At 38.0% G+C, this 57,671-nt stretch carries 46 protein-coding genes, 2 tRNA genes and 1 pseudogene (1 of these 49 running past the window's edge); 24 read left to right on the forward strand and 25 right to left on the reverse strand.

Annotated features, from left to right (window positions below; all coding sequences use genetic code 11):
• Nucleotides 1–85: 85 nt before the first annotated feature.
• Nucleotides 86–170, reverse strand: a tRNA-Leu gene (locus ABW51_RS05225).
• Nucleotides 171–175: 5 nt separating this feature from the next.
• Nucleotides 176–252, reverse strand: a tRNA-Met gene (locus ABW51_RS05230).
• A 303-nt stretch (nt 253–555) separates the two neighbouring features.
• Here ABW51_RS05230 and lysC point away from each other — a divergent pair.
• Both lysC and purA read left to right on the forward strand, forming a co-directional pair.
• Nucleotides 556–1,908, forward strand: a complete 1,353-nt coding sequence (gene lysC / locus ABW51_RS05235; RefSeq protein WP_053465846.1) for a lysine-sensitive aspartokinase 3 — start codon at nt 556–558, stop codon at nt 1,906–1,908.
• Nucleotides 1,909–2,037: 129 nt separating this feature from the next.
• Nucleotides 2,038–3,336, forward strand: a complete 1,299-nt coding sequence (purA, locus tag ABW51_RS05240) for an adenylosuccinate synthase (protein ID WP_053465847.1) — start codon at nt 2,038–2,040, stop codon at nt 3,334–3,336.
• A 59-nt stretch (nt 3,337–3,395) separates the two neighbouring features.
• Here the strand turns inward: purA and dapD are convergent, their stop codons facing one another.
• Entirely contained in the window at nt 3,396–4,223 is an 828-nt protein-coding gene (dapD, locus tag ABW51_RS05245; protein WP_053465848.1) for a 2,3,4,5-tetrahydropyridine-2,6-dicarboxylate N-succinyltransferase, read from the reverse strand.
• A gap of 354 nt (nt 4,224–4,577) precedes the next feature.
• On the opposite strand from dapD, the gene purR reads away from it, so the two are divergent.
• Nucleotides 4,578–5,588, forward strand: coding sequence for an HTH-type transcriptional repressor PurR (gene purR, locus ABW51_RS05250; RefSeq protein WP_053465849.1), 1,011 nt, complete (start codon nt 4,578–4,580; stop codon nt 5,586–5,588).
• Between the two features lie 183 nt (nt 5,589–5,771).
• Entirely contained in the window at nt 5,772–8,411 is a 2,640-nt protein-coding gene (gene ppc, locus ABW51_RS05255; RefSeq protein ID WP_053465850.1) for a phosphoenolpyruvate carboxylase, read from the forward strand.
• A 37-nt stretch (nt 8,412–8,448) separates the two neighbouring features.
• Here ppc and ABW51_RS05260 read toward each other — a convergent pair whose 3' ends face one another.
• Nucleotides 8,449–9,861, reverse strand: a complete 1,413-nt coding sequence (locus ABW51_RS05260; protein ID WP_053465851.1) for a YcjX family protein — start codon at nt 9,859–9,861, stop codon at nt 8,449–8,451.
• 69 nt (nt 9,862–9,930) lie between these two features.
• On the opposite strand from ABW51_RS05260, the gene ABW51_RS05265 reads away from it, so the two are divergent.
• Genes ABW51_RS05265 through ABW51_RS05290 form a run of 6 tightly spaced genes read left to right on the forward strand, consistent with a single transcriptional unit; the run spans nt 9,931 to nt 16,357 of the window.
• The gene (locus ABW51_RS05265; protein ID WP_053465852.1) at nt 9,931–11,625 is read left to right on the forward strand and encodes an ABC transporter substrate-binding protein; all 1,695 of its coding nucleotides are present in this window, start codon (nt 9,931–9,933) and stop codon (nt 11,623–11,625) included.
• Nucleotides 11,625–12,590, forward strand: coding sequence for an ABC transporter permease (locus ABW51_RS05270; RefSeq protein ID WP_053465853.1), 966 nt, complete (start codon nt 11,625–11,627; stop codon nt 12,588–12,590). The genes ABW51_RS05265 and ABW51_RS05270 overlap by 1 nt, the downstream gene beginning before the upstream one ends.
• Complete coding sequence (locus tag ABW51_RS05275) at nt 12,580–13,467, forward strand: ABC transporter permease subunit (protein WP_053465854.1); 888 nt, start codon at nt 12,580–12,582, stop codon at nt 13,465–13,467. Before ABW51_RS05270 ends, ABW51_RS05275 begins: the two co-directional genes overlap by 11 nt.
• Before the next feature lie 3 nt (nt 13,468–13,470).
• Nucleotides 13,471–14,520, forward strand: coding sequence for a peptide ABC transporter ATP-binding protein (locus tag ABW51_RS05280; protein ID WP_053465855.1), 1,050 nt, complete (start codon nt 13,471–13,473; stop codon nt 14,518–14,520).
• On the forward strand, nt 14,520–15,329 hold the full coding sequence (locus ABW51_RS05285) for a peptide ABC transporter ATP-binding protein (RefSeq protein WP_053465856.1): 810 nt from the start codon (nt 14,520–14,522) through the stop codon (nt 15,327–15,329). The genes ABW51_RS05280 and ABW51_RS05285 overlap by 1 nt, the downstream gene beginning before the upstream one ends.
• 11 nt (nt 15,330–15,340) lie before the next feature.
• Nucleotides 15,341–16,357, forward strand: coding sequence for a YeiH family protein (locus ABW51_RS05290; RefSeq protein WP_053465857.1), 1,017 nt, complete (start codon nt 15,341–15,343; stop codon nt 16,355–16,357).
• A 92-nt stretch (nt 16,358–16,449) separates the two neighbouring features.
• Here ABW51_RS05290 and truA read toward each other — a convergent pair whose 3' ends face one another.
• Nucleotides 16,450–17,259 (reverse strand): tRNA pseudouridine(38-40) synthase TruA, encoded by an 810-nt coding sequence (gene truA, locus ABW51_RS05295; RefSeq protein WP_053465858.1) that lies wholly within the window; start codon nt 17,257–17,259, stop codon nt 16,450–16,452.
• Nucleotides 17,260–17,493: 234 nt separating this feature from the next.
• On the opposite strand from truA, the gene fbp reads away from it, so the two are divergent.
• Complete coding sequence (gene fbp / locus ABW51_RS05300; protein ID WP_005635818.1) at nt 17,494–18,495, forward strand: class 1 fructose-bisphosphatase; 1,002 nt, start codon at nt 17,494–17,496, stop codon at nt 18,493–18,495.
• 85 nt (nt 18,496–18,580) lie between these two features.
• Here the strand turns inward: fbp and ABW51_RS05305 are convergent, their stop codons facing one another.
• From ABW51_RS05305 to rsmI, 3 genes are all read right to left on the reverse strand, one after another.
• The gene (locus ABW51_RS05305; protein ID WP_053465859.1) at nt 18,581–19,132 is read right to left on the reverse strand and encodes an NlpC/P60 family protein; all 552 of its coding nucleotides are present in this window, start codon (nt 19,130–19,132) and stop codon (nt 18,581–18,583) included.
• Nucleotides 19,133–19,254: 122 nt separating this feature from the next.
• Complete coding sequence (gene tldD, locus ABW51_RS05310) at nt 19,255–20,703, reverse strand: metalloprotease TldD (RefSeq protein ID WP_053465860.1); 1,449 nt, start codon at nt 20,701–20,703, stop codon at nt 19,255–19,257.
• A gap of 101 nt (nt 20,704–20,804) precedes the next feature.
• A complete protein-coding gene (gene rsmI, locus ABW51_RS05315) occupies nt 20,805–21,656 on the reverse strand; it encodes a 16S rRNA (cytidine(1402)-2'-O)-methyltransferase (RefSeq protein WP_053465861.1) in 852 nt (283 codons plus the stop codon).
• A gap of 74 nt (nt 21,657–21,730) precedes the next feature.
• Here rsmI and ABW51_RS05320 point away from each other — a divergent pair, with 74 nt between their 5' ends.
• The 5 genes from ABW51_RS05320 to ABW51_RS05340 all read left to right on the forward strand — a co-directional run bounded on the left by ABW51_RS05320 (nt 21,731) and on the right by ABW51_RS05340 (nt 25,629).
• Nucleotides 21,731–23,458 (forward strand): penicillin-binding protein activator, encoded by a 1,728-nt coding sequence (locus ABW51_RS05320; protein ID WP_053465862.1) that lies wholly within the window; start codon nt 21,731–21,733, stop codon nt 23,456–23,458.
• On the forward strand, nt 23,458–23,817 hold the full coding sequence (locus tag ABW51_RS05325; RefSeq protein ID WP_053465863.1) for a YraN family protein: 360 nt from the start codon (nt 23,458–23,460) through the stop codon (nt 23,815–23,817). Before ABW51_RS05320 ends, ABW51_RS05325 begins: the two co-directional genes overlap by 1 nt.
• 12 nt (nt 23,818–23,829) lie before the next feature.
• Complete coding sequence (locus ABW51_RS05330; RefSeq protein ID WP_053465864.1) at nt 23,830–24,414, forward strand: D-sedoheptulose-7-phosphate isomerase; 585 nt, start codon at nt 23,830–23,832, stop codon at nt 24,412–24,414.
• A gap of 56 nt (nt 24,415–24,470) precedes the next feature.
• A complete protein-coding gene (dolP, locus tag ABW51_RS05335; protein WP_053465865.1) occupies nt 24,471–25,052 on the forward strand; it encodes a division/outer membrane stress-associated lipid-binding lipoprotein in 582 nt (193 codons plus the stop codon).
• 112 nt (nt 25,053–25,164) lie between these two features.
• The gene (locus ABW51_RS05340) at nt 25,165–25,629 is read left to right on the forward strand and encodes a hypothetical protein (RefSeq protein WP_053465866.1); all 465 of its coding nucleotides are present in this window, start codon (nt 25,165–25,167) and stop codon (nt 25,627–25,629) included.
• Between the two features lie 21 nt (nt 25,630–25,650).
• Here ABW51_RS05340 and ABW51_RS05345 read toward each other — a convergent pair whose 3' ends face one another.
• Together ABW51_RS05345 and ABW51_RS05350 are read right to left on the reverse strand one after the other, a co-directional pair.
• A complete protein-coding gene (locus ABW51_RS05345) occupies nt 25,651–26,073 on the reverse strand; it encodes a hypothetical protein (RefSeq protein ID WP_053465867.1) in 423 nt (140 codons plus the stop codon).
• Nucleotides 26,074–26,076: 3 nt separating this feature from the next.
• Entirely contained in the window at nt 26,077–27,114 is a 1,038-nt protein-coding gene (locus tag ABW51_RS05350; RefSeq protein WP_053465868.1) for an IS1595 family transposase, read from the reverse strand.
• 106 nt (nt 27,115–27,220) lie between these two features.
• Here ABW51_RS05350 and ABW51_RS05355 point away from each other — a divergent pair, with 106 nt between their 5' ends.
• Both ABW51_RS05355 and ABW51_RS05360 read left to right on the forward strand, forming a co-directional pair.
• The gene (locus tag ABW51_RS05355; RefSeq protein WP_053465869.1) at nt 27,221–27,568 is read left to right on the forward strand and encodes a helix-turn-helix domain-containing protein; all 348 of its coding nucleotides are present in this window, start codon (nt 27,221–27,223) and stop codon (nt 27,566–27,568) included.
• An 8-nt stretch (nt 27,569–27,576) separates the two neighbouring features.
• A complete protein-coding gene (locus ABW51_RS05360) occupies nt 27,577–28,611 on the forward strand; it encodes a DNA methyltransferase (RefSeq protein WP_053465870.1) in 1,035 nt (344 codons plus the stop codon).
• On the opposite strand, the gene ABW51_RS05365 is transcribed toward ABW51_RS05360, so the two are convergent.
• Nucleotides 28,601–29,506, reverse strand: coding sequence for a hypothetical protein (locus ABW51_RS05365; RefSeq protein WP_053465871.1), 906 nt, complete (start codon nt 29,504–29,506; stop codon nt 28,601–28,603). The two genes, ABW51_RS05360 and ABW51_RS05365, sit on opposite strands and share 11 nt — an antisense overlap.
• A complete protein-coding gene (locus ABW51_RS05370) occupies nt 29,499–29,735 on the reverse strand; it encodes a helix-turn-helix domain-containing protein (RefSeq protein WP_053465872.1) in 237 nt (78 codons plus the stop codon). The genes ABW51_RS05365 and ABW51_RS05370 overlap by 8 nt, the downstream gene beginning before the upstream one ends.
• A gap of 353 nt (nt 29,736–30,088) precedes the next feature.
• Between ABW51_RS05370 and ABW51_RS10150 the strand changes: the two are divergent.
• The 3 genes and pseudogenes from ABW51_RS10150 (at nt 30,089) to nrdB (ending at nt 35,119) form a co-directional block, all read left to right on the forward strand.
• A pseudogene (locus tag ABW51_RS10150) lies at nt 30,089–31,152 on the forward strand (IS1595 family transposase).
• Nucleotides 31,153–31,616: 464 nt separating this feature from the next.
• Entirely contained in the window at nt 31,617–33,887 is a 2,271-nt protein-coding gene (gene nrdA / locus ABW51_RS05380) for a class 1a ribonucleoside-diphosphate reductase subunit alpha (protein ID WP_053465873.1), read from the forward strand.
• A 101-nt stretch (nt 33,888–33,988) separates the two neighbouring features.
• Entirely contained in the window at nt 33,989–35,119 is a 1,131-nt protein-coding gene (gene nrdB / locus ABW51_RS05385; protein WP_005637108.1) for a class Ia ribonucleoside-diphosphate reductase subunit beta, read from the forward strand.
• Nucleotides 35,120–35,234: 115 nt separating this feature from the next.
• Here nrdB and odhB read toward each other — a convergent pair whose 3' ends face one another.
• From odhB to proQ, 8 genes are all read right to left on the reverse strand, one after another.
• Nucleotides 35,235–36,464, reverse strand: a complete 1,230-nt coding sequence (odhB, locus tag ABW51_RS05390) for a 2-oxoglutarate dehydrogenase complex dihydrolipoyllysine-residue succinyltransferase (protein WP_053465874.1) — start codon at nt 36,462–36,464, stop codon at nt 35,235–35,237.
• 118 nt (nt 36,465–36,582) lie between these two features.
• Nucleotides 36,583–39,390: a 2-oxoglutarate dehydrogenase E1 component gene (gene sucA / locus ABW51_RS05395; protein WP_053465875.1), complete on the reverse strand. Its 2,808-nt coding sequence runs from the start codon at nt 39,388–39,390 to the stop codon at nt 36,583–36,585.
• Nucleotides 39,391–39,594: 204 nt separating this feature from the next.
• A complete protein-coding gene (locus ABW51_RS05400) occupies nt 39,595–40,227 on the reverse strand; it encodes an MBL fold metallo-hydrolase (protein ID WP_053465876.1) in 633 nt (210 codons plus the stop codon).
• Between the two features lie 15 nt (nt 40,228–40,242).
• Nucleotides 40,243–40,992 carry a TatD family hydrolase gene (locus ABW51_RS05405; protein ID WP_053465877.1) on the reverse strand — a complete coding sequence of 250 codons (750 nt, stop codon included), beginning with the start codon at nt 40,990–40,992 and terminating at the stop codon, nt 40,243–40,245.
• Between the two features lie 51 nt (nt 40,993–41,043).
• A complete protein-coding gene (locus ABW51_RS05410) occupies nt 41,044–41,604 on the reverse strand; it encodes a YcbK family protein (protein ID WP_053465878.1) in 561 nt (186 codons plus the stop codon).
• Between the two features lie 27 nt (nt 41,605–41,631).
• A complete protein-coding gene (locus ABW51_RS05415; protein WP_053465879.1) occupies nt 41,632–43,098 on the reverse strand; it encodes a L,D-transpeptidase family protein in 1,467 nt (488 codons plus the stop codon).
• Between the two features lie 67 nt (nt 43,099–43,165).
• Nucleotides 43,166–45,241: a carboxy terminal-processing peptidase gene (gene prc / locus ABW51_RS05420; protein ID WP_053465880.1), complete on the reverse strand. Its 2,076-nt coding sequence runs from the start codon at nt 45,239–45,241 to the stop codon at nt 43,166–43,168.
• Between the two features lie 27 nt (nt 45,242–45,268).
• A complete protein-coding gene (gene proQ, locus ABW51_RS05425) occupies nt 45,269–45,907 on the reverse strand; it encodes an RNA chaperone ProQ (protein ID WP_053465881.1) in 639 nt (212 codons plus the stop codon).
• A gap of 179 nt (nt 45,908–46,086) precedes the next feature.
• Between proQ and ABW51_RS05430 the strand changes: the two genes are divergently transcribed.
• Nucleotides 46,087–47,340, forward strand: coding sequence for a PqiA/YebS family transporter subunit (locus ABW51_RS05430; protein ID WP_053465882.1), 1,254 nt, complete (start codon nt 46,087–46,089; stop codon nt 47,338–47,340).
• A complete protein-coding gene (locus ABW51_RS05435; protein WP_053465883.1) occupies nt 47,324–49,963 on the forward strand; it encodes a PqiB family protein in 2,640 nt (879 codons plus the stop codon). The genes ABW51_RS05430 and ABW51_RS05435 overlap by 17 nt, the downstream gene beginning before the upstream one ends.
• A 43-nt stretch (nt 49,964–50,006) precedes the next feature.
• Here the strand turns inward: ABW51_RS05435 and ABW51_RS05440 are convergent, their stop codons facing one another.
• The 3 genes from ABW51_RS05440 to lptF all read right to left on the reverse strand — a co-directional run bounded on the left by ABW51_RS05440 (nt 50,007) and on the right by lptF (nt 53,112).
• Nucleotides 50,007–50,849 (reverse strand): patatin-like phospholipase family protein, encoded by an 843-nt coding sequence (locus tag ABW51_RS05440; RefSeq protein ID WP_053465897.1) that lies wholly within the window; start codon nt 50,847–50,849, stop codon nt 50,007–50,009.
• A gap of 86 nt (nt 50,850–50,935) precedes the next feature.
• Complete coding sequence (gene lptG, locus ABW51_RS05445) at nt 50,936–52,012, reverse strand: LPS export ABC transporter permease LptG (protein ID WP_053465884.1); 1,077 nt, start codon at nt 52,010–52,012, stop codon at nt 50,936–50,938.
• A 5-nt stretch (nt 52,013–52,017) separates the two neighbouring features.
• Entirely contained in the window at nt 52,018–53,112 is a 1,095-nt protein-coding gene (lptF, locus tag ABW51_RS05450; RefSeq protein WP_053465885.1) for an LPS export ABC transporter permease LptF, read from the reverse strand.
• Nucleotides 53,113–53,219: 107 nt separating this feature from the next.
• Between lptF and ABW51_RS05455 the strand changes: the two genes are divergently transcribed.
• Entirely contained in the window at nt 53,220–54,695 is a 1,476-nt protein-coding gene (locus tag ABW51_RS05455; protein ID WP_053465886.1) for a leucyl aminopeptidase, read from the forward strand.
• A gap of 36 nt (nt 54,696–54,731) precedes the next feature.
• Here the strand turns inward: ABW51_RS05455 and ABW51_RS05460 are convergent, their stop codons facing one another.
• Complete coding sequence (locus ABW51_RS05460) at nt 54,732–56,759, reverse strand: BCCT family transporter (protein ID WP_053465887.1); 2,028 nt, start codon at nt 56,757–56,759, stop codon at nt 54,732–54,734.
• 383 nt (nt 56,760–57,142) lie between these two features.
• On the reverse strand, nt 57,143–57,671 hold the 3' end of the coding sequence (locus ABW51_RS05465) for a fimbrial protein (protein WP_053465888.1). It continues 725 nt past the right edge of the window; the window shows 529 of its 1,254 coding nt (coding positions 726–1,254); its start codon lies off the right edge, out of view — the gene reads right to left on this strand; the stop codon is at nt 57,143–57,145.

Here is a 57,671-nt window from a genome sequence, read left to right on the forward strand (position 1 = left end):
TCGAACCTAGGGATGCCGAGATCAAAACCCGGTGCCTTACCGCTTGGCGATACCCCAACTACTATTTGACTTACAAAGCGATAAATGGTGCGGGACGAGGGACTTGAACCCACACACCTCTCGGCGCCAGAACCTAAATCTGGTGCGTCTACCAATTTCGCCAGTCCCGCAAATTTGGTGGCTACAGCGAGATTCGAACTTGCGACCCCAACATTATGAGTGTTGTGCTCTAACCAACTGAGCTATGTAGCCATTACCTTAATTTGCCTAACCATATCGGCTTTGCGGGGCGTATTATGCTGATTTTGACTATACTCGTCAAATACTTTTTTTAAAATATTTGGATTTTCCTTTTCATTTGATTATTAATAAAACACATCAACTATTTTTTATACATTTCTACAATATGATATTGGCTTTTTTAGCACTTTAATCGCTATTTCTCTTTTACTCACTTATCTATTCATTTTTAATTAAAATTTATTTGACAAAAAATGTCTAAATCGTTATTTCTAATGTTCATTATTCTAAAAACACAACATCAAGGAGTATCTTATGTCCCATCTCTCAGTCGCCAAATTTGGCGGAACATCTGTAGCCAATCATGCAGCGATGACGGCTTGTGCAAAAATTGTCATCGCTGATCCAAATACACGCGTAGTCGTGCTTTCTGCATCAGCTGGGGTGACGAATTTATTAGTCACGTTAGCAAATGGTGTAGCAGCGACAGAACGTGAAAAATTAATCGGTGAAATCCGTCAAATTCAAGAGAATATTTTGAATGAGTTAAAAGACGACAGCCGTGTTCGTCCGATTATTGAAAAATATCTTGAAAATATTACCGCACTTTCTGAAGCAGCTAGTCTTGCAACCTCTCCCGCATTAACCGACGAACTCATCAGCCACGGTGAAATGATGTCAACTCAAATCTTTATTGAGATTTTACGTGAACAAAACGCATCGGGCACTTGGGTTGATGTACGTACAATTGTTGCAACCAATAACCATTTTGGTAAAGCCGCACCGAATGATGAACAAACCCAATTAAACAGCGATAGCATTTTAAAACCATTAATAGACCGAGGCGAATTAGTCATTACACAAGGTTTTATCGGACGTGAGCCAAGCGGTAAAACAACCACATTAGGCCGTGGCGGTAGCGACTACTCTGCTGCTTTGTTAGCCGAAGTATTAAATGCAAAAGACGTTTTAATTTGGACTGATGTTGCGGGTATTTACACAACTGATCCACGCATTGTTCCTGCTGCACAACGTATTGACACAATGAGCTTTGCTGAAGCAGCTGAAATGGCAACCTTTGGCGCAAAAGTGCTACATCCAGCCACATTACTCCCCGCAGTTCGCAGTAATATCCCCGTTTATGTAGGTTCAAGTAAAGCACCAGAAGCGGGCGGAACTTGGGTTACTCGCGATCCTCAACCTCGTCCAACTTTCCGTGCAATTGCATTACGCCGAGATCAAACTTTACTCACTCTTTCAAGTTTAAGTATGCTGCATGCGCAAGGTTTCTTAGCGAATGTATTTAACATTTTGGCTAAACACAAAATTTCAGTGGATACTATCACTACATCAGAAGTGAGCGTTGCATTAACATTAGATAAAACAGGCTCCGCATCTTCAGGAGCAGAATTGCTTTCAACCGAATTGTTAGATGAACTTCGCCAATATTGTTCAGTGAAAGTCGATACTGGATTATCATTAGTCGCATTAATCGGCAACGACTTACATATCGCTTCCGGTGTAGCAAAACGTATTTTTGATACGCTTCAATCTTACAACGTGCGCATGATTAGTTATGGCGCGAGTACCAACAATATTTGTATGCTCGTGCAAAGTGAACATGCTGACGAAGTCGTTCGTTCATTACACAAATCTTTATTTGAATAAAGTAGAAAGCCTAAAGTGCGGTGAAAAATCAACGCACTTTTTCTTTTATATCATTGAGATTAAAACCGAAAAAGAGTAAAGTAGACGGCTGTTCATTTGACTAATTTAACCGAATAAAAGGCGGAAATTATGGGAAAAAGTGTTGTTATCTTAGGCGCTCAATGGGGCGATGAAGGTAAAGGGAAAATCGTCGATCTTCTAACGGATCGCGTAAAATACGTAGTTCGTTACCAAGGCGGTCACAACGCAGGTCACACACTTATCATCAATGGAGAGAAAACAGTATTACGTTTAATTCCATCTGGTATGTTACATCCAAACGTAACTTGCTTAATTGGTAATGGCGTTGTGGTTTCACCTGAAGCATTAATGAAAGAAATGGGCGAACTTGAAAGCCGTGGTATTAAAGTTCGTGAACGTTTGTTAATTTCAGAAGCTTGTCCTTTAATCTTGCCTTATCATGTGGCGATGGATCACGCCCGTGAAGCAGCACTCGGCAAAAAAGCTATCGGTACGACTGGTCGTGGTATTGGGCCAGCTTATGAAGATAAAGTAGCTCGTCGTGGCTTACGCGTAGGCGATTTATTTGATAAAGAAGCCTTTGCCGAAAAACTCAAAAATATCCTTGAATACTATAATTTCCAATTGGTGAACTACTACAAAGTTGAACCTGTCGATTATCAAAAAACCTTAGATAATGTGATGGCAATTGCCGATGTAATCACAGGTATGGTGGCAGACATCACTACAATTCTTGATACTGCACGCAAAAATGGTGAGCACATTTTATTTGAAGGTGCACAAGGTACCATGTTGGACATCGACCACGGTACTTATCCGTATGTAACCAGTTCAAACACAACAGCTGGCGGTGTTGCAACAGGTTCTGGTTTTGGCCCTCGTAACTTAGACTATGTACTTGGTATCATCAAAGCTTACTGTACTCGTGTAGGCGGTGGCCCATTCACAACGGAATTATTTGATGATGTGGGTGCTGAAATTGCGCGTAAAGGTAACGAATTTGGTGCAGTAACAGGCCGTCCACGTCGTTGTGGTTGGTTCGATGCCGTAGCCATTCGTCGTGCAATCCAACTCAATTCCATTTCAGGTTTCTGTATGACCAAACTAGACGTGTTAGATGGTTTTGATGAAGTAAAAATCTGTGTTGCATACAAAATGCCAAATGGTGAAATCGTTGAATATGCACCATTAGCAGCGAAAGATTGGGAAGGAATAGAACCAATTTATGAAACATTACCTGGCTGGAAAGAAAATACTTTCCGCGTCACGGATGTAAATAAATTACCACAAAACTGCATTAACTATATTAAACGTATTGAAGAAGTGACTGGCGTACCAATTGATATTCTTTCAACTGGTCCTGATCGTGTAGAAACTATGATTTTACGAGATCCGTTCGCAGCTTAATTTCTTTTGATTTTCAGACCGCACTTTCAAAAGTGCGGTCTTTTTTTACAGCATTTTAATTATTCTTCGATAGAACGTAATAATTCGTTAATACCCACTTTACCTAAAGTTTTTGCATCCACTTTTTTCACGATTACGGCGCAGTATAGGCTATATTTTCCACATTTTGATGGAAGGCTACCAGATACCACTACAGAACCTGCTGGTACACGGCCGTAGTGAATTTCACCAGTTTCACGATCATAAATTTTGGTTGATTGACCGATGAATACGCCCATTGAGATAACACAGCCATCTTCTACGATAACGCCTTCCACCACTTCTGAACGTGCGCCAATAAAGCAGTTATCACCGATAATGGTTGGATTAGCTTGTAATGGCTCTAATACACCACCGATGCCTACACCTCCCGATAAATGCACATTTTTACCAATTTGCGCACATGAACCAACCGTTGCCCAAGTATCTACCATGGTGCCTTCGCCAACGTATGCACCAATATTTACATAAGATGGCATTAATACGCAGTTTTTAGAAATATACGCCCCTTTGCGCACCGTTGCTGAAGGCACGACACGGAAACCTTCTTGAGCAAAACGCTCTTCGGTGTAATCCGCAAATTTTAATGCCACTTTGTCGTAATATTTGGTTTCTGCACCATCAATGATTTGGTTGTCATTAATACGGAATGAAAGTAAAACCGCTTTTTTTAACCATTGATGTGTTACCCATTCGCCATCAATTTTTTCTGCAACACGGTATTTACCAGAATCTAATCCTTCGATTACTTCTTCAATTGCTGCGCGCGTTGCTGCATCAACGGTTTTTGGTGTAATTTCTGCACGTTTTTCAAATGCAGCTTCAATAATTGCTTGTAAATTTGACATAGAACTTCCTATATATGTTGTGAATAAAACGGCGTTAGTTTTACCATATTTTAAACAGGCAAGCAAAACACCGAAAAAAAATCACCGCACTTTGTCTTAAAACAAACTGCGGTGATCCTAAAACATCATAGATTAAAAAATAGAAAGCGCCAAACCACAAACGACTGACATACTCAATACAACTGCAATCATTGCATAACCAAAATCACTCATGTTTTTCTCCTCACTAAAAATGATGGCGCATTGTAGCAAGATTTTAAAAAAAAAATCATCCCTTTTACAAAAAAATCTCAATAAAAGTAACGAAATTTTCTACAAACCTTTATAATGAGCAAAATTTTTTGGGAGCGGAATATGGCAACAATTAAAGATGTGGCAAAAATGGCTGGCGTGTCCACCACAACAGTATCTCATGTTATTAATAAAACCCGTTTCGTAGCAAAAGATACGGAAGAAGCCGTTCTATTGGCAATTAAGCAACTTAATTATTCACCCAGTGCCGTGGCGCGCAGTTTGAAAGTTAATACCACAAAATCCATTGGGATGATTGTGACGACCAGTGAAGCACCGTATTTTGCGGAGATTATTCATTCTGTTGAAGAACATTGCTATCGACAAGGTTATTCGTTGTTCTTGTGTAATACACAAAATGATCCTGAAAAAGTCAAAAATCATTTAGAAATGTTGGCAAAAAAACGGGTTGATGGCTTACTTGTGATGTGTTCTGAATACACACAGGATTCATTAGATTTACTTTCGTCATTTTCCAGTATTCCAATGGTTGTAATGGATTGGGGCCCAAATGCGAATACCGATGTAATTGATGATCATAGTTTTGATGGCGGTTATTTAGCAACCCAACACCTCATTGAGTGCGGTCATAAAAAAATTGGGATTATCTGCGGTGAACTCAATAAAACTACAGCAAAAACTCGTTATGAAGGCTTTTTAAAAGCGATGGCAGATGCAAATCTTGAAGTGCATGAACCTTGGATTTTCGAAGGTGCATTTGAGCCTGAAGACGGTTATGAATGTATGAATCGTTTACTGGCTCAAGAGGAATTACCAACCGCCCTATTCTGTTGTAACGATGTGATGGCACTCGGTGCAATTTCCGCTCTGACAGAAAAAGGCTTGCGTGTGCCAGAGGATATGTCGATTATCGGCTATGATGATATTCATGCCTCACGTTTCTACGCACCACCATTAACCACCATTCACCAATCGAAGCTACGATTAGGCAGACAGGCGGTGAATATTTTATTAGAGCGCATCAGCCAAAAAGATCAGGGCGTTCAGCAATATAGCCGTATTGATATTGGCCCTGAACTTATTATTCGAAAATCCGTTAAATCAATTTTATAAAACTTATTAAAAATAAACCGCACTTTTTAAACAATCACTAAAAAGTGCGGTTCTTTTTTAGCTATTTTTTCGCTTTTCTTGATTATCTTCAATGTTTCTATAAATAGCATTTGCCCTCCACCCTATTTTTAGTTATATCTATCGCCAACTTACGAGTTTTATTTTTTACTTTTAGGAGTTCCTATGACACAAGAGTACACCACTCTGCGCAATAACATTAGTATGTTAGGGCGTTTTCTCGGAGAAACAATCAACGATGCACAAGGTGCCGATATTCTCGAGTTAATCGAAAATATTCGTAAACTTTCTCGTAATTCTCGTGCGGGTGATGATAAAGCAAGACAAGAATTGCTCGACACGCTCGGTAGTATTTCTAATGAAAATATTATTCCCGTCGCACGCGCTTTCAGCCAATTTTTAAACCTCACGAATATTGCGGAACAATATCAAACGATTTCGCGTGAACATTCTCTAGCACAAAGTTCTTCTCAATCCTTAAGCGAACTTTTCAAACGCTTAAAAGAACAAAATGCCTCTGTAGAAGAGGTGCATAAAACCGTTGAAAAATTATTAATTGAGCTTGTTCTGACCGCACATCCAACAGAAACAACACGTCGTTCACTCATTCATAAACACATTGAAATCAATAAATGTTTAAGCAAGCTAGAACATCATGATTTAACGGAAAAAGAACGCAATATTATTGAGCGTCTATTACTTCGCTTAATCGCTGAGGCTTGGCATACCAACGAAATTCGTACTGTTCGTCCAACGCCATTTGATGAAGCAAAATGGGGATTTGCAATGTTGGAAAACAGTTTGTGGCAAGCTGTACCAGAATTTTTACGCCAACTCAACGAAACCGCTCGTGAATTTTTAGGTTACGATTTGCCAGTAGGATTAAAACCTGTGCGTATTTCCTCTTGGATGGGTGGCGACCGTGATGGAAACCCATTTGTCACCGCACAAATCACCAAAAAAGTACTTTATTTTGCCCGTTGGAAAGCAGCAGATTTATTCTTGCAAGACATCAGCAAATTAGCCGATGAACTTTCAATGGTGAAATGTAGCGATGAATTTCGTGATAAATATGGCGAGCATTTAGAACCCTATCGCTTTGTGGTGAAAAATTTACGCAATCAACTTACGGCAACATTAGCTTATTTTGATGATCACCTATCAGATCGCACACCGCGCGTATCCGAAAGCGAGATTATTTTAGAAGATAGCCAACTTTGGGAGCCGCTTTACGATTGTTATCAATCTTTAATTCAATGCGGAATGCGCATTATTGCAAATGGTTCATTGTTGAATATTTTGCACCGTATTAGTTGTTTTGGCGTGACGCTTTCTCAAATGGATATTCGCCAAGAAAGCACACGTCACACCGATGCCATTGCAGAAATCACACGCTATATTGGTTTAGGCGATTACTCTCAATGGACGGAAGACGATAAACAGGCTTTCTTAATTCGGGAATTAAGCTCGCGCCGTCCATTAATTCCGCAAAACTGGACGCCATCGCCTGAAACCAAAGAAATTTTAGATACTTGCAAAGTCATTGCGCAACAAAAACAAGGTGTTATTGCTTGTTATGTTATTTCGATGGCACGCAGTGCCTCTGATGTTTTAGCCGTTCATTTACTCTTAAAAGAAGCAGGCGTGCCATATCACATTCCTGTTGTGCCGCTATTTGAAACCTTAGACGATTTAGATGCAGCCGAAAAAGTGATGACTCAACTTTTCAATGTGGGTTGGTATCGTGGCGTGATCAATAATCGTCAAATGGTGATGATTGGTTATTCAGATTCCGCCAAAGATGCTGGAATGATGGCTGCCTCTTGGGCGCAATATCGTGCGCAAGAAGCCTTAGTGAATTTAACGGAAAAACTTGGCATTGAACTCACTTTATTCCACGGACGTGGTGGCACCATTGGTCGTGGTGGTGCGCCAGCTCACGCGGCATTACTTTCTCAACCGCCTCGTTCACTAAAAAATGGTTTACGTGTGACAGAACAAGGCGAAATGATTCGCTTTAAACTGGGTTTACCGGCTGTGGCAGTAGAAACCTTTGATCTCTACGCCAGCGCCATTTTAGAAGCAAATTTGTTACCGCCACCAGAACCAAAACCAGAATGGCGCACTGTAATGGACGAACTTTCCACTATTTCTTGCGATATTTATCGTGGCGTGGTTCGTGGCGATAAAGATTTCGTGCCTTATTTCCGCAGTGCGACGCCAGAACAGGAGCTCTCCAAATTGCCACTTGGTTCTCGCCCTGCAAAACGCAATCCAAATGGCGGCGTGGAAAGTTTACGCGCCATCCCTTGGATTTTTGCCTGGATGCAAAATCGCTTAATGCTACCAGCTTGGTTAGGGGCTGGTGCCTCTATACGTCAAATTATCGAACAAGACAAAGACGATATTATTCATGAAATGTGCGAAAACTGGCCGTTCTTTTCAACGCGAATTGGTATGTTGGAAATGGTCTTTAGTAAATCAGATGCTTGGCTTTCCCAACAATATGATCAACGATTAGTGAAAAAAGAACTTTGGTATTTAGGCGAAAATTTACGTAAGCAACTTAAAGATGATATTCAAACTGTGCTTTCACTTTCTCACCAAAGTGAATTGATGTCTGATTTACCTTGGATTGCAGATTCAATCGCATTGCGTAATATCTACACGGATCCACTCAACCTACTGCAAGTGGAATTACTTCACCGTTTCCGTGAAAATCCTGAGCAAGTGAACCCCGATGTGGAACAAGCATTGATGATTACCATCACAGGTATCGCGGCAGGGATGCGCAATACGGGCTAGAAAGATGAAAAAAGTGCGGAAAATTTTCCGCACTTTTTTATTCAAATCGATCACTTAATAAAAATTGTAAAACCGCATCCATTCTCAAATGAGGAATCGTTTCGCCTTGTTCTAAAGGCTGAGGTTCAAAACTATCAAAATCAAAGTGCGGTTGTTTTTGCCAGAATTCTGTTTTTGGTAATTTACTTGGTACTGTTCCTGGATAAAGCGTAATCGGTTGTTTATCAATAGAACGAATCCCTTGAATCGCTTTTATTTCTTTTCCTTGCTGATTCACAATCACTTGCTTTGTGGTACGAACAGCAGCAATAGCGGTATATTCCGTATCGATTCCTTCAAATTCCACATGGCGACCACCCTCTTGCACAATTTGACGCATTAAACTCACTAAATTAGGAATTTGATCACGAGTAATATGATCCGCCTTCGTCGCAACAAACATTAATCGATCAATTCTCGGGAAAAACAAACGATGAAGAAAATTTCTGCTGCCATAATGGAAATTATTAAATAACTGGTTTAAACCCATTTGCATATCTAAAAAGGCTTGCTGACTATGATTTAAAGGCGTTAAACAATCCGCCAAAATCACTTGGCGATCAAAGGTAGAAAAATAATTTTCGTAAAAACCTTTCACAATTTTATTGCGATAATAATCATAACGTTTTGTCAACACGGCAAAATAGCTATTTGATTTAGCTGTTTTTTTCAAGGTTTGCCAATGTTCTTCCGAAAGATGAATTAATGGAAAAAATTGTAATGCTGGCGCACCCTCTAAATCACTTGGCAATACAAATCGCCCAGGCTGAATAAATTGCATGCCTTGCGACTTACATTGGTGTAAATAATCCGTATAACTTTTCGCTATCTTAGCTAAAACATCTTCATTTGCGACTGCACTTAAATCCAAATCCTGTAACATGGAAAGCCAATTCTGCGCCAATTCTTCACGAACGCCAGTGGTAACCTTGATTTGCTCTTGTGACCATTGTTGAAAATCTAGATTTAACAACGGTAAATCGAGCAGCCACTCCCCTGGATAATCAAAAATATCCAGATAAAGCGTGCCGCGTTCTTTCAAATGACGTAGCAAGCCAGATTGGCGTTGAAAACGAATTGCTAAACGCGTTTCACTCACACCCCGAGTAGATTGAAACCATTGCGGCGGATTTTGTGACAAATCATTTAAATTACTTTCATAATCAAAACGTGGCACGCTGAGATCTTGTTGAGATACTCGTTTCACCGACAAGATCGCACCATTTCTAGCTGCTTCAAACAAGGGCAAATGCTGTGATGAATTTTGATTAATGGAGAGAAGTTGATTGATTAAACTTGTAATAAACGCCGTTTTTCCACTCCGACTTAACCCTGTTACCGCCAAGCGCAAAGTGCGGTCAAAACCACGATTAATAATTTGATTGATTTCGTTTTGAACCCGATTAAACATTCAATATCCTAGCCATTTTTACTAATATGCCTTACAATTTGACACATAATTTATCACAATGCATTTGTTATGTTACGCAAAAATCTTACGTTTTTCTGTTTTCTATTTGGTATTGGCTTGAACTCCCAATTTCAAGCGGCCCCGCGCGTACCAGAACACCTAACAGAAAACGGATTAACTTATTGTACTAATGCCTCTGGATTTTCTTTTAATCCACAAACTGCGGATGCAGGCACCAGTATGAATGTCGTCACAGAACAAATTTATAACAAACTTTTTGAAATAAAAAACCATAGTGCGAACGTTACACCAGTGCTCGCACAATCCTATTCAATTTCACCTGATAACAAAGAAATTTTGATTAATTTACGCCGCGGGGTGAAATTTCATCATACGCCTTGGTTTACCCCCACTCGTGATTTTAATGCGGAAGATGTGGTGTTTTCAATTAATCGTGTCTTGGGTCATGACACCTACTTGCCAACCCTAGCAGAAACAGCAATTACCTATAAAAATCCACAATATAAAGTGTTTCACGAGCAAGCAAGAAAAGTTCGCTTTCCTTATTTTGATAGCATTAAACTTAATGAAAAAATCAAATCAGTGACCGCACTTTCACCTTATCAAGTGAAAATTGAATTGTTTGAGCCTGATTCATCGATCTTGTCGCATCTTGCCAGCCAATATGCCATTATTTTTTCACAAGAATATGCCTATCAATTAAGTGCTGACGATAATCTCACTCAATTAGATACTCACCCCGTGGGCACTGGGCCTTATCAAGTAAAAGATTATGTGTATAACCAATATGTTCGCTTAGTGCGTAACGAAAACTATTGGAAAAAAGAAGCAAAAATTGAAAATATCATTGTGGATTTATCTACCGATAGAAACGGGCGACTCGTCAAATTTTTCAATAATGAATGTCAAATAGCCTCTTATCCTGAAGTGAGCCAAATTGGCTTATTAAAGAGCAATGATAAGCACTACTATATGCAATCCACTGACGGAATGAATTTGGCATATCTTGCTTTCAATTTTGAAAAACCATTGATGCAGGATCGTAGTATTCGAGAAGCCATTTCACAAAGTTTGAACCGCGCACGCATTATTCACAACATCTATCACAATACTGCGACAGTGGCGAATAACATTATCCCTGAAGTATCTTGGGCTTCTAGCGTAAACACGCCAGAATTTGATTTTGATTACAGTCCAAAAGTCGCGAAGAAAAAATTAGAAAATAAACATCTTTCGCTCAATTTATGGATGATTAATGAAGAACAAATGTATAACCCAGCTCCTTTTAAAATGGCGGAAATGATTAAATCCGATTTAGATCAAGTCGGTGTGAAAGTGAAAGTGCGGACAGTGACACGCACATTTTTGAGTGAGCAACTTCGTAATAAATCAGAAAATTATGATTTAATTTTAGCTGGATGGTTAGCAGGAAATCTTGATCCTGATGGATTTATGCGCCCTATTTTGAGCTGTAATACGCAAAATGAAATCACAAATTTATCTAACTGGTGTAACGAAGAATTTAATCATTTAATGGATCGCGCGATTGCTACATCTAATTTATCTGAACGAGCGCGTGCTTATAATGACGCTCAAGAACTGATTCTACAGGAATTACCAATTATCCCTATCGCAAATGTGAAACGTATTTTAGTAGCCAATAGCCAAGTAAAAGGTGTGGAAATGACACCTTTTGGTAGTCTTAACTTTTCTGACTTACGCTTACACAAGGAGAAACCCTAATGTTGTGGTCTGTTATTCGCCATTCCCTTTGGGTAACGTTGCTCTTGCTCGTATTATCTTTGCTAAGTTTCGTGATTTTATTACGAGATCCACTTAATGCTGATCTCGTCACTCACAATATTTACACCAGTTATTTTAATTATTTAAGCACCTTATTACATGGTGATTTTGGGATTACTTATAATGGTGGAAAATCGCTGATAGATTTGATTCTAACAGTGCTTCCACCCACATTGGAACTCTGTTTTACCGCACTTTTATTGGCATTCATTCTCGGTGTGCCGCTTGGCATTATAAGCGCGGTAAATTCTCAGCATATTTTTGCAAAGAGTTTAAAAAGTTTATCTTATGTTGGTTTGTCGATCCCAATATTTTGGCTCGCGCCGATTTTGCTTTATGTCGCAGCGGTAAATCATTGGGAAATTGCGTCTATTGGGCAATACAATTTACTCTATGAAATAAAACCGATTACTGGTTTCCCTGTCATTGATGTTTGGTTTATAGATGTGCCTTATCGCACCAAAATTGTACAAAATGTTTTACAACATTTAGCCTTACCAACACTGGTGCTTTGCATTTTGCCAACAATGGAAATTATCCGAATTATTCAACAACGAGCAGAATATATTTTGAACCAAAATTTTGCCAAAGTTGCCACAACACGCGGTTGGTCAAAATGGAAAATTCTCCATCAATATGTATTCCGTAACACGTTTCCTCTGCTTGTTCCACAAGTACCGCGTGTGTTTACCCTAGTATTAACTCAATGTATGTTGGTAGAAACGGCTTTAGGTTGGCCTGGAATTGGTCGATGGCTGATCGATGCCGTAACGCAACAAGATTACAATAGTATTTCTGCGGGGGTAGTTGTCATTGGCGTTTGCATTATTTTGATCGACACTTTAATTAAAGCGATAACATTAGTGCTTGATCCATTTAAAAAGAAAGGTTGGTATGCAAGATAAAGAACCTGAAGAATTTCGAGAAAATACTTCAATATTCCAAATCTGGCTGCTATTTCGCAAAAATACCATTGCGTTGTTCAGCTTTTATTTATTAACGTTGTTAATTCTAACCGCACTTTTCAGCGGTTGGATCGCGCCTTATGCTCATAATATGCAGTTTGTCGGGCAAGAATTAATGCCGCCATCTTGGGTCGAAAAAGGGCAAATTGCCTTTTTCTTTGGTACCGATGATTTAGGCCGTGATGTACTAAGCCGACTAATTATGGGCACAAGTTACACTATTGGATCATCGTTGATAGTCGTACTTGCCGTTGCCTTAATTGGTGGAACGCTTGGCATTGTTGCTGGTATGTTGAAGGGCTTAAAAGCGCGTTTTGTTGGCCATATTTTCGATGCTTTTTTATCGCTCCCTATTTTGCTCATTGCCATCGTGATTTCCACATTAATGGAACCGAGTTTATTAAATGCGATGTTCGCAACACTTTTAGCGATATTACCGTATTTCATCCATGCAATTTATCGAGCAATTCAACAAGAATTGAAAAAAGATTACGTGCTGATGTTAAAACTCGAGGGAATTTCTAACTGGGAATTATTAAAAAGTACGATTTTGCCGAATATCACCGTAATCTATGTTCAAGAAATTGCACGCGCATTTGTTGTCGCTATATTGGATATTAGCGCCTTGAGTTTTATTTCCCTTGGCGCACAACGACCAACCCCAGAATGGGGAGCAATGATTCGAGATTCTTTAGAACTACTCTATCTTGCACCTTGGACAGTATTACTCCCAGGCTTTGCAATTATTTTTACCATTTTATTAAGCATTATTTTTAGCAATGGCTTAACTAAAGCTATCAACCAATATTACGAATAATTTATGGCACTACTAGACATCCGTAACCTAAATATCGAGATACAAACCTCAAACGGCCTCGTTAAGATTGTAGACGGCGTAAACTTATCGATCAATGAAGGGGAAATTTGTGGGCTTGTTGGCGAATCAGGTTCTGGCAAAAGTTTAATCGCTAAAGTAATTTGTAATGCCATCAAAGAAAACTGGATTATTACCGCCGATCGCTTTCGCTTTCATGATGTAGAGTTACTAAAACTTACTCCCAATAAACGCCGAAAATTGGTCGGCAAAGAAATATCCATGATTTTCCAAGATCCCCTTTCTTGTCTTGATCCAAGTCGGAAAATTGGTAAACAATTAATCCAAAATATCCCGAATTGGACATTTAAAGGCAAATGGTGGCAATGGTTTGGTTGGAAAAAACGCCGTGCCATTGAATTATTGCATCGTGTAGGGATAAAAGAACACAAAGACATCATGGCAAGCTATCCTAATGAATTAACGGAAGGAGAAGGGCAAAAAGTCATGATTGCTATTGCAGTAGCAAATCAGCCTCGCTTGCTTATTGCCGATGAACCGACTAATGCATTAGAAGCGACAACAGCATTACAGGTATTTCGATTACTTTCTAGTATGAACCAAAACCAAGGCACAACCGTTTTATTGGCTAGCAATGACATCAGAAGTATTAGTGAATGGTGCGATCAAATTTCTGTACTCTATTGTGGGCAAAATACGGAATCAGGCCCAACACAAATGTTGCTTGAAAGTCCTCATCATCCTTACACGCAAGCATTAATTAATGCCGTGCCTGATTTTACTCAGCCCTTAGGATTTAAAACCAAGCTAAGCACCTTAGAAGGTAGCGTGCCAATTTTAGAACAAATGCCTATTGGTTGCCGTCTTGGTCCTCGTTGTCCTTTTGCACAGAAAAAATGTATTGAAAAACCAACTCGATTCAAAATAAAACAACATGAATTTTCTTGCCATTATCCAATTAATTTACGCGAGAAAACCTTCAAAGAAAAAGCAACGAGTGCACCATTAACACTTGCAAGCAAAGGAAATGAATAATGCCGTTATTACAAGTAGAAGATTTAACGAAAACCTTCAAAGGCCGCAAGCGTTTATTTGGTACGAGTGACTTTAATGCGGTAGAAAATGTAAGTTTTTCTCTTGAGCGCCAACAAACCTTAGCAATTATCGGCAAAAATGGTTCTGGGAAATCAACGTTAGTAAAAATGATCGCGGGCATTACTCAGCCCACTTCTGGCAGAATTTTATTTAACGATCATGAATTGCAATTCGAGGATTTCCAATACCGTGCACAACATATTCGAATGGTGTTCCAAGATGCGAATTCAGCGTTTAATCCTCGCTTAAATATCGGTGAGGCATTAGATGCGCCGCTACGTTTAGCAACAGATTGGGATGAAGAACGTCGCAATCAAAAAATCTTTGAAACACTGCTACTTGTAGGGCTTTACCCTGATTACACAAATCTAAAAATTAAAAATCTTTCTATCAGCCAAAAACAGCGTGTCGCTTTGGCACGCGCGCTGATTTTAGAACCTGAAATAATTATTATAGATGATGCACTAGGTAATTTAGATGCCTCAGTGCGCATTCAATTACTAAATTTAACTCTTGATCTGCAGCAACGTTTAGGTATTTCTTATATTTATGTGGGACAGGATCTCGGTGTAATTAAACATATTGCAGATACGATTATCGTAATGGATGAAGGAAAAATGATTGAATATGGCAGCCCTCAAAATCTTTTTACTGATCCACAAACTGATGTTACTCGTCGCTTAGTCGAAAGCTATTTTGGCAAAATTTTAGATGAAACCGCTTGGGTAAAAGACAAAAACACTCACTAAGGAGAGAAAAAATGAACACACGTCCCTTTTATTTCGGACTTATATTTATTGCGATTATCGCTATACTTGCTAACTATTTAGGAAACACTGATTTTTCCCATCATTATCATATCAGTGCTTTAATTATTGCTATCTTGCTGGGAATGGCAATCGGCAATACCATTTATCCGCAATTTTCAACACAAGTGGAAAAAGGCGTGTTATTTGCCAAAGGCACGCTTCTTCGCACTGGCATTGTGCTGTATGGTTTTCGCCTCACTTTTGGCGATATTGCCGATGTAGGATTAAATGCGGTTGTCACTGATGCAATCATGCTAATTTCAACCTTCTTTTTTACCGCACTTTTAGGCATTCGTTATCTAAAAATGGATAAACAATTGGTTTATCTCACTGGAGCAGGTTGCAGCATTTGTGGTGCGGCAGCGGTTATGGCGGCAGAGCCTGTGACCAAAGCAGAATCCCATAAAGTTTCAGTGGCGATTGCCGTAGTGGTCATTTTCGGGACGCTTGCTATTTTTACTTACCCCTTGTTCTACACGTGGTCACAAGATTTAATTAACGCTCATCAATTCGGTATTTATGTTGGCTCTAGCGTGCATGAAGTGGCTCAAGTTTATGCGATTGGGGGAAATATTGATCCTATCGTGGCGAATACCGCCGTCATTACCAAAATGATCCGAGTGATGATGCTCGCACCATTTTTATTAATGCTTTCTTGGTTATTAACACGTAATGATGGGGTATCAGAAAATACGTCACACAAAATTACAATTCCTTGGTTTGCTGTACTTTTTATTGGCGTTGCCATTTTTAATTCTTTTGATTTATTACCAAAAGAACTTGTGAAATTATTCGTTGAAATCGATTCTTTCTTATTAATTTCAGCGATGACTGCCCTTGGATTAACGACGCAAGCAAGCGCAATCAAGAAAGCAGGATTAAAACCGCTTGTTTTAGGAACTCTGATTTATTTATGGCTAGTGATTGGTGGATTTTTAGTGAATTATGGAATATCAAAATTAATATAAAATTCACTTAAGATTGACCGCACTTTTAAAGTACGGTCTTTTTTTATGAAGAATATTTTCAGATATGATTATTTAAAACATGAAATTACGCTTTACTTCAAAGTACGATTTAATAAACCATCCTCTAAAAATAAAGGACCAATTGGGCGTTTAGGAATATCAAACTTCTGCGGATAAATCACATCAACCAAATACAATCCATCGGGTTTTGCTGTTGGTGCGGCAAGCTGACGATTTTTCTGCTCAAGTAGCCATTGCATCCATTCAATCGGCTGATTTCCAGCACCGACCTCCATCAAACTGCCCACAATATTGCGCACCATATGATGCACAAAAGCGTTTGCCTGAATATCAACAATAATATATTTTCCAATACGAGACACATTCAAATGATGCACATTACGCCAAGGGGTATGAGACTGGCATTGCGCCGCACGGAAAGAGGAAAAATCATGTTCCCCTAATAAACATTGCCCTGCCTGATACATTTTTTCGGCATCTAAATCTAAATGACAATGAGTCATTCCTCCTGCTAAAATCGCAGAGCGTAATTTATTACAATAAAGAATATAACGGTAACGGCGTGCTATTGCGGAAAATCTGGCGTGAAATTCATTATCAACTTGTTTTGCCCAAGCCACCGCAATGTCATCGGGTAAATGAGCATTAGTGCCAAAAGCCCAAGCCTTCTCTGGGCGAACCGCATTGGTTTCAAAATGAACAACCTGCCCCGTTCCACTTACGCCAGAATCCGTTCTGCCAGCACAAAATATTTCAATTTTTTCATTTGCAATACAAGAAAGTGCCTTTTCTAATTCTTCTTGTACACTACGGACTTTTTCTTGTCTCTGCCAACCATAATAATTTTGCCCGTTATACTCAATGCCTAATGCGATTTTCATTTTTTACCTTTTGGCTTAATAAAGTGCGGTTATAGTAGCTCAAGTTTATTTGGAGCGCAAATTCATAAAAGCACTCCAAAATTTATTCAAAAATAAGCGATAGTTTCTAAAAATTGCAGTAATAAATGTGAATTTTTTGTGATAAAGATCCCATTCTGATAATCTGCCATTAGAGTTTATACGCCAAACTCCCTATAATTAACTTACGCATTATGAAAAACTAAAAGGAAAATTATGAAAACATTGAGTGAATTTATCGTTGAACGTCAAGCTGAATATCCAAACGCAAAAGGGGAATTGAGTGGTATTTTGTCGTCAATTCGTCTTTTAGCGAAAATTATTCATCGAGATATTAACAAAGCAGGCTTAACAAATATTCTCGGTCAATCTGGTGTTGAAAATGTACAAGGCGAAAGTCAGATGAAACTTGATTTATTCGCCCATAACACGATGAAAGCGGCATTAATGGCACGCGAAGAAGTGGCTGGTTTTGCATCTGAAGAAGAAGAAAGTTTTATCGCATTTGATACGGAACGTGGACGCAATGCAAAATACATTATTTTAACGGATCCCCTTGATGGTTCTTCAAATATTGATGTAAACGTATCCGTCGGTACAATTTTCTCCATTTATCGTCGCGTATCTCCAATTGGCACACCTGTCACCTTAGAAGATTTCTTACAACCAGGGAATAAACAAGTTGCCGCGGGTTATATTGTTTATGGTTCATCAACTATGTTGGTATATACCACTGGTAACGGAGTAAATGGGTTTACTTATGATCCATCAATCGGTACATTCTGTCTTTCTCACGAAAACATGCAAATGCCAAAAACGGGGCGTATTTATTCCATCAATGAAGGACAATACCTTAAATTCCCGCAAGGTGTGAAAAAATATATTAAATATTGCCAAGAAGAAGATAAAGCAACCAATCGCCCTTACGCCTCTCGCTATATTGGTTCACTTGTAGCAGACTTCCACCGCAACTTATTAAAGGGTGGCATTTATATTTACCCAAGTGCAACCAACTATCCAAATGGAAAACTCCGTTTATTATATGAAGGCAATCCAATTGCATTTTTAGCGGAGCAAGCTGGTGGTGTGGCAACAGATGGTTATCGCCGAATTTTAGATATCGAACCAACCGCACTTCATGAACGTGTTCCACTATTTGTTGGTTCTGAAGATATGGTGAAAAAAGCGCAAGAAATGATGGAAGAATTTAAAGAATAATAAAAATCCCCTCGACTAAAAGAGGGGATTTTTTATCAATAAACTGATCAAAAAAACCGAACTTAATGTTCGGTTTTCTTTTTTATTACATGATACGGCGCGATTGAGTGTAAGTTCTAACCCAATATTCTTCATCAAGGGAACTTATTGTCACACCTTGCCCTGTACTTGCGTGCATAAATTGGTTATTACCAATATAAACACCAACGTGATTATTTTTACGGAAGAAAACTAAATCGCCTTTTTTAAGTTCTGATTTATTAATTTTTCTACCTAAATGACGCTGTTCAGCCGTAGAACGAGGCAATTCAATACCAAAAACTTCAGAAAAAGTCGTTTGCATAAATGCAGAACAATCAATACCACGTTTGGTTGTACCGCCCATACGATAGGCGGTTCCCACCCATTCATTATACACACCAGCTAAAGCCTTATCCCCCATTAAAGCTGATGAACGGTTTGTTCTCACTTTATGGAAAATCCCTGAACGATTACCTTTTTCTAAACTACTAATCAAACCCGTTAATTGAGCATCATCACTTTCAGAAATAGCCTGATGATTTGCCGTTCGAGGGCCATTAGAACAAGCGGTTGCGAGTGTCGCTAAACCAATAATAACTAAAATTCTTTTTAACATAATTTAAAATAATTAAAAGATATAAAATAAAATTCTGCCCGAGACTATCAAAATTTGAATAAGATTGCCAGTAAAAATCCAATTTTAATGGGATTTTTGTGATCTTTTGCGCAATTTTATGTTTAATTTGTACCACCAACAGTAATTTCATCAATTTTTAGTGCGGGCTGTCCAACGCCGACTGGCACACTTTGCCCCTCTTTGCCACAAACCCCGATACCTAAATCAAGTTCTGATTTATCTGCAACCATAGAAATCTTTTGCATCACCTCAATACCACTGCCAATTAAAGTTGCGCCCTTCACAGGTTTCGTTATTTTTCCTTTTTCAATTAAATAAGCTTCTGAAGTAGAAAATACAAATTTACCAGACGTAATATCCACTTGCCCGCCACCAAAGTGCGGTGCATAAATCCCCTGTTCTACAGAAGCAATCAAATCATCAAAGTGACTTTGTCCCGCAAGCATATAGGTGTTGGTCATTCTAGGCATTGGCAAATGAGCATAAGACTCACGTCGTCCATTTCCCGTTGGAGCCACGCCCATCAAACGGGCATTCATTTTATCTTGCATGTAACCTTGCAAAATCCCGTCTTTGATGAGTACATTGCACTGGCTTGGCACACCTTCATCATCAATAGTCAATGATCCTCGACGATTTTCAATCGTGCCATCATCCACAATCGTACATAACGGTGAAGTCACTTGTTCGCCAATCTTGCCTGTAAAAAGTGAACTTTCTTTACGGTTAAAATCCCCCTCTAAACCGTGACCTACTGCTTCGTGTAGCAACACCCCAGGCCAACCAGCACCTAATACAACAGGCATTAATCCCGCTGGTGCTGCAACTGCACTAAGGTTTACTAAGGCTTGACGAACCGCTTCTTTAGCAAATCTTACAGCTCTAATATCGCCATCAACAATTTCAAAGAACCAATCTAAACCGAAACGCCCACCTGAACCACAGCTGCCGCGCTCACGTTTGCCATTTTCTTCTACTAACACTGAAATAGATAAGCGAACTAAAGGACGAATATCTGCTGCTAGTGTACCATCCGTCGCCATGACTAATACTTCTTCATAAACGGAACTAAGACTTGCTGAAACCTTGGTTACACGATGATCTTCAGCTCGAGCTGTACGATCAACCAAATGTAATAGCTCAATTTTTTTCTCTTTGGTTAAACTTTCCAAAGGATTAATCGCCGCATAACGAGCAATAGGATTTACAACATTAAAAGCGGATGGCGAAATCAAATTCCCCTGTTTGACTTGCGCAATTCCTTTCACTGCTTCTGCACATTGCTGCAAAGAAGCAAGATTAATTTGATCGGCATAAGCAAAGCCTGTTTTCTCACCAGAAACTGCCCGCACGCCAACACCACGATCAATATGAAAACCGCCTTCTTTTATAATGCCATCTTCCAATACCCAACTTTCATCTTGGCTAAGTTGAAAATACAAATCAGCATAGTCAATATTACGATGCGACATCATGTCGAAAATATTGAGCAATGCTTTAGTTGAAAGATTACTTGGTGTCAGTAATGTATTTGAAACTTGGTTTAACATATTTTTTCCAGTCTAAAGTAAATATCTTGTGAGTGCTTGTATCCGTTTAATACAACAGCACAGATTAAAATCGGATTAATAAAGTGCGGTTGATTTTGAGGTTATTTTTCCAAATGCGCTAATCCAAATTGATACAAAGCATTCTTCTTATAACCATACAACTCAGCAACTATAGCTGCTGCTTTTTTAAGTGGCAATTCTTCTGCAATTAACTCAAGTGCCTTCACCGCTTGTGGGGAGATTTCATCGTTATTGTCAGACTTTGGTTTTCCTTCAACAATCAAAACCATCTCGCCTTTTGTACGATTTGGCTCTTCTAACAGCCATTCTCGTAAATTTTTAATCGTATTCCCCGTAATCGTTTCCCAAGTTTTAGTAATTTCGCGGGCTAACACAATATATCGTTCTTCCCCTAACACCGATTGCATATCTTCTAATGTATCTAAAATACGGTGAGTGGATTCATAAAAAATTAAAGTGCGGTCTTCTTCTGCGATATTTTCTAATTTATCTTTGCGCGCTTTACTTTTCGCAGGTAAAAAGCCTTCAAAACAAAATCTATCAGAAGCAATTCCCGATGCGCAAAGTGCGGTAATTGCCGCACAGGCTCCTGGTAAAGGAACAACACGAATGTTTGCCTCACGGCATTGACGCACTAAATGAAAACCAGGATCGCTAATTAATGGCGTCCCCGCATCAGAAATCAAAGCAATATTGCTACCTTGCTTGAGTTTTTCCACCAAAATATGGGCTTTTTCTTGTTCATTGTGATCATGCAAAGCAAAAAAGGGCTTTTTAATACCGTAATGACTTAATAAAAGGCCACTATGACGGGTATCTTCTGCAGCAATTAAATCCACTTGCGCAAAAGTCTCTAAAGCACGCTGGGTAATATCTTGTAAATTGCCAATCGGCGTGGCAACAATGTATAAAATTCCGGTTAAATCAGTCATTTTTGTTTGCTTTTAAGTTATGAGATAAGTAAGATCTGCTACAACTATTGTCTGTTTATTATGATGGAGCGAAGATGTCTATTCTATTACAAGGCGGACGTTTTAAAAAACGTTTAATGCCAATTTTATTGTCAATGGCCTTAGCTGGCTGTTCAAATCTACTTGGTAGCAATTTCACACAAACTTTACAACAAGATGCGAATGCAAGTTCCGAATTTTATATGAATAAGTTAGGACAAGCACAAGAACTTGAAGATCAACAAACCTATAAATTGCTCGCAGCTCGTGTGTTAATCAGTGAAAATAAAGTTGAACAATCAGAAGCGTTATTAAGTGAATTAGGTGAATTAAATGATGCGCAAAAATTAGATCGTGCATTAATTGAAGCGAGAATTTCTGCTGCAAAAAATGCTAATGAAGTCGCTCAAAATCAATTACGTGCGTTGGATTTAAATAAATTAAGCCCGTCACAAAAATCTCGTTATTACGAAACCTTAGCTATTGTTGCTGAAAACCGTAAAGACATCATTGAAGCCGTAAAAGCGCGGGTAGAGATGGATAAGAATTTAACAGATGTACAACGTCGTCAAGATAACATTGATAAAACTTGGGCATTGTTACGTTCAGCAAATACTGGCGTAATCAATAATGCTTCAGATGAAGGCAACGCGGCTTTAGGTGGTTGGTTAGCGTTAATCAAAACCTACAACGATTATATTCGCCAACCAGTTCAATTAAGCCAAGCATTACAAAGTTGGAAAAATGCTTACCCAAATCATGCAGCCGCAACGTTGTTCCCAAAAGAATTGCTTACATTGCTTAATTTCCAACAAACTAATGTGTCACAAATTGGTTTACTCTTGCCATTAAGTGGTGACGGACAAATTCTTGGTACAACTATTCAATCTGGTTTTAACGATGCAAAAGGCGATTCTATGATTCCAGTACAAGTATTTGATACCTCAATGAATTCTGTCCAAGAGATTATTGCACAAGCCAAACAAGCGGGAATTAAAACCTTAGTCGGTCCATTACTAAAACAAAATCTTGATGTGATTTTAGCGGATCCTGCACAAATTCAAGATATGGATGTGCTTGCATTAAATGCCACACCAAATTCTCGCGCTATTGCTCAACTTTGTTATTACGGACTTTCGCCAGAAGATGAAGCTGAATCTGCTGCCAATAAAATGTGGAACGATGGCGTGCGTAATCCACTTGTCGCAATGCCACAAAATGATTTAGGGCAACGCGTAGGCAATGCCTTTAATGTACGTTGGCAACAATTAGCAGGTACTGATGCGAATATCCGTTACTACAATTTGCCTGCGGATGTGACCTATTTCGTTCAAGAAAATAACTCAAATACAACCGCACTTTACGCCGTAGCAAGTCCAACTGAACTGGCAGAAATGAGAGGTTATTTAACAAATATCGCGCCTAATTTAGTGATTTATGCCAGCTCACGAGCAAGCGCAAATGCGACAAACACCAACACGGACTTTATCACACAGATGAACGGTGTACAGTTTAGCGATATTCCATTTTTTAAAGATACCAATTCACCACAATATCAAAAACTAGCCAAAACAACTGGCGGTGAATATCAATTAATGCGTTTATATGCAATGGGTGCGGATGCTTGGTTACTCATTAATCAATTTAATGAATTACGCCAAGTGCCAGGCTATCGCTTAAGTGGCTTAACCGGTATTTTAAGCGCAGGCACTAATTGTAATGTTGAACGTGATATGACTTGGTATCAATATCAAAATGGTGCAATTGTACCAGTTGCAAACTAATGTTTTCTTTAAAACGTCAGCAAGGGGCGAGCTTTGAGCATCAAGCTCGCCTTTTTTTAGAATCAAAAGGCTTAACATTTATTGCGGCTAATCAAAATTTCAAATGTGGTGAACTTGATCTAATAATGAATGACAAAGAAACTATCGTTTTTGTTGAAGTTCGCCAACGTTCTAATAATGCCTTTGGCTCAGCAGTAGAAAGCGTAGATTGGCGAAAACAACAAAAATGGTTAGATGCCGCAAATTTATGGCTTGCAAAACAAAATATGAGCTTAGAAGATGCCGATTGTCGTTTTGATTTAATCGCCTTTGGCAAAACGCCCCAAGATATTCAATGGATTCCTAATTTTCTCGATTAACGGCTTTTTATAATGTTACAAAAAGTAAAAGATATTTATAGCGAAAGTATTCAAATTCAAATTGCAGCGTCTAGCATGCTTTCGGAAAATATTGCTAACGCTACCCAAATGGTGATGCAATGTTTGCTAGGCGGAAATAAAGTGATCGCTTGTGGCGTCTCGCGTTCTTATGCCAATGCACAGTTTCTCGTATCTAACTTACTTAATCGATACGATTTAGCAAGACCAAGTTTTCCCTCAGTGCTCTTAAGTTTAGAAAGTGCGGTGGGTTCTTCTCTTGTTTTTGAACACTCGCCTGAGGAATTGTATTGTCATCAATTTAATGCCGTTGCCAAATCGGGTGACTTACTTATCGCTTTTGCGCCTTTGGGAACAGAGAAAATTGTACTAAACATTATTTCTCATGCAGTAAATAAAGAGGTTAATGTTATTGCACTCACTGGCTCTAATAACGATGCTATTCAGGGAATTTTAGCAGACAATGACTTGGAAATATCCATTCCTGCCACCAAAGAAAGTCGAGTCTTAGAAAACCATCTTTTTGTTATCAATGCCCTTTGTGAATTAGTTGACCATACCTTGTTCCCAAGTGCTTGACAGAAAAATAAATCAATTTCAAACTAGCAGTAATTTCATCTAAAAAGGAGTTAATTATGACATTATCCCCATTAAAAAAACTGGTTATCGTACTTGGCACAACAATCTTTTTACAAGGATGTGTTGCCGCTGTGATTGGTGGTGGAGCTGTAGCGGCTAAAGTAGGTACCGATCCTCGAACCACAGGGACACAAATTGATGATGAAACCCTAGAATTTAAAGTAGAAAATGCTGTAGAAAAAGATGCCCAAATTAAGGCTGAAGGCCGTGTAAATGCCGTATCTTACAATGGTCGAGTGCTTTTAATAGGTCAAGTTCCTAATAGTGGTGTAAAGGAAACTGCCACAGCTCTTGCAAAAGGTGTTGAAGGTGTCAATGACATTTATAACGAGCTGACTGTTGGCCCGAAAATCTCTTTTGCACAAATCAGCAAAGACAGTTGGATTACCACTCAGGTCAAATCAAAAATGTTAGTCGATGGTCGAGTTAAAGCGACAGATGTAAAAGTTATTAGCGAAAATGGAGAAGTTTTCCTACTCGGTACAGTGACTCATGCCCAAGCTGATGCGGCCGCAGACATTGCGAGTAAAATCAGTGGCGTGCAAAAAGTAATTAAAGTTTTCAAATATCTCAACTAATCTTCAAAGTGCGGTAAAAACTCACGGTATTATGTAGCAGTTGCACAAAGATTTAATTTGTTGTTTCTGCTACATTTTCTTATCTTTTATGTACAAAAGGTAAGAATAGTCAATGACAAAACAAAAATCAACTTTGGAAAATGCGCTTGAAGAAGCGATTGAAGAAATTGAAACCGAAAAGAAAGAAATTGCAGCGCAAATCAAGCAACTCCATAAAGAATTAAAAGATCTTGATCGGAAGATTTCAGACTATCGTATGGCATTAAATCACGCAAAAGGTCGGGAAGAACCGCCTTTACCGTCAAACCCAAAATTTAGAAATCTTCGTTTTCAAACTTCGCCTCAACAGTTGATTGCTCAGGTACTAAAACAAGAGCCTTCAAAATGGTTAAGTGTGAAGGAGATTACATATCTAGCGATGAAGTTAGATGGGCAAGAGATTGAAGAAGTCATACCGTATAAACAATCACAAACGATTGCTTGTACATTAAACTATTTAAAGTATAAATCGTTAGTGGAAAAATGCTTAATAGATAACTCACAACATTGGCGATTGAGAACACTTGAGCAAGGATAGTAAATAGCGGTAGAAATACCGCTATTTTTGTTTCCATTGCCAGTGAACCTCATTTCGGCTGATTTGAATTCTATCAATCCATTCTCTTTTATAAAACTCATTCAGTTGTTTACGAACGGAATCAAGATGTTTTTCGGATGGTGTATCAGGATTTTGTTCAATCTCAAAAATGCGTTGCATGAGTTCGGCAATTGTAAAGGCTTTGTTGGGGGATTCTCGCATCATTTGCACGATGTATTTACGAATTTTCCCTTTAAAAAGCTTATATTTGGAACGGTACACAAAGTTGTCCGTATTATAAAGGGCTACATCACTTTCCTGTTGAGTAAGCTCAATAGCACGTTTTAATGTGGTAATGTTCACATCAAGTAACGCAAGATGATGCAATACCTGTTTACGTTCAAACTCAAATTCTTTGAGCTTCTTATCTAAGTTATATGCCATAATCTACTGCCAAATCACTTCTTGATGAATAATTTTACGTTGCCAATAACCGCACCATTCATTGTTATTGTTGGTGGTTTTCAAACATCGGCTTAATACATCAATAAACTGCGCTTTATTTGAGGTACGGTGATTGTCCTCACTGTACGCAATTTCATTAGCATAGTTAAGTAAGTATTCGTTGCTGATACGGTGAACTTGTCCGTAGTACATACGTTTAAAACGACTAAACAAACTTTCTGCCTGATTGTTTGTTACACCTAAGTCACTACGATATTCTTCCTTATGGTTTACCGTTCTCAAATCATAGTAGGGCAACAAGACATCATAAGCCGTGCTTTCATCCGTATTGATTTGCGTATTAGGTTTAATGAATTTGTCAGCAAAACTTTTTATCACTGATTGCGATTCCGTATGTACCACAAAAACGTGAGAGCGTTTTGCCCCACAATGCAGCACATTACTGGCTTTTGCTTCTGGCGAATAATGCTCACGAGCAACCATGACACAACGTTTATCAGGATTCTGATTTTCTTTTAAACGATAGTCAATGCGGTCAGATTTCTTATTTGCTTTACGTGGTGCAGGATGAACATAAGTACCGTCCATATCCACTACACCTGAAAGTGGTTTCATATCACGACTTTCCAGTAATGCCTTGCGGAATTTATGTGATAAAACAAATGCCGTACGAGGATTAAGTTTTGCATTACGGGCTAATTGAAGGGATGATAAGCCTTTGACAGCATTTACCCATCCCATTAAAGCATAGAGATAAACCTTAATTGGTTTCTTGCGATTGGCAAAAATTGTACCTGAAGTGACGCTAAAGGTATGATTACAATGTTTGCAGAGCCATTGTTTACGTGTAGAAATATAATAAGGCTTGTGTTGTACCCCACATTTAGGGCAAGCGATAAACTCTCTGCCACCCCATCTTAATTCACAAAGCAAATCATACGCTTCTTCTTCCGAGAGTTGTGCAATCTCGTAGGAAGAAAGCGTGCGAGCTTTGCTAGATAGAAGAAAATATTGGGGTATAGTATTGAAATCACACCTTGATTAAACTAAGATATGAAACACTATTCATAGTGATTGTACATAATGTATCACGATCATTTACTTTTTTCAATAGGAATGTGAAATCATGTGCATGTCAGAGCGCTTAAAGCTGGTCTTAGATGCTAAAAATATGACCGTCACTGAATTTTCTAATGTAACGGGAATCTCATATCGTTCGGCAATGAATTACTTGAATGAGGGGCGCGATCCAAGTGTGGATGCTCTAATCAAGATCTATAATGGATTAGGAGTTAGCATTACTTGGTTACTTACTGGGAGTGGAGCAATGTTCCAAATTGAGAATAAAGAGAGTGATATTTCAGAGCAGGAAAAGAAACTAATTTCTCATTACCGAACTATGCCAATGAGTTTAAAAGAAGCTTTTGATGTTTCTTTTAAAGAAATTTCAGATAAAATAAATTATTTAATATAGAGGTCTTTATGTATTATGCTAATCCTAGTACCGTTGGTAGAGGTAAGAGGTTTGAGATTACTAATAAGCAAAAAAATGGTGATCATTTTTTTAAAAATGGTATAAATTTGCATTTTGGAGATAGCTTAGATTTTTATCAAGATTGGTCCACTCCAACCGTTATAATTTCTGATGGAGCTTACGGTATTTTAGGGTTTAATGGTGATACAAGTAACCATCTATCTATTGCTGAATGGTATGAACCACATATATTAGAATGGACAAAAAAAGCCACTAGAAGAACAACTCTATGGTTTTGGAATACTGAAATTGGATGGGCTTGTGTGCATCCTATTTTAGAAAAGTTAGGCTGGAAATATGTTAATGCTAATATTTGGAATAAAGGCAAAGCTCATATTGCAGGCAATGTAAATACTTCAAAAATAAAGAGATTTCCAGTTGTTACTGAAGTTTGTGTTCAATATGTATTTGAGCCTCTAATAGATGGAAAGAATTTACAGGAATGGTTACATCAAGAGTGGAAAAGAACAGGATTATCTCTTAAATCCGCTAATATCGCTTGTGGTGTTGCTAATGTTGCCTCAAGAAAATACTTAGATAAAGGACATTTATGGTATTGTCCTCCTGATGAAATGTTTGAGAAATTATCTAATTATGCTAATTTACATGGCAATATTGAAGGAAAACCATATTTTTCTTTTAATGGAGTATCACCATTAAGTAGGCAAGAATGGGAAATGATGAAGCCTATTTTTAATTGTCCAATTGGATTCACCAATGTATGGAATAGAAATCCATTAAAAGGTAAAGAACGAATAAAGGTTCCAAATTCTCAAACTGCATCCGCTCATTTGAATCAAAAACCTTTAGATTTAATGATGTTAATTATTGAGGCTTCTAGTTATGAAAACGATGTCATCTGGGAACCTTTTGGGGGGCTGTTTTCAGGTTCATTAGCAGCAATGAACCTGAAAAGAAGAAGTTTCGCAGCCGAAATAGATAAGGATTACTTTTTGATCGGAGTAGAACGATTTAATACCTAATATTAAATGTTGATGAGAATGCTCTTGCAATATCATCAACATTACCTTTTGATAAAAGTTTTGACCAATAAGATACTGTTTGATTACAAATTTTTGAATTTAAAACCCTCTCTTTAAATGCTTCTATTTCAGGATGATTAATCCTATCTATTTTAGCGAAATTTGTATCCAACCTATATGGAAATCTAGACATTAAATCTTGTATCATTTCCTGATATATTGGTAATGTTGGATTATGTTTATTGAATAACCCTTTCATCTCCCAATAATTGCATATATTCAAAGCCTCGTTAAATTGTGATGAAGAACCTTGAAATTTATATCCATTAGTATTGCTTTGTTGCAAATTTACAGTGCGATTAGATGTATCTCTAGGTTCAACAATAAGATAATCAGGTGGGTTACTATAATGAAGATCTCTCATATAAGCTACTGATTTCGCAGTTATAACAACAATATCAATTATCTTGGGATAGCCAAAAATTATGTATTCAGGTAGCCACGCGACTAATACAACATTAGTCTGCCCTTTTGTGAAATAAGATTGGCTATCTTTAAATCTAGCTGTAATTTCTGTTGATAATGGAAACCAAGCTTTAATTTCTATCCCTGGTTCGGGATATATATGACTACGGAAAATAGTATCTGGAAATCCAGGATCCTGCCTATACCATCTACCTATAGTGTTAAATGTTTGGATAGAGTTTAAATATTCACATATACTAAATTCTATTAAGTTACCCATCATAGGAGATAGTTTAGAAACAATTTTTGTTAAATTAATTGCGGAGTCAATATTGTTAGGCTTAGCCAAATGTATTGCGTCAAAAGATTTATCTTTTAACAACTTTAGATTTTCAGTTGCAATATTGAGAAGTTTGATAGTATCAGACATTTTTAATTATTTTAATTAATTCTACAGGGTCAATATCTAAAGCTTCACATATTTCAATAAACTCAGTGACTTTCAATGACCTTTCATTATTTTCATATTTTGTCACATAAGACTGGCTTCTAACTATCCTAGAAGAAAGTTCAATTTGAGTCATACCTTTATCCTCTCTAGCTTTTTTAAGTAGAGATACTAAGGCTAAATTCTTGGATGTGTATAATGCTTTACTCATAAATTAATTTTATAACGCCAAGTAAAATATTCCATTTTGGACTATTAATGCTAAGAAATTTGATACACTTGGAAAGGCTCTTGTTGGCAAGTTGCTTATTTTTGATAGACTGAACCATTGCTTGATATTGAAGTCTAGCGAGTTTTTCTTGTGTTTAAGGCAAGAGAATAGGTTAGCTTTAACCTTTAAAAGCTGCCCTCATTGGCTCACCCTTCTGGTTTTATTATTACATCATTACATCTACCATATACTCTTATTGAATATGTGGTGGGAAGCTATGTAATAAAATTCGGGGTTTCCAATGCAACACTTCCTACTTTCCCCTAACTAGCGCACATTCAGCCTAAAAAAACATCGCGCGCTTGTCCGAAGATGAAGCCTTTAAGCTAATGAAAGGTGCTCGCTGGGGCAATCCTGACAATCTCCACGATGTCTGCTGTCCGCATTGCAACACGCGGCACAATGCCTATTTTCTAGCTTCTCGCAAGCGTTGGATGTGCAAGCATTGCAAGAGCAATTTCTGCATCACTACTAACACCGCTTTCGCCTTTCACAAATTGCTGCTGTCGGATTTGCTTATTGCGATTGCTCTGTTTGTGAATGAAATCAAAGGAATTTCCGCCATTACCCTAGGCTGACACTTGAATATTCAATACAAAACTGCTTTTGTGTTGTGCCACAAGCTACGCGAAGCCCTATTCAAAACCCGTGATTTAAGCCCATTACAAGGTGAAATTCACGAAGATGGCGCGTGGATTAGCTTCAAGCAACGTCCAACCAACTACCGTAAAAACCACTATAATCAGCAACAAAAAGCCGATACGCAAGGGCGAAGATTTCCCAAATTTAGACCGACTAAACGCTGTATTCTTAGCTTAGTGCAACGCGCCGCCAATGATGAGCCTTACAAGGCTCAAATCGAACCCTTGTGGCAATGGATTACAGCGAAAGTACCAATACCGTACTGATAATGAACCACCGATTTGTCAAACAAGGCAGCGAGATTTTCTGCGATGAAAATCCTACCTATTTGGGCTTAGATTTTCACTACAAGAGATGGTCTGTCAATCATCAAGAGTGCTTTAACAATCTGGCAGAATCCTTCAACGCAAGATTTCGGGATTTACATCGTGGCGTACACCATAAATGCGACAATAAATACGCTTTGCATTACACCAATCAAGCCGCCTATATGTCGGACAACCGCCGTAAATCGAATGGTGAGATATTCCAAGACGTGCTAAAACGTTGCTTATGGGAATTGCCACTAAGAGAATGGGTTGGTTATTGGCAAGGAAATCATCGTGAAGGTGAGCTTCTAGACATAAAAGCCTTTGCACCTAACGAAATTTCATCACACTACTTTAAGCGACTTGAAGAACAAGCTGCATACGATGAAATTCTGATGGCAGCATAGAACCGAATAGACGCTTATAGACTAGATAGAAAGAAATAGCTTACCTGAATGAAGGTTGAGCGAAATAGCTATGCCTTGAGTTTAAAAAAATGGAAATTTGATATGAAAAATTGCGAGGTTGAAGTTAGAATTTTAGTTAAAAGAAATGCCTTTCACGATTTTCATTCGGAAAGGCATTCAAATTTATGTGGTAAATTAGTCAATTTTCGGACTTTGTGCAACTGCTACATAATACCGAAAACTCAACGAATTTCAACCGCACTTTTCTCATTTTTACAAGTAAAAATTTGATTTTTTTGCTCTTCGAAAAAACTGTTTATTTTTAAATAAGTTACCTATTGTCAATAATTCAAGTAAAAAATTTATTGCTTGATCTCGTTCTTAAAACACATTACCTTGTGCATGATTTCATTACAAACACTATATATTGTGTTTAACATCTCCATAATAACAAGGGTCGTACAATGAATAAAAGCTTAATGGTAACCAAGCGTGATGGCACGCAGGAACAAATCAATCTTGATAAAATCCACCGTGTTATTACATGGGCAGCAGAAGGTCTAGACAATGTATCTGTTTCCCAAGTTGAGCTTCGCTCACACATTCAATTTTATGAAGGCATTCGTACTTCAGACATTCACGAAACCATTATTAAAGCAGCCGCAGATTTAATCAGCAAAGATACGCCTGATTATCAATTTTTAGCGGCTCGCTTAGCAATTTTCCATTTACGTAAAAAAGCCTACGGTCATTTTGATCCCCCTCGTTTGTACGATCACGTCAAAAAATTAGTACGCATGGGTAAATACGATCATGCCTTATTGGATGATTATACCCGTGAAGAATGGGACACAATGGACGGATTCATCGACCATTGGCGTGATATGACGTTCTCTTATGCTGCCGTGAAACAATTAGAAGGTAAGTATTTAGTTCAAAACCGTGTGACGGGAGAAATCTACGAGTCTGCACAATTCCTCTATTTACTGGTTGCCGCTAGTTTATTCTCTAAATATCCAAAAGAAACCCGCTTGGATTATATAAAACGTTTCTACGATGCAACATCCACCTTCAAAATTTCCTTACCAACGCCAATTATGGCGGGAGTTCGCACACCAACTCGTCAGTTCAGCTCTTGCGTATTAATTGAATGTGATGACAGCTTAGATTCAATCAATGCAACCGCATCCGCTATTGTGAAATATGTTTCACAACGCGCGGGAATTGGCATTAATGCAGGTGCAATTCGTGCATTAGGTAGTGAGATTCGTGGCGGTGAAGCATTCCATACGGGTTGTATTCCATTCTATAAATATTTCCAAACTGCAGTGAAATCTTGCTCACAGGGTGGCGTTCGTGGCGGTGCTGCGACACTTTATTACCCTATTTGGCACTTAGAAGCGGAAAGCTTGCTTGTGTTAAAAAATAACCGTGGTGTGGAAGACAACCGTGTTCGTCATATGGATTATGGCGTCCAATTAAACAAATTAATGTATCAACGTTTAATTAAAGGTAGCGAGATTACTTTATTCAGTCCATCAGATGTACCAGGACTTTATGAAGCATTCTTTGCGGATCAAGATAAATTTGAAGAACTCTACGTAAAATACGAACAAGATCCAACCATCCGCAAACGTACTGTCAAAGCCGTTGAGATTTTCTCTTTATTAATGCAAGAACGTGCATCAACGGGCCGTATCTACATTCAAAACGTAGACCACTGTAATACTCACTCTCCTTTTGATCCACAAGTAGCACCGGTTCGCCAATCTAACTTATGTTTAGAAATCGCGTTACCAACAAAGCCGCTTGAGCACATTAATGATGAAAATGGAGAAATCGCACTTTGTACCCTTTCCGCATTTAACTTAGGTAAGATTGAAAACTTAGATGAATTAGAAGAACTTGCCGATCTTGCTGTGCGTTCACTTGATGCATTATTAGATTATCAAGATTATCCTGTCGTGGCGGCAAAACGTAGTTCACTTGCTCGTCGTGCATTAGGTATCGGTGTAATTAACTATGCTTATTATCTTGCGAAGAATGGTGTTCGTTATTCTGATGGTTCAGCTAATGATTTAACTCACCGCACTTTTGAAGCTATTCAATATTATTTATTGAAAGCCTCTATGAACTTAGCAAAAGAACAAGGTGCTTGTGAATACTTCAATGAAACTACTTATGCAAAAGGCATTTTACCTATTGATACTTATAAGAAAGATTTAGATGCCTTAACACAAGAGCCATTACATTATGATTGGGAAAGCTTGCGTAAAGATATTCAAGAATTTGGTTTACGTAACTCAACACTAACCGCCTTAATGCCATCGGAAACATCATCGCAAATTTCCAATGCGACTAATGGTATTGAACCACCGCGTGGTCATGTAAGTATTAAAGCGTCAAAAGATGGCATCCTAAAACAAGTTGTACCTGAATACGAAAACTTAAGCGACAACTACGAATTACTTTGGGATATCCCAAGCAATGACGGCTACTTACACCTAGTTGGTATTATGCAAAAATTCGTAGACCAAGCGATCTCCGCCAACACCAACTACGATCCAAAACGTTTTGAAGACGGTAAAGTGCCAATGAAAGTGTTGTTAAAAGATCTTTTAACCGCTTATAAATATGGCTTAAAAACCCTTTACTATCAAAACACCCGTGACGGTGCCGAAGATGCTCAAGAAGATCTTGATGACGGCTGTGCTGGTGGGGCTTGTAAGATTTAAATTAGACATTTCTTTCTATTCTTGTAGGGTGGGCTTTAGCCCACCAAAACTTTCTTATTAAAATGGTGGGCTAAAGCCCACCCTACGATATGGAGACAAAAATGGCATACACCACTTTCTCACAAAACAAAAACGACCAACTAAAAGAACCGATGTTCTTCGGTCAAAACGTTAACGTTGCCCGTTACGATCAACAAAAATATGAGACGTTTGAAAAACTCATTGAAAAACAACTTTCTTTCTTCTGGCGTCCAGAAGAAGTGGATGTGTCGCAAGACCGTATCGACTATGCCGCGTTACCTGAGCATGAAAAACATATTTTCATCAGCAACTTAAAATATCAAACCTTGTTGGATTCTATTCAAGGTCGTAGCCCGAACGTGGCGTTGTTACCGTTGGTGTCGATTCCGGAATTAGAAACTTGGATCGAGACTTGGACATTCTCTGAAACCATCCACTCTCGTTCTTACACGCACATTATTCGTAACATTGTGAACGATCCATCTATCGTATTTGATGACATCGTGACTAACGAAGAAATAATTAAACGTGCGCGCGACATTTCTTCTTACTACGACGATTTAATCCGCGATAGCCAACTTTACAGCCTATATGGCGAAGGTACTTACACAGTAGATGGTAAAGAATGCGTTGTGACATTACGTAATTTGAAAAAACAACTTTACCTTTGCTTGATGAGTGTAAATGCACTTGAAGCGATTCGTTTCTATGTATCCTTCGCTTGCTCATTTGCCTTTGCAGAACGTCAATTAATGGAAGGTAATGCGAAAATCATTAAATTTATCGCACGTGATGAAGCCCTACACTTAACTGGTACGCAGCACATTTTAAACATCATGGCAGCAGGTCAAGACGATCCTGAAATGGCAGAAATTGCAGAAGAATGTAAACAAGAAGCCTACGATTTATTCTTAGCTGCTGCAGAGCAAGAAAAAGAATGGGCTGATTATTTGTTCAAAGACGGTTCAATGATTGGTTTGAACAAAGACATTTTGGTGCAATATGTGGAATATATCACTAATATCCGTATGCAAGCTGTTGGTCTTCCATTGCCATTTGGTGCACGTTCTAATCCAATTCCATGGATTAACGCATGGCTTGTTTCTGACAACGTACAAGTAGCACCACAAGAAGTGGAAGTGAGTTCTTACCTTGTAGGTCAAATTGACTCAAAAGTTGATACGAATGATTTTGGGGATTTCGATCTCTAATTAAAAACACACAAGAAAATAACCGCACTTTTGAATATACTTTTTAAATATTTAAAGTGCGGTTAATTTTTTGTTCATTTTAAAAGGCTTTCTAACGCAGAAAGCCTTTTATTTCTTAGATTTCCAATAACAATCTTGTTGGATCTTCCAATAATTCTTTAATTGTCACTAAGAAACCAACAGATTCACGACCGTCAATTAAACGATGATCGTAGGATAAAGCAAGATACATCATTGGGCGAATCACAACTTGACCATTAAGCGCAATCGGACGTTCTTTAATTGCGTGCATCCCTAAAATTGCACTTTGTGGTGGATTGATAATTGGAGTAGACATAAGAGAACCAAACACACCGCCATTTGTAATGGTAAAATTGCCGCCAGTAAGATCTTCTACTGTCAATTTACCATCACGACCTTTTTCAGCTAATGCTTTAATTTGTTTTTCGATCTCTGCCATACTGAGCTTATCGCAATCGCGAAGCACTGGTGTGACTAATCCACGAGGAGTCGAAACCGCAATACTGATATCAAAATAGTTATGGTAAACAACATCATCGCCATCAATAGAAGCATTAACTTCAGGATAACGTTTTAATGCTTCCACAACTGCTTTGATATAAAAAGACATAAAGCCTAAACGGACACCATGCTGTTTTTCAAATTTTTCGCCGTAGGTTTTACGCAGAGTCATTATCGGCTGCATATCCACTTCATTGAAAGTAGTAAGCATTGCTGTACTATTTTTGGCTTCAAGTAAACGTTCAGCAATACGTTTACGCAAACGGGTCATTGGCACACGTTTTTCAGAACGCGTACTATAAGCTACCGTACTAATCGTATTTTGCTCAGTAGCAGCGTCTTGTTTCGCTTGCAATGCTTGTCGTTTTGCGATTTCACGTTCAATATCTTCGCGCGTTAAACGGCCACCCACGCCTGAACCTTGAATTTGATCTGCTTGTAAATCATGTTCTGCTAATAAACGACGAATTGCAGGGCCTTGATCCGCATTATGATTATGACTATTTTCAATCGCTGCATTTTGACGATCAGATGGTGTGGGTTCATTCGTTGCTTTTAATGTCTCTGAACTCACATCCCCTTCTTGAGCCGTAGAAATTTTGCCTAGCAACTGTTTACTCACCACAGTTTCGCCCTCAGCTTGAACAACTTCTGCCAACACACCATCAGAAAGTGCGGGCACTTCTAGTACAACTTTATCCGTTTCAATTTCTACAATCACTTCATCACGTTTAACGGTATCACCTACTTTTTTATGCCAAGTAGCAACGGTTGCATCTGCAACTGATTCAGGTAGGTCTGGAACAAGAATTTCAATGGTCATTTTATTTTTCCTTATTTCTTAGTGCAACTTATTGCACTGAATTACTCTTTTACTTTTATCAAGGATGCAACACGTACACCTGTAAATTTATAAAAATATCTTAATTTTTAACCGCACTTTATAGGCTTAGAGCATCTTCCACTAACTGTTTTTGTTGTTTAGTGTGAAGCGACATATAACCCACAGCAGGCGAAGCTGAAGCTGGACGCCCTGCATATTTGAGTTTAACGGATTCTGGAATTGCTGATTCAAAATTATGTTTGCTGCAATACCAAGCCCCTTGGTTAAGTGGTTCTTCTTGGCACCATACATAATCCGAGACATGTACATAAGGCTCAAGCGCTTTCTTCACATCCTCATGCGGGAATGGATAAAGCTGCTCAATGCGGATAATCGCTACATCTTTCTGATTATTTGCACGACGTTGTTCAAGTAAATCGTAATAAACTTTACCTGAACACATTACCACACGTTTTACATCTTTAGGATCAAGCTCGTCAATTTCTCCAATGACCGTTTGGAAAGCCCCATTAATCAGCTCATCTAAACTGGATACAGCCAATGGATGGCGTAACAACGATTTTGGAGAAATAGCAATCAATGGACGGCGCATTTTACGTAAAGATTGACGGCGCAACATGTGATACACCTGTGCTGGCGTTGATGGCACGCAGACTTGCATATTTTGTTCAGCACAAAGTTGCAAATAACGTTCAAGACGTGCGGAAGAATGTTCTGGGCCTTGTCCCTCATAGCCATGAGGCAATAACATAACTAAACCACACATTCTGCCCCATTTTTGTTCGCCGGAGCTAATAAATTGGTCGATAACAATTTGTGCACCATTAGCAAAATCGCCAAATTGAGCTTCCCAAATGGTTAAAGTTTTTGGATCCGTTGTTGCATAGCCATATTCAAAAGCAAGTACGGACTCTTCTGAAAGTACAGAATCCCATACTTCAAAACGACCTTGGTTAGCATGTAGATGTGTCAATGGTACATACCCCGTACCATCATTTTGATTATGCACCACGGCATGACGATGGAAAAAGGTTCCACGCCCTGCATCTTCACCTGATAAACGGACATTAACACCTTCATCAAGTAAGGTTGCATAAGCCATGGTTTCAGCCATACCCCAGTCGAGCAATTTTTCGCCTTGATACATTGCTTTACGATCATTATAGATTTTTTCTACACGAGGATGCGCACGTAAACTTTCTGGATATTCACACACACGTTTAGCAAGCGTTAAAAAACGTTCCTGTGAAAATTTGCTTTCATACGGTGCAGTCCAATCATAGTTGAGATATTGCAACCAATCCATTTTTGCCGTATCCATTTCTCGCCATTCAGATACGACTCGATCACCATTATCTAGCGCATCGCGATAATCATTCGCCATCTCGGTGACTTGTTCTTCAGTCATCACGCCTTCTGAAACTAAGCGATCTGCATAAACTTTACGGGGTGTAGGATGTTTTTTGATGATGCTATACATCATTGGCTGAGTAGCTAATGGCTCATCAGCTTCATTATGACCATGACGACGATAAGAAATCAAATCAATAAAAATATCTCGTTTGAATAAATTACGATATTCCACCGCCATACGCGCAGCAAAAGCAACCGCTTCAGGATCATCACCATTAACATGAATAATCGGCGCTTGAATCATTTTCGCAATATCGGTGCAATACTCTGTGGAACGCGTGTCATTCGGGTTAGATGTCGTAAAACCAATTTGGTTATTAATCACGATACGAATAGTTCCGCCCACACTGTAACCCCGAGCATTTGACATATTCAATGTTTCTTGAACAACGCCCTGCCCAGCTACAGCAGAATCACCATGTACTGTAATCGCTAAAACTTGACTACGCGTTGTATCATTAATGCGAGTCTGTCTTGAACGTACAGAGCCCACCACTACTGGGCTTACAATTTCCAAATGAGATGGGTTAAATGCCAAAGTTAAGTGAACTCGCTTATCATCCACTGCGAAATCAGAAGAAAAACCTTGATGATATTTCACATCTCCCGTACGTTCACTCGAATGTTTACCCGCAAATTCATCAAATAAATCCTCAGGCTTTTTACCTAATACATTCACGAGCATATTCAAACGCCCACGGTGTGCCATTCCCATTACCACATCATTTACCCCTTGGCGACTGGCATGACGGATAATTTCTTTCATTAATGGAATAAATGCATCACTTCCTTCTAAGGAAAAGCGTTTCGCCCCTGGGAATTTTGCACCGAGATAACGTTCTAAACCGTCTGCAGCGGTAAGTTCACGAAGAAAATTAACACGTTCTTCAGATGTAAAAATCGGTTTATCTAACACACTTTCCATTTTGCTCTGAAGCCAAGTTTTCTGTGCCATATCTTGCACATGCATAAACTCTAAGCCAATTGAGCCACAATATGTCTCTTTCAACATTTGAGCTAACTCACCAAGCTTAATAGTATCGCGTTTGTAAACGTAATGATTAATATTGAAGGTTTCGTTGAGATCTTGTTCAGTAAAACCGTGATGACGATAATCTAATTCAGGGACGGAAGATACTTTCCAACGATAATAATTGAGGGGATCGAGATTAGCCTCTAAATGGCCACGAAAACGATAGGCATTGATAAATTGTAGAACTTTCACCAATTTTGCACCGGCAGCAGGATCTATCACTGTCACTGCTTCATTATGATTTTCTCGCGCTAAACGACGAAAATAATCTCGCACTGGTGTATGAGGCTGTTCAAGTGCGGTTATTTTTGGTAAAGAATCAAAAGTGGCTCGCCAGCTTTCCTCTACCGACTGCGGATCACTCAAATAGCTTTCATAAAGTTCTTCTATATAAGATTGATTTGCACCGCCTAACGCTGTACTGGCTAACCAATCATCAAATGCCTTGTTTTGCTGCATAATTACCTCTTTATTATGATTATTTGGAACGATATTTTTCGCTCCATTTTTTATGCATTATACATAGGATTGAAAAGGAAATAAGCCTCTTATAATAAATTGTTACAGATTTGTGATCTGATTCAAACTATTTCCTTTTTCAGATAAAAAGAGCCGATAAAAAATCAGCTCTTTTAAAAAATAAGAATAAGATTCACCGCACTTTTAACAATTTAAAAATGGGTTTGTCTGTTTTTCTCGACCAATGGTTGTATAAGGTCCATGCCCAGCAATAATAATAAGATCGTCATTCAATGGTAATAGTTTTGTTCGAATTGAAGAAATCAATGTTTCATAGTCGCCACGAGGAAAATCGGTGCGACCAATGCCACCTTGAAATAATACATCGCCTGTAAATGCCACTTTTTTCTCATGTTCAATAAAACCAATATGCCCTGGTGTATGCCCTGGTAAATGTAAAATCTCGAAATTAAAGCCATCTAATTTTAAAATTTCACCTTCTTGATTAAACCAACGATCAGGTAAAAAGGCTTCTATATTTGGTAAACCAAAACGTTGCGCTTGTTCAGGTAAACTCTCAAATAAAAATTTATCTTCTTCATGAGAGCCCCAAATTTCAACGCCAAAATGTTGTTTTAACTGCATCGCTGCGCCAACATGATCTAAATGACCATGGGTAAGTAAAATCACTTTAAGATTTAAATCCAGTTCTTCAATACGTTGAATTAGGCGTTCGGCTTCACCGCCAGGGTCAATAATTGCGGCATTTTTTTCATCATCCCAAATCAAAGAACAATTTTGTTGAAATGCGGTAACGGGGATAATTTCGATATTCATTTTTGCTCCTTATAATCAATAAAATTGTTTAGTATTCAAAAAGATTTGCTCTTGAACATAATGCAATGGTAAGGATTTTAATTCAGCTATTTTCTTCACTACTGCGAATAATTGCTCAGAAATTACCGCACTTTCAAATCCCTCGTGTTGCCAAGGACTATCCGTTTCAATCATCAAACGGTTTAACGACAAATGTTGAGCAACATACTGCGTTTTAGGATTCCATAAAATATCAGGGGTTAGACTTGCAAAATAGGGTGTAGATAAAAATTTCTGAAAAGATTTTTCATCTGTCTTAAACCAGTGAAAGTGAGCACGTTGAATATTATGTTTCTGCAATAATTCAAGGGCAATATCTACATCATTATGCACAATATGTAAATTTAACGGCAAATCCAATTTTTTCGCTATCAGAATAAATCGTTCTAGTAATTCAATGTAAAGTGCGTAATCCAAATTTGCATTTTCACGTTTAGAATAATGCGGCAATCCCACCTCGCCAATCGCAGAAATCGATGAATGATGTTCATCAATCCATTGAAATAATTCATCTTGCTCTTCTAAATTCAGCAAGGGCTGTTCAGGATGAAAACCAACTGCTATATAAAGTTTCTCGGGATAAGCCTGTTTTAAATTCAATAGTTTTTTAGCACTTTTTAGATTCGTACTTACTGCAAGCATACCTGTAATCTTTGAATCACCAAGTGTTTTCTGAATATTCTCATCAGAGAGTTGATCCAAATGAAGATGACTGTCAAATAGCATATTTTTTCCAATGAAAAACCGCACAAAAGTGCGGTTAATTTTAAATTTGTTTTACACGCCTTTCCAAGTTCTTACAGGGCCTGTATCTACGTGAATAAAATTGCTTGTTGGATAATAACCCACGCCACCATTTCTAAGACTTTCTGCAGAGGATTTCACTTTAATTAAAGGTACACCTACAATACGAAAATCAATAGCTTTTCCTTTAATATGATAGCTATTACTTGCCACGCCTTTACTTTGACGATGGCGCATTGCATTAGTTGCAGCGGAACGATATCCACAAATTACTTCAATTTCAGCATTGCGAAAACCTAAATTACTTTGAATATTATAAAACTTGTGGAATAAACTTGGATCCATTCTATGAACTTGGTTTGTTCGTTTATCGCGCATAAAATGGTCCAATTTCTTTAATATTGCGCTCGAGAAACCTTTGTGTGCAGAAAATTCACCACTTAATCGCTCTCCCGTATTAATGTTACGGAACGTCAAGATACGAGGCTTAGGTGTTGAAACCATTGCTAATACAGAATTTGGTAAAACTGATGCACCTAAAACAATTCCACCGAGCGACAGCCATTTACGTTTCTGTTTATCAACCTTCATCATCTCTCCTTTCTATTTTTTGATGGATTATTAAAGATATTTTTTGACGACATTCCAGTTAATTCCACTGAAATTCATCAATCCATCATATTTATAAATATCTGGCAATGCCTGAATATTTCCATTCTCAACCCAAGATGTCACATAGTATATAAATACTGGGTTTTCTGAACGAATTGGGGCAGAAACCGTTTTTTTACTTTCTAAAATATTCTTTCTACGTTCATCAGACCAACCGACTTCTTTTAATAAAATACTAGCAAGTTGATCTGATTTTTCAACACGTACACAACCAGAACTTAATGCGCGATCTTTACGGCTAAACAGCCCATGATTTGGTGTGTCATGTAAATAAATCGCATCTGAGCTCGGCATATTAAATTTATAATTACCCAATGCACTATCGCCAGCGGCTTGTCGAACACGATAAGGGAATTTATTACTAATAGATTCCCAATCAATAGAAGCTGGATCAACGACATTTCCCTGACTATCTAAAATTGAATAATTATGCTCCGCAATATAATTTGGATCCGCTTTCATTTTTGGCAATAAATCTTCATTGATTAAACGAGTTGGCGCATTCCAAGGGGGATTAACTACTACATTGCTTAATTTACTATACATTACCGGTGTTCTGCGCGAATTTTTTCCAACAATCACCCGAGATTCTAAAATCAGCTCACCATCCCGATAATACTGTAATTTATAACTTGGAATATTTACAAAGATACCATTATGAAAATCAGGAATTACTCGCAAACGCTGTGCATTAATTGCAAGTTTCTGCCCAATCTCGGATAATCCTGATGCAGATACCATTGATGATAATGCTTTAACAGTTTGATGATATAAGTGATTATCGCCCGATAAACTTTGTACAAAAACTAAAAGTTGGCCATTTTCTACCGCACTTAACCAACGTTGAATATGCTCATCTGCAGGTTGTTGAACTTGATAAGCACTAGATGAATAAAGCCAACGTTGAGCTTGTGCGCCTACATTTTGAGTATAATATAAATAATCTAGAAATATATCGCTCAATAAAACATCATAAGCTAATCCACCTTGTTGTTCGATCAATTCAAAGGATTCTAAGGATTTTGCTGAACGTTTAGAAATACCGCTAGCTACCATTGCGGCATAATCCTGTAATAATTGGCGAGCCGCAGCATTATCTTTCCATAATGGTGTATATTTACGTTCTGCATATAAACGAGCTAACAAAGGCTTAAACTGTAAAGCATGCTCACCTATTTCATGGGTTAGCGACATTTCTAAAATTGCTTGCTTTTCCTGTAATAAGCGAGCTTGATCTAACTTAATTTCTTCTTCAAGCTTTTGTTTTTCTTCTGGAGATAAATGCGAAACATCAATGCCATGAAGTTTCACAGATTGCTCATTTTTTGCAAAATCTGCTAAAGCGCATCCTGATGTCATCATTGATAATGACAACGCAAATACTGAGAGCTTTGCAGTGCTTTTAAACATAGCCATTCCTTAAACATTCCCTAAAACAACCGCACTTTATTTAGTTCTAAAATAAAGTGCGGTTAAAATAATTTTATTTTTTCTCTTCTACTGTCTCTGTTGGTTTCTGAGTTTCTTTACCAACATCTTGCCCAGTTGAATTCAACATAACAAAATCCGCAGCCATTTTTTCTGCTTCTTTTAAGAAGAAATCTGGCGCCTCATAATCTTTCGGTAAATCATCAATATCATTTAAGGCTTTTTTACCTTCGCGTTTAAAACGCTCATTAATATCTTTTAAGCGTCTTGCATCATCCTTATCATTTTCAGCTTTACGCGTTTGATAATTCAATGATAAGAATTTGCGATCACGTCGCTCATTACGAATTTTTAAATCTTCATTCAATGCAACAAATTCAGGATCTTTAGCAATACGCTCAAGATGTTTTTTATTTAATACATCAACATCTTTGCGGGCATTACCAACTTCTTTATAAGTTGCAGATGGAATTTTATCCCACGGCAATGCATTATCTTCTTTATCTTCGCCATATTCTTTCGCATCGATAATTTCAGGGAAATTAATATCTGCCGCCACACCTTTTAATTGTGTTGATCCGCCATTAATTCGATAGAATTTTTGGATGGTATATTGCAATAAACCTAACGGCGTCTGATCCAAATCATACACAAAATTCAAAGGACGACTTTGCTGAACGGTACCTTTACCATAAGTATTTTGTCCAATTACAATACCGCGATTATAATCCTGCATTGCCGCTGCAAAAATCTCTGATGCAGAAGCGCTGTAACGGTTAATCATCACAAACAAAGGACCTTTATATTGTTGTTCTGCATCATCGTCCTCATGTACACGAATTCGTTGGTAAGCATCACGTACTTGTACAACGGGACCATTAGTAATAAACAAACCACTTAAAGCAACCGCTTCTGTTAATGCGCCACCACCGTTCTCACGCAAATCAATAATTAACGCATCGACTTTTTGTTTTTCTGCTTTAACCAATAATTTTTTAACATCATCAGTTAAACCAATATAGAAACTTGGCACTTTAATTACCGCAATATTTTTACCATCTGCTTTATCCATGGTTAATTTTGCAGCTTGATCTTCAATACGCACTTTATCGCGCACTAAAGTAATAATACGAGATTTTCCACCTTTAGACGGCTCAATTTCTAACCGCACTTTTGTGCCTTTTTTACCTTTGATTTTCTCAACGATATCTTCTAAACGCCAGCCAACGATATCTTCAATCTCCCCTGTAGCTTGCCCCACACCAATAATTTTATCTCCTGGATGCAATTTTTTGCTTTTCTCCGCAGGTGCGCCAGGAACAAGTGATTTAATACTTGTTTCATCATCTTCTGATTGTAACGTTGCCCCAATCCCCTCAAGAGAAAGATTCATGCTTTCGTTAAAACTTTTCGCGGTTCTTGGTGCAAGATAGCTTGTATGTGGATCAATTTCGCGAGCAAATGCATTTAAATAAGTTTGAAGAATGTCATCTGCCTTCGTTTGAGTTAAACGGCGAATTGCCAAATTATAACGTTTAGTAAGTTTTGACTTAATTTCTGACCATTTTTTATCTTTTAATTTAAGATTGATAATGTCATTTTTTACTCGTTCTTCCCAAAGTTTGTTGGCTTCCTCTTCGGTTTTCGGAAATGCCGCTTTTTCACGATCAATTTCAATTTGATCCTGTCCATTCAAATCAGGCTCTTTATCTAATAAAGACAACGCGTAAGCATAACGTTCATAACGACGTTTCATCATTACATCATAAATATCAAAAGCAGCAGAAAGATCACCTTGATTTAACTGGTCATCCAACTTAGCACCATATTTTTGACGAAGTTCATCTATATCAGATTGCAAAAAGGTGTTATGGCTAAAATCAATATTTTTGATATAACGATCAAAAATCTTCTCAGAAAAAGCATCATCCAATGAGATCTTTCGATAATGCGATTGGGTCAATCGAGTCGTTGCACGCTTAGTCGCCAACTGATTCGCTTCGCTTGCTGTTGGAATAGTAATATCGCTCAGTTTTAATTTAGGCTGCACAGCAAAAGCAGGCACAGAGCCGATTAACAATGCCGATAACAATGCGCTAGTAATCACATTTTTTGAAATATTAGATCTCATAACCTTTCCCGAGTAAAAATTAAATCATTATGCAAATAAACGATCTGCAGCTACACTCATAACCAAACCGTTTTCAAGTTGAACACGTGCTGAATCTTTTAGAACTTCCACCACAGTTGCTTTTTTCGCATGATCGCCAGCTTTTACTTTCACCACAGAACCAACAGAAATTTGTGAAAAATCAACCGCACTTAATGACGGCTTATTGAAATGTTTAGCATTTTTATTTGCAGGTTTACGTGGACGTTGTTTTTGTTGAGCTCTTTTCGCTGCCGCTTCAGCTTTACGTTTTTCAGCAACGCGTGCTTTAGCTTCAGCAAGCTGTTGAGTTGCATGGGCTACATGTTCCGCTTCTAATACTCCAGCTGGATTACCTTGTAAATCTACACGCACTGCGCCTTCGCGACAGCCATGTAAATAACGCCAATTTGATGTGTATTGACGAAGAGCCTGACGCAACTGAGTTTTGCTTACACGCTCATCATCTTGTAATGCTTCCGCTAAATCTTGGAACAGACCAATTTTTAATGGTTTTGCTTCGCCTTCTAAAATAAAGCAAAGAGGGAATTTTTCAGCCAAATACGCAATAATATCTTTTGTATTGGTTAATTTTTGTGAATTTACTTGCGCATCAGCTACCTGAACGCTAGATTGAGAATCAGTCATGTTAGTTATCCTAGGGTAAATATAAACTGGTTTAGTTTATCGCACTTTTTACAAAATTTACAATGAATCAAAACATTGTGAATAAATTTCGCACAAAAATAGTCAAGATCACTTCACATACAAGCTGAAACAAGGCTAAAATGCGCCGTTTTTAACAACCGAATAAAAGATAATCTTTCGTGCAAGAATCAAACCTCACACAAAAATTATTTCAAATTATAAAATGCGAAGAATGTGATGCTAGTAGCGTAGAAACACCTTTAATATTAAATAAAGATGAACAAGCTGAATGTCCACGTTGCCATCATCATTTAGCGACAGGTGGGCGTTGGTCTGTTCATCGTTGCGCAATGGTTGCTTTGTCGATCCTTATTTTGATGCCATTTGCCTTAGGTTATCCCCTATTAAGTCTTCATTTATTAGGTGTAAAAATTGATGCCTCTATTTGGGAAGGTATTTGGAAAATGTCAGTGGCAGGCTATGAATATACTGCCTTTATGGTGTTTATCTGTGCCGTTGTGATGCCAATTACCTTTGCAATTTTAGTCATCATGCTCTGGATTGCAAAAATTTTGCATATTAAACCTCGCAGTATTTTGCTTTTTTTAGGTTATATAAAACCTTGGGTTATGTTTGATGTATATTTAGTCGCGCTGGGCGTCACAATGTTCAAAGTGCGTGAATATGCAACACTGGAAATTAATGTTTATTTAATTCCCTTTATTTTCACCGCACTTTTGACAACCTTACTTTTTATCAAATTAAACCTTAAAGCATTATGGAAAGAGTTTTATCCCGAAAATGAACCCGCTTATGATGCAAACAACATTGAATTATGTGATGCTTGTAACTATACATTTTCAGAAAATGGTATTCATTACGATAAAAAGAACAACCCACGATGTCCGCGCTGTTTATCTCCGGTTCATATTTCAGATAATATTAAGTTACAACGCACTTGGGCAAGTTTGATTGCAGGGATTATTATGCTCTTCCCAGCAAATTTATTACCCATATCAGGCATTTATTTAACAGGAGCACTCTCTGAAGATACATTAATATCTGGTGTCATTTCTTTTGTTAACATGGGCAGTTATTTTGTTGCTTTCGTGGTATTCTTTGCGAGTATTTTTGTCCCAATCAGTAAAGCTGTAATTTTACTTTATTTACTAAGTTGTGTTCATTTTAAATGGCGACATTCTATAAAATGGCAAATACGTTTATTGCATATTGTGCATTTCGTTGGACGCTGGTCGATGCTCGATTTATTTGTATTGGCCTTAATGATGTCTCTAGTAACGCGCGGTGAAATTATTAATTTTACCGTTGGTCCTGGCGCATTTTACTTCGGCGCTGCCGTATTTTGCAGCATGATTTCAACCTCACAATTTGATAGTCGATTAATTTGGAAAATTTATGACAGAGAAAAATAGTTCTTCAATGAAAGATCAACATACAGAAATGACAGCGGCAGTACGAAAAACTCGTCGTATTTCTCCATTTTGGTTACTTCCCTTTATTGCATTATGTATTGGGGCAATTTTATTCTTCCAAATTGTTAAGGAACGTGGCTCAAGCATCACGATTACCTTTACCAATGGTTCTGGTATCGTTGCGGATAAAACACAAGTTCGCTACCAAGGTTTGCAAATTGGTGTAGTAAAAAAAGTAAATTTCACAGATAACATGCAAAAAGTGGAGGTTGTTGCCAATATCAATCCTGAAGCATCAAGTATTTTGCGTGAAAATACAAAATTCTGGCTTGTTCAACCAAATGTATCACTTGCAGGCATTTCAGGTTTAGATTCTCTCGTATCAGGCAATTACATCGCTCTTCAACCGGGTGATGGCGATCGCGAAGATGAATTTATTGCGGAAGAACAAGGCCCCATTGCCCAAGTTTCGCCTGGAGATTTATTGATTCACTTAATTTCTGATGATTTAGGCTCAATTTCTATCGGTGCGTCCGTCTATTTTAAAAAATTACCTGTAGGAAAAATTTATGATTACCGCATTAATAAAGACAATAAAGTAGAAATAGATGTGGTGATTGATAAAGCCTATGCACGGTTTGTGAAAAAAGATTCACGTTTTTGGAACATCAGTGGCATTAACGCTAACATTAGCCCGTCGGGCCTAAATCTAAATGTAGAAAGTTTAAATGCGGTTGTACAAGGTGCCGTTTCTTTTGACTCTCCAGCTGACAGCCCAAAGGCAGATGAAAATAGTCATTTCACGCTGTATACCAATTTAAAAGCCGCAAAACGTGGGATTGAAGTCAACGTAAATATCCCAGCATCTGCTGGTCTCGTTGCAGGACAGACTGAAGTTTATTCTCAAGATAATCCTATCGGGATTCTTTCTAAAATAAGTGCGATTGAAAATAACGATGAAATTTTAGAAGGCAGTTTATTGATCGATCCAAACCAAGCCTCTTTATTTAAAGCAAATAGCAAAATCGTACTTCGCAATAAAAAAATGGATCTTGGTAATTTAGCAGATCCCAAAAAATTCTTTCGTGGCGAATATTTTGATGTCATTGCTGGAGATGGTGAAACTAAGCATCAATTTGATGTCATTAAAGAAAATGAGTTATTACTCAATGCACCTAATACATTAGTTTTAACACTCACCGCACCAGAAAATTATGGTGTAAGTGAAGGGCAAAGTGTGTTTTATAACAATATACCAATCGGACAAATTGTTTCACAAAAAATTGATGTAAATGGTGTGCAATTTAAGGTGGCAATTGCATCTGAATATCGCAATTTAATTCACGAAAACACACAATTTGTCGCAGCAACAAATTTTGATATCAGCGTTGGATTAGACGGATTGCGTTTTGAATCCGCGACACCAGAAAAATGGTTACAAGGTGGCGTACGAGTATTAACGAAACAAGGTCAGGGAAAAGCTAAAGATAGCTATCCGCTTTATCAAAATATCAGCAATGCTGAACATGGCATCACAGGAAATATTCTTACGCCAACGATAACCTTACACACCCAAACGTTACCAAGCATTGATAAAGGCTCTCTCGTGCTATATCGTCAATTTGAGGTAGGAAAAATTTTAAATATTAAACCTAAAACTAATAGCTTTGATGTAGAGGTTTATATTTATCCCTCCTATCAACATTTGTTGACCGATAAAAGCCGTTTTTGGGTAGAAAGTGCGGCAAAAATTGATATCACACCTAAAGGAATTAGCATTCAAGCAACGCCACTTGCGCGTTCGTTAAAAGGTGCGATTAGCTTTGATAATAGTGGTTCGGGCAATAATCGAACACTTTACGCAAATGAAAGTTATGCAAAATCTATCGGGCTTGCCATCACCTTAACGGCAGATGATGCAACCAATCTAAGCAAAGGGATGAGTCTGCGCTATTTGGGTTTAGACGTGGGGCAAATTGACAGTATTCAGCTTGATGCCAAATCTAAACGCATCACTGCAAAAGCGTTAATAAATCCGAATTATATGAATATGATTGCAAAAGAAGGTTCTAACTTTACGATTATCTCACCACAAATTTCAGCAGGTGGAATAGATAACCTTGATAGCCTATTACAGCCTTATATCGATATTGAAATCGGGAATGGTAAAGCAAAAACACAATTCAATTTAGCTCAAACAGCACCACAACGTAATAAATTTAATGGTACGCCATTTATTTTAGAAACACGTGATGCCATGAATTTAAGTGAAGGTTCACCAATTCTTTATCGAGGCGTAGAAGTGGGTACAGTGAAAAAATTTGAGCTTAACAGTCTTGGTGATCGCGTCTTAGTGCATATTGCAATCATGCCGAAATATAGCCATCTTGTTCGACAAAATACAGAGTTTTGGATTGCATCAGGCTATGACTTTACCTTAGGCTGGAAAGGTGCAGCATTTAATACAGGAAGTGTTCAACAGTTGCTAAAAGGTGGTATTTCTTTCTCCACACCAGCAGAAAAAGAAATTCAACCACAGGCGCAACCAAACAAACGTTTCTTACTTCAAATAAAACGCCCTGAAGAAGTGCAAACTTGGGGAAGCGGCGCGTTACCACAATAAATAAAAAATGGATTAAACGGTAAAAGGTTTAATCCATTTTTTATTATCGATTTAAATAGTCCAATAAATTTTTCCACTGTAATTGCATATCTTTTATACCCAACTCATACATTGCCTGCAATTTATTGGGGTCTTTTTCAATGCGCTTAATTTTCAAATCAACAGAAGGTCGAATAACAAAAATATCGCCTTTTTCTGCTAGCTTAATCACATTTTCAACTTGTCGATTATACATAGCATAACGCTCATTTACGGCATCTGCAAAATGTGGATAACGTCGATAAAACCATTTGGCAATCCAAGTCATTGGCTTAGATTTTCTATAATCTAAAGTGCGGGTAAGAATAACAATAATTTTATCGTATCCTAACTTCTTCATTTGTTCGATAGGAATAGAATCCGCAATGGCACCATCCAAATAAGGAATTCCGTCTATCTCAACAGGACGAGAAACATAAGGCATCGCAGAAGTAGCACGCAACACCTCCATTTGCGCCAAAGGATCTGTTAATTTGACATATTTCGCTTGTGCAGTTTGTACATTAGTCACAGCCACATAAAAATCGATATCTGATTCTTTAAAGGTTTTATTATCAAACACATCATATTTGAAAGGTACTTCATAAAAAGCAAAATCTTTATTTACGATATTGCCTGTGCTCACCAAACTTTTTAGACTGATATAACGCTTATCTGATATAAATTTCTTGTTGTAACGAATTGCACGCCCTTTTTGCCGAGAAGGATAATTAACCCCAAACAATGCACCTGCAGAAACAGAAATGATACCATCCACCCAAAAATCTTTATCTAAGAACGTATCCAGTACACCCGCAGTGTACATGCCTCGCATCGCCCCACCTTCTAATACCAAGCCAATTTTCATTGATTTTTTAACTTCTTCCATTTGAAAACAACACATAAAAATATTGCGTGCCATTTCTGAACACGCAATTATTTGAACAATCTAAATTAATCCCGTTTTCGACTCAGCAACCACCAAATCATCACAATAAATAGCAAACTTGGCATTAGCGCTCCGAAAACAGCAGGTATGTTATAAACAACGCTCATTTGCCCGAAAATTTCATTTACGACATAGAACAAAAAGCCAAAACAAATGCCCGTTACAATTCTTGCTCCTGCAGTCACACTACGTAGCGATCCAAAAATAAAAGATAATGCCAATAGCATCATTACACCAACAGACACAGGTTGGAAAATTTTCCGCCAGAATGTGAGTTCAAAGCGACTCACATCCTGACCTGTTTCACGTAAAAATGAAATGTAATTATACAAACCTGAAATAGACAGTGATGTAGGACGTAAAGAAACAGCGCCTAATTTATCTGGCGTTAAATTTGTTTCCCATTTTTCCGATAAGCGATTACTTGTCGTGATTTCATCTTTGCTAATCATAGAATGGTTCACTTGACGTAAAGTCCATTTACTTTCATCTTCCGAATAACTTGCTTGGTTAGCATGCATCAATTCCGTCAAATTACGATGCTGATCAAAAGTATAAATATAAATATCGTTTAATTTTGCGTCATCAGTAACACGTCGAACAAACACAAAATTATTACCATCTTTTGCCCAAACCCCATTTTTCATGGAAAGCATTGAACCACCAGAAAGCGCTCGAGCACGCATATCACGCGCGAACTGTTCTGTTTGCGGAATCCCCCACTCACCAATCACCATGGTTAACAACACTAGTGGTAATGCGGTTTTCATCACTGCCATACCAATTTTAAAACGAGAAAATCCTGCAGCTTGCATAACAACGAGTTCGCTTCGACTTGCAAGGTTGCCCAAAGCCATTAGCGCACCAAGCAATGCGGCCATGGGAAAGAAAGTTTCGATATCTTTTGGAATGGTTAAGCCAGTAAAAGCCACCGCTTGCCAAATATCATAAGTACCTTTACCCACACTACGAAATTGTTCCACAAATTTGATAATGGCAGAAAGTCCAACCAATGTAAGCAAAGTAGCAAAAATTGAGCCAAGAATACTTTTTCCAATATAACGATCGAGGGTATTCATCATTTTGCTTATCCTTTTCTACTGAATAAATGGCGGAATTTATACATCGCAGCGCTATCCCAACCATTTAACACGATACCAAGTAACAAAAAGCCGATATTAACAAGAGGCATAAAAATAGCAGCATCTAATTTTCCTGCTGCCCCCGCAGATTTAAAGGAGCTTTGTAATAAAAAATAAATTAAATAGAGTAAAAGTGCGGGTAAAATTTTGGCAAATCTACCTTGTCGAGGATTTACACGACTTAATGGCACAGCAATTAACGCCATGAGTGGAACAGCTAGGATTAATGTTATACGCCAATGCAATTCAGATTTCGCCGAAAGAGAATCTAAACCGATAAGTTGAGACAATGTTAATTCGGCTACTTCATCATTCGTATTTTCTGTTTCCTGATGACCTAAATAGGCTTGATATTCATCAAAATGCGTAATACGGAAATCAGGCAAAACAGACGTGCCTTCAACTCGTTGCGTATTTTGTAAATTCAGAATTTGATCGCCATTTGGCAGCGCTTTTAATTCGCCTTTTTCAGCAGTCACAACTGACGGTTTCGTTTGTCCTTTTGGTGCAGTTTGGAACAAATACACGTCATTGATTTGATTTTCCTTGATACTATCAATAAATAAAACAAAATTGTTGTTATTCGTTGCTATAAACTGACCAGAAGCAAGCGCCCCCATTGTTGGATTCGCTTTGGCATCTTCCACAATTGCAGCTTGTTTTTGAATTGACCAAGGCGAAAGCCATAAGACGTTATAAGCAGCAAGTCCCGCAGTAACCAATGAAAGCATTAACGCCACACGCACTAAAACACGTTGCCCGACACCACAAGCACGCATCACCGTTATTTCACTTTCCGCATAAAGACGACCAAAAGTGAGTAAAATCGCAATAAACAAACATAATGGCAACATTAATTGCGCCATAGCAGGCATGCCTAGCCCAAGTAAGGAAAATACCAAGTCAGCCGGCACTTTACCATTAGCCGCAGATCCAAGTACGCGCACTAACTGCTGAGAGAAAAAAATCAGCAATAAAATGAACAAAATGGCTATTTGGCTCTTAAATACTTCTTTTGTTAAATATCGAATTAAAATCATCTTATTTCGTTTGTTTTTCTAAATCTAAAACGGGGGAAAACTGGATAAAATTGGTCGCGTATGATACCTTATTTTCGCTGAATTAAACAGAAATTTAAGGACATCAAATGAAATATCAAGCAAAAAATACCGCACTTTCTCAATCCACTGATTGCATTGTTTTAGGCGTATATGAGAACAATGAATTTTCAAAAAGTTTTAATGAAATCGATCAATTAACCCAAGGCTATTTAAACGATTTAGTGAAATCAGGTGAGCTAACTGGCAAATTAGCCCAAACTATTTTACTTCGAGATCTTCAAGGTCTGGCTGCCAAACGCGTGTTAATCGTTGGCTGTGGCAAAAAAGGAGAACTCACGGAGCGTCAATATAAACAAATCATCCAAGCTGTATTAAAAACACTAAAAGAAACCAACACTCGTGAAGTCATTTCTTATTTAACTGAAATTGAATTAAAAGATCGCGATCTTTATTGGAATATCCGCTTTGCCATTGAAACGATTGAACACACTAATTATCAATTTGATCATTTCAAATCTCAAAAAGCGGAAACCTCTGTTTTAGAATCGTTCATCTTTAATACGGATTGTGAGCAAGCACAACAGGCTATTGCTCATGCCAATGCGATTAGCTCAGGTATAAAAGCCGCACGCGACATCGCAAATATGCCACCAAATATCTGCAACCCTGCTTATCTTGCTGAGCAAGCAAAAAATTTAGCAGAAAATTCTACCGCACTTTCTTTGAAAGTTGTGAATGAAGAAGAAATGGCAAAACTTGGAATGAATGCTTATCTTGCCGTCTCAAAAGGCTCTGAAAACCGTGCTTATATGTCTATTTTGACCCTCAATAATGCACCAGATAAAAACGCCAAACCCATTGTACTTGTAGGCAAAGGATTAACCTTTGATGCGGGCGGTATTTCACTTAAACCTGCCGCTGACATGGATGAAATGAAATATGATATGTGTGGTGCAGCCTCTGTCTTCGGCACAATGAAAGCCATTGCCGAGTTGAACTTGCCATTAAACGTTATTGGTGTTTTAGCCGGTTGTGAAAATCTGCCTGATGGTAATGCTTATCGCCCTGGCGATATTCTTACTACTATGAACGGTTTAACCGTAGAAGTGCTCAACACCGATGCGGAAGGTCGCTTAGTCCTTTGTGATGCACTTACTTATGTTGAACGTTTTGAACCAGAGCTTGTTATTGATGTTGCAACCTTAACGGGGGCTTGTGTGGTTGCCCTTGGGCAACACAATAGCGGATTAGTTTCTACAGATAACGCTCTTGCCAATGCACTACTCCAAGCCGCAACAGAAACCACAGACAAAGCGTGGCGTTTACCATTAAGCGAAGAATATCAAGAGCAACTGAAATCGCCTTTCGCCGACCTTGCCAATATTGGGGGTCGCTGGGGTGGCGCAATTACAGCGGGTGCATTTTTGTCTAACTTCACGAAAAAATATCGCTGGGCACATTTAGACATTGCAGGTACAGCTTGGCTACAAGGCGCAAATAAAGGTGCAACAGGTCGCCCTGTTTCGCTATTAACCCAATTTTTGATTAATCAGGTTAAATAATCAAAAAACGAGGCACACGTTGCACCTTTAAATCGATTACTCTGCTAGTTCGGTTTGCTCGTGTGCCATTAGTTCCTGACCCACATCATCAAGCAAACTTAAATAACGTTCATATTGTTTCAACATATCGGCGATCAATTCATCTTGATCCATATATTGAACATCGTAACCGACTCGTCCATCAAAGAAATAAGTGTAAGGCTCGTAAGTAACACTATGCTGAATGTGCGGTAAATTTTCATCGTTAATTAATTGCTCTGACACTTCACGCCCAACAGATTTAATACCATACATAAAATCTCGCATTGATTCTTTATGAATTACCAATTCTAAAGCTGGCTCTTCTTGTTCAAATAATGTGTTGATTTCTACACTTAAATTATATTTTCCTGTTAATTCCTGACGTAATTCTCGCATAGCGGGTAACGCCGTATTTTTAAGAAAACGTAAAATATCTTTCTCTTGCGTTTGATTCATCATTTGCTCTAAATGTGATTTCCATTTATCGCCGCTCCAGAAAATGCTAGTTGGATTGACTTTAGTAGAAAAATATTTTTTATCCGCAATTAAGCCTTTCCATAAACTAAAACACATTACCAACATCAATAAAGCAAAAGGCAAAGCAACAATTAATGTCATTGTTTGCAAATTAGCAAGTCCACCAGACTGCATAAGCACAATTGCAACAACAGACATTAAAGTTCCCCACATTATCGCTTGCCACGCAGGCGAAGCTAAACTTTTATCACGAGATGCAATGTTGTTTAACACATAAATGCCTGAATCCGCTGAAGTGATAAAAAACAATGAAATCACTAATAAACTCACAAAACCAGTTATTGTTGGTAAAGGCAGATAATTTAAAAATTTAAATAATAAAATTTCTGGGGAAGAAATAAATTCGCCAAGCCCGCCCGCAGCAATGCCATCATTTAGCCATACTGCTGTATTACCAAAAACAGTAAACCATAAAATACCAAATAAACTTGGAATAACTAATACGCCAAAAATAAATTCACGGATAGTTCGTCCTTTAGAAATACGGGCAATAAATAAACCCACAAACGGAGCCCAAGAACACCACCAAGCCCAATAAAGCACAGTCCATCCACTAAACCAGCTAGTATGTTCTTGTTCATAAGCATAGGTTTTAAAACTGAGTTGCACTAAATTGCTGAAATAATTCCCCATATTGTCGCTAAATGCAGATAAAAGGTATAACGTAGGGCCTGCAATTAAAACAAAAAGAAGTAAACAAAATGCTAAAGTTAAGTTAATTTCACTTAATATTTTCACGCCTTTTCCAACACCAGAAATAGCAGAAAACACCGCTAAACACATCACCACAACAATAACGCCAACTTGTAAACCAAAGCTGTTCTGACTTATCCAACCTATTTGTTCAAGCCCTGCACCAAGCTGTGATGAACCGAAACCTAATGTAGTAATAATCCCAAATAATGTGGCAAGTAATGCCATAACATCAATCGCATCGCCAATTTTGCCATTAATACGATCTTTTAATAAAGGATAAAAACAAGAGCGCAACGCTAAAGGTAATTTATAACGAAACCCAAAATAAGCCAATGCTAAAGCAATGGTGCCATATACTGCCCACGCGTGAATTCCCCAGTGGAACAGAGTATGAAGTAAAGCCTCTTGTTGTTTATGTTCGGCTGAACCCGTTGTAATGTCAGAAAGATAATGGGTTAATGGTTCTGCTACGCCAAAAAACATCAACCCAACCCCCATTCCAGCGGCAAATAACATCGCAAGCCAAGATAAGAAACTAAATTCAGGTTCTTCTTCATCCTGCCCTAGTTTTATATTGCCAAGACTACTTACTGATAAAATTAATAAAAATCCTAAAAACACTGAAAAAGTGAGAACATAAAACCAACTAAAATTGGCAAAAATGCTAGTTTTAGCTTGATTCAATAATGCTTGCGTTTGTGCTGGGAGAATTAAAATCATCGCCATAAGTAACAACACAAAAAATAATGTAACGCCAATTACCAAAGGATTAAATGACGTTCGCTTTGTCATAAATTGAAATAAAGACAAACTTTTCCCCTTAACGATTAAGTGAATAAATTAAAAAATAGATTTAATAAACATTGCCTAAAAGCAAAAGTGTGTAATGGAACCACTACAAATGACAGCACATAGAAGTGCGATTTTGAAGGAAACGTTCAGTAGGAATTGAAGGATTGTTTCCAAAAAGTGAAAACATAATAACAAAATTTGATTATTATTTCAAATTAGTGAAGTTTTACTTTAAAAATACAGTGAAAATTCACCGCACTTTATGCTTGTTTCAACTTGGGTTATTGATATGACAACATAAATCCAATGTAGGGTGGGCGTAAGCCCACACATTTAACTCAAATAATTATCCTTAGTCATATTCATTTTATCGTGGGCTGAAACCCACCCTACGGGCTTGGTTATTGATATGACAAGGTATAAGTCGCGAGACCTTCTAATTGGCCACCGTCTACTTTTTGGGTTGAATTTAGCTTCACTAGCTGAGGAGTCAAAGTAACAGAATATTTATTAAGCCCATCATAAACTAATCTAAATTGATTTTGCGTATTTATTTTTGAACTGTCTGGGCCAAAACTAACATATGTATTATCCTGTTTTTTTAATTTCACACCTACGTTTACACCTTTTGAAGGATCCCCAATATATTTCATCGTTAAAATACTTGTTCTATTATTAAGATTGTTATCGTCTGTAAATACAATCCATGGATCAATGTTTCGATTTGCTCCACAATTTACCTTAATAGTAACATCTGATGCACTAATATCTTTTAAGCCGACATCTTTGTTCTTAATTGTGCCAAAATTTCGAGTTTCATGCCAACCTGCCTCTGTCCAGCAGGTAGCAGCAGAAATTCTGAGCGTGACATTCTTACCATTAATAGTCGCACCACTATCTTCTGTAACACGAGGTCTATAACCACTTGTA

It is taken from the genome of Haemophilus sp. C1 (genome assembly GCF_001276515.1).
Lineage (GTDB): Bacteria > Pseudomonadota > Gammaproteobacteria > Enterobacterales > Pasteurellaceae > Haemophilus.

Excerpts from the sequence above, each read along its gene's own strand:
- ABW51_RS05270 (WP_053465853.1), top strand. The coding sequence starts at position 11,625 with ATGTTGTGGTCTGTTATTCGCCATTCCCTTTGGGTAACGTTGCTCTTG.
- ABW51_RS05400 (WP_053465876.1), bottom strand. The coding sequence starts at position 40,227 with ATGAATATCGAAATTATCCCCGTTACCGCATTTCAACAAAATTGTTCT.
- purA (WP_053465847.1), top strand. The coding sequence starts at position 2,038 with ATGGGAAAAAGTGTTGTTATCTTAGGCGCTCAATGGGGCGATGAAGGT.
- ABW51_RS05355 (WP_053465869.1), top strand. The coding sequence starts at position 27,221 with ATGTGCATGTCAGAGCGCTTAAAGCTGGTCTTAGATGCTAAAAATATG.
- rsmI (WP_053465861.1), bottom strand. The coding sequence starts at position 21,656 with ATGACTGATTTAACCGGAATTTTATACATTGTTGCCACGCCGATTGGC.
- ABW51_RS05440 (WP_053465897.1), bottom strand. The coding sequence starts at position 50,849 with ATGAAAATTGGCTTGGTATTAGAAGGTGGGGCGATGCGAGGCATGTAC.
- truA (WP_053465858.1), bottom strand. The coding sequence starts at position 17,259 with ATGAAAATCGCATTAGGCATTGAGTATAACGGGCAAAATTATTATGGT.
- ABW51_RS05320 (WP_053465862.1), top strand. The coding sequence starts at position 21,731 with ATGTCTATTCTATTACAAGGCGGACGTTTTAAAAAACGTTTAATGCCA.
- nrdB (WP_005637108.1), top strand. The coding sequence starts at position 33,989 with ATGGCATACACCACTTTCTCACAAAACAAAAACGACCAACTAAAAGAA.
- ABW51_RS05260 (WP_053465851.1), bottom strand. The coding sequence starts at position 9,861 with ATGTTTAATCGGGTTCAAAACGAAATCAATCAAATTATTAATCGTGGT.
- ABW51_RS05360 (WP_053465870.1), top strand. The coding sequence starts at position 27,577 with ATGTATTATGCTAATCCTAGTACCGTTGGTAGAGGTAAGAGGTTTGAG.
- ppc (WP_053465850.1), top strand. The coding sequence starts at position 5,772 with ATGACACAAGAGTACACCACTCTGCGCAATAACATTAGTATGTTAGGG.
- ABW51_RS05345 (WP_053465867.1), bottom strand. The coding sequence starts at position 26,073 with ATGGCATATAACTTAGATAAGAAGCTCAAAGAATTTGAGTTTGAACGT.
- dolP (WP_053465865.1), top strand. The coding sequence starts at position 24,471 with ATGACATTATCCCCATTAAAAAAACTGGTTATCGTACTTGGCACAACA.
- tldD (WP_053465860.1), bottom strand. The coding sequence starts at position 20,703 with ATGTTAAACCAAGTTTCAAATACATTACTGACACCAAGTAATCTTTCA.
- sucA (WP_053465875.1), bottom strand. The coding sequence starts at position 39,390 with ATGCAGCAAAACAAGGCATTTGATGATTGGTTAGCCAGTACAGCGTTA.
- ABW51_RS05305 (WP_053465859.1), bottom strand. The coding sequence starts at position 19,132 with ATGTTAAAAAGAATTTTAGTTATTATTGGTTTAGCGACACTCGCAACC.
- ABW51_RS05325 (WP_053465863.1), top strand. The coding sequence starts at position 23,458 with ATGTTTTCTTTAAAACGTCAGCAAGGGGCGAGCTTTGAGCATCAAGCT.
- ABW51_RS05290 (WP_053465857.1), top strand. The coding sequence starts at position 15,341 with ATGAACACACGTCCCTTTTATTTCGGACTTATATTTATTGCGATTATC.
- lysC (WP_053465846.1), top strand. The coding sequence starts at position 556 with ATGTCCCATCTCTCAGTCGCCAAATTTGGCGGAACATCTGTAGCCAAT.
- ABW51_RS05415 (WP_053465879.1), bottom strand. The coding sequence starts at position 43,098 with ATGGCTATGTTTAAAAGCACTGCAAAGCTCTCAGTATTTGCGTTGTCA.
- purR (WP_053465849.1), top strand. The coding sequence starts at position 4,578 with ATGGCAACAATTAAAGATGTGGCAAAAATGGCTGGCGTGTCCACCACA.
- ABW51_RS05285 (WP_053465856.1), top strand. The coding sequence starts at position 14,520 with ATGCCGTTATTACAAGTAGAAGATTTAACGAAAACCTTCAAAGGCCGC.
- proQ (WP_053465881.1), bottom strand. The coding sequence starts at position 45,907 with ATGACTGATTCTCAATCTAGCGTTCAGGTAGCTGATGCGCAAGTAAAT.
- ABW51_RS05280 (WP_053465855.1), top strand. The coding sequence starts at position 13,471 with ATGGCACTACTAGACATCCGTAACCTAAATATCGAGATACAAACCTCA.
- ABW51_RS05405 (WP_053465877.1), bottom strand. The coding sequence starts at position 40,992 with ATGCTATTTGACAGTCATCTTCATTTGGATCAACTCTCTGATGAGAAT.
- ABW51_RS05265 (WP_053465852.1), top strand. The coding sequence starts at position 9,931 with ATGTTACGCAAAAATCTTACGTTTTTCTGTTTTCTATTTGGTATTGGC.
- ABW51_RS05340 (WP_053465866.1), top strand. The coding sequence starts at position 25,165 with ATGACAAAACAAAAATCAACTTTGGAAAATGCGCTTGAAGAAGCGATT.
- ABW51_RS05365 (WP_053465871.1), bottom strand. The coding sequence starts at position 29,506 with ATGTCTGATACTATCAAACTTCTCAATATTGCAACTGAAAATCTAAAG.
- fbp (WP_005635818.1), top strand. The coding sequence starts at position 17,494 with ATGAAAACATTGAGTGAATTTATCGTTGAACGTCAAGCTGAATATCCA.
- lptG (WP_053465884.1), bottom strand. The coding sequence starts at position 52,012 with ATGATGAATACCCTCGATCGTTATATTGGAAAAAGTATTCTTGGCTCA.
- prc (WP_053465880.1), bottom strand. The coding sequence starts at position 45,241 with ATGAGATCTAATATTTCAAAAAATGTGATTACTAGCGCATTGTTATCG.
- odhB (WP_053465874.1), bottom strand. The coding sequence starts at position 36,464 with ATGACCATTGAAATTCTTGTTCCAGACCTACCTGAATCAGTTGCAGAT.
- ABW51_RS05370 (WP_053465872.1), bottom strand. The coding sequence starts at position 29,735 with ATGAGTAAAGCATTATACACATCCAAGAATTTAGCCTTAGTATCTCTA.
- dapD (WP_053465848.1), bottom strand. The coding sequence starts at position 4,223 with ATGTCAAATTTACAAGCAATTATTGAAGCTGCATTTGAAAAACGTGCA.
- nrdA (WP_053465873.1), top strand. The coding sequence starts at position 31,617 with ATGAATAAAAGCTTAATGGTAACCAAGCGTGATGGCACGCAGGAACAA.
- ABW51_RS05455 (WP_053465886.1), top strand. The coding sequence starts at position 53,220 with ATGAAATATCAAGCAAAAAATACCGCACTTTCTCAATCCACTGATTGC.
- ABW51_RS05435 (WP_053465883.1), top strand. The coding sequence starts at position 47,324 with ATGACAGAGAAAAATAGTTCTTCAATGAAAGATCAACATACAGAAATG.
- ABW51_RS05410 (WP_053465878.1), bottom strand. The coding sequence starts at position 41,604 with ATGATGAAGGTTGATAAACAGAAACGTAAATGGCTGTCGCTCGGTGGA.
- ABW51_RS05275 (WP_053465854.1), top strand. The coding sequence starts at position 12,580 with ATGCAAGATAAAGAACCTGAAGAATTTCGAGAAAATACTTCAATATTC.
- ABW51_RS05330 (WP_053465864.1), top strand. The coding sequence starts at position 23,830 with ATGTTACAAAAAGTAAAAGATATTTATAGCGAAAGTATTCAAATTCAA.
- lptF (WP_053465885.1), bottom strand. The coding sequence starts at position 53,112 with ATGATTTTAATTCGATATTTAACAAAAGAAGTATTTAAGAGCCAAATA.